This is a genomic window from Gordonia sp. DT218 (assembly GCF_049847105.1).
Lineage (GTDB): Bacteria > Actinomycetota > Actinomycetes > Mycobacteriales > Mycobacteriaceae > Gordonia.
In genome coordinates this window covers 201,939-258,954 of record NZ_JBNCNS010000001.1, presented here as the reverse complement: position 1 = coordinate 258,954, position 57,016 = coordinate 201,939, and the positions used below count along the sequence as shown (strand labels likewise).

The following is a 57,016-nucleotide window of genomic DNA, read 5'->3' as shown; positions in this document are numbered from 1 at the left end:
GGCCCACTTCGCGGGACTGGTCGCGGCGGGCCTGCACCCGTCGCCGGTTCCGCACTCCGACGTCGTGTCGTCGACCATCCACAAGACCCTCGGCGGTCCGCGGTCGGGGTTGATCCTGGCGAAGCAGGACTGGGCGAAGAAGCTCAACTCGGCGGTGTTCCCCGGACAGCAGGGCGGACCGCTGATGCACGCGATCGCGGGCAAGGCCGTCGCTCTGAAGATCGCCGGGACCGAGGAGTTCGCCGAGCGTCAGCGCCGCACGCTCTCGGGTGCGAAGCTGCTGGCCGAACGTCTCACCGGCTCCGATGTCGAGAAGGCGGGCGTGTCCGTCCTGACCGGTGGCACCGACGTCCATCTCGTCCTGGTGGACCTGCGCAACAGTCAACTCGACGGTCAGCAGGCCGAGGATCTGCTGCATCGGATCGGAATCACGGTGAACCGCAACGCGGTGCCGTTCGATCCGCGTCCGCCGATGGTCACCTCGGGCCTGCGCATCGGTACGCCCGCGCTCGCGACCCGAGGCTTCGGTGACGAACAGTTCACCGAGGTCGCGGACATCATCGGCACTGCGCTCGCGGCCGGCCAGGACGCTGACGTGTCGTCGCTGCGTGGCCGCGTCTCACATCTCGCACTCGACTTCCCGCTCTACGACGGGCTCGAAGAGTGGGGTCTGATGAGCCGGGTCTGACCCCGGAGCGCAGGACGGGATTGGCCTACCGCACCGGGTGTGCCTATCCTGTCTGACGATGAACGCATTGACCGAGGACGAGCTGATCATCGCGCTGGAGAAGGCGCTTCCCGAGATCGCCGAGGACCACCAGGCGGCGGCCAACCCGTGGAACCCGCATGACTGGGTGCCGTGGGAGTCGGGCCGCAACTTCGCCTTTCTCGGCGGCGACGACTGGGATCCGTCGCAGGCATCCCTGTCCGACGAGGCGCGGGCCGCTGTGCTGGCACTGCTCCTCACCAAGGACAACCTGCCGTCGTACCATCGCGTTCTCGCGATCCACTTCCCGGCGTTCTCCGACTGGCGTCAGCTGGTCGGCGTGTGGACCGCCGAGGACAACCGGCATGCCATCGTGCTGCGTGACTATCTGGTGGTCACCCGTGCGATCGATCCGGTGGACGCCGAGGAACGGCGTCGCATCCATGTGACCGCCGGCTATCGGCAGCACACCGAGGATGTCACCAGCATCGGCCCGCTGGACGTGCTCGCGCTGATGGCGGTCCACGAGAACCAGTGTGTCGCGTTCGTCGAAAAGCTTTCCGTCGCGACGACCGACGACTCCTTCAAACAGATCCTCGCAAAGATCGCCGGAGACGACGCCCTGCAGGCCAAGACGTTCGCGGCATTCCTGAACGCCGGGCTCGTTGCGGATCAGGAAGCCACCGTCCGAGCACTGGATCGCGCACTGACCGACATCGAGCCACTCGGCTCCGACGTCGTCGACTTCGATGACGAGCGTGCCCTGATCGCCGGTTACGAGGACGACACCACACGCGCCGCGATCGCCGCGACTCTGGTCGACCAGCTCAAGCTGGACAACCTCCACGAGCTCACCGACGATGCCGAGGCCGCACGTCAGCGCATTCTGGCGATGGCCGGCGCCGCGGGCTGAACGGTCCCGCGCCGCTCTGTCCGGTTGCCTGCAGGTGCATCACCGGGCAATTCCCGTTAACGCATAATTCACGCCGACACACCCCTTTCGGACGCGCCGAGAGGGGTGTGTCGGCGTACGTTGACCAGTGACGGGCCGCGGGGAAGCGGTTCGTCCGGGAGGTTCGATTCGTGGTGTGTACCAGCAACGCGAGGGGGCCGGCCCCGGTCCTCGTCCACCTCGGCTGACCAGCCGAGACGGGCAAGAACCAGCCGGTCGTCGCAACCGGTTTGTGCGGGCGCCGCACAAACGTAGGAGCCCTACGTGACCACTCGGACCTACGTCCTCGACACCTCCGTGCTGCTGTCCGATCCCTGGGCGGTCTTGCGCTTCGCCGAACACCACGTGGTCCTGCCGCTGGTGGTCATCGGTGAGCTCGAGGGCAAACGCCACCATCACGAACTCGGTTGGTTCGCGCGGGAATCGTTGCGGATGCTCGACGACCTCCGTCTCGAGCACGGCCGTCTCGACCTTCCGCTACCCATCGGAGACGAGGGCGGCACGCTTCAGGTGGAGCTCAACCACACCGACCCTGCGGTGTTGCCCGCCGGCTTCCGTACCGAGACCAACGATTCCCGAATCCTCGCCTGCGCGCTGAATCTGCGGGCGGAAGGCAAGGACGTGACCCTGGTGTCCAAGGACACCCCGCTGCGGGTCAAGGCGGGTGCCGTGGGCCTCGCGGCCGACGAATATCACGCCCAGGACGTCGTGGTCTCCGGCTGGTCGGGGATGACGGAACTCGACGTGGACACCACCGTCGTCGACACCCTGTACTCGGAGGGTGTGGTGGATATCGACGAGGCGCGAGAACTGCCGTGCCACACCGGTATTCGTATCCTCGGCAACGGGTCGAGCGCGCTCGGCCGGGTGAACGCGGACAAACGGGTGCAGCTGGTGCGCGGCGATCGGGAGGCCTTCGGTCTGCACGGTCGGTCCGCAGAACAGCGCGTCGCGCTCGATCTCCTGCTCGACGACAGTGTCGGCATCATCTCATTGGGCGGCAAGGCGGGCACCGGTAAGTCGGCGCTGGCATTGTGCGCAGGTCTCGAAGCGGTGCTGGAGCGCCGCACGCAGCGCAAGGTCGTCGTGTTCCGGCCGCTGTATGCGGTTGGCGGACAACAGCTCGGCTATCTTCCGGGCAGTGAGTCGGAGAAGATGGGCCCCTGGGCGCAGGCAGTCTTCGACACGTTGGAGGGTCTCGCGTCGCCCGAGGTGATCGAGGAGGTGCTCAGTCGGGGCATGCTCGAGGTCCTGCCTCTCACGCACATTCGTGGGCGGTCGTTGCACGATTCGTTCGTGATCGTCGACGAGGCGCAGTCACTCGAGCGCAACGTACTGCTGACCGTGCTGTCCCGGCTGGGCGCAGGCTCGCGCGTGGTGCTCACGCACGACGTCGCGCAGCGCGACAACCTGCGAGTCGGCCGCCATGACGGTGTCGCGGCGGTCATCGAGAAGTTGAAGGGCCATCCACTGTTCGCACACGTGACGCTGACCCGTAGCGAGCGTTCGCCGATAGCGGCGCTGGTGACCGAGATGTTGGAGGAGTTCGCGCCCGGGGCCGACTGACCCCCCGGCAGGCCATCGATCGCAACATCCACCCCATCTGGGCTGATCATCTCCGCTTCGGCGGAGGTGTCGCGCAGGTGGGGTGGATCGTTGTGAGCTCGGCGATCGGTCTCTGCGGTGTCCGATGCGACGGCGACGGTGACCATCGCCCCGGCGCTGCCGCACCGGTCACCTACCGGTGCGGCAGCGATGCTCAGGATGATCCGAGCGGGATGCCTGCGGCGATCAGTTCCGCGAGCGTCGCCCACAGGGCGGTGATGGTGTCGAATGAGCCCATGGTGCATTCCCCTTTCGTGGCAAGGTCGGGGGCATACGTCCCCGACCTGCGTCGAACCTACCTGTCGGCACCGTGATCTGCTGAGTGGGTGGCCGGCGCCGTCGTCCCCGGGGGCCTTGTCGTGGTGATTCGATCTATATTGCACCGTGATCATCACGTGACTCATGCGCACTTGCGCACTGGCACACTGATGTGGTGCTGAAGTTACTGATGAGGCGAATGAGGTTATTGGGACTACTGGCGATTGCGGTGCTCGCCGCCGTCGCCGGAGGTGCGGGCCCAGCCCTGGCCGCTCCGGGCACAACGACCCCGTCGACTCAGATGACCCCGACGTCGCCGTCGACGCCACCGAAGTCGTCCGCACCGGCCTCGCCGGTGATCCCGGAGACGGGCATCCCGTTGCTCGACACCCTGCTGAACAGTCTTGCCGGAAATCTCGGCGGTAGCAGTTCAGAGGCCGACACGCGTCAGATGATCGTCGTGACTGCTCCCAAGGCCAACGACGCCAGCGCCACACTGACGGGTTTCGAGCGGGGTACCGACGGGTCCTGGAAACCCGTCATCGGTCCGACGAAGGCATTTCTCGGCTCACTCGGTATGGGGGAGCCCAAGGACAACGTCCCTCGCACCCCGGAGGGCACCTTCGGTCTCGATCAGGCCTTCGGACGTCTGGCGAACCCCGGCACCAAGATGCCGTACAAGAAGGTCGACCGCCAGGACTGGTGGGACTCGAACATGAAGTCGCCCACGTACAACACGATGGTCCGGCAGGCGAAGAGCCCCGGTGGGGACAGCGAGAATCTCTACGATTCCGGGCCGGTCTACGACTACGCGGTCAACATCGCGCACAATCCGCAGCGCACACCCGGTAAGGCATCGGCGATGTTCCTGCACGTCACCAACAATCAGCCGACACAGGGATGCGTGGCGATCGACAAGGAGCTCATGCGCAAGGTCTTGGTGTGGCTCGACCCGGCGAAGCATCCCAAGATCTCCATCGGCGTCAATCAGAGTGGGCCCCCGTCGAGTTCGACCGCACCGCAATCGAGCGCACCCAACTCGACCACACCCAATTCGACGAGACCCAATTCGACGAGACCCAACTCGACCACACCGAACGCCGATTCGCCGGCGATGCCCGGTGCCGATGAGCTGACCCAGCTGCTCGGTCAGTTGACCAGCCTGGTGCCGTCCCTGTTCGGGACAACCTCCGGTAGTTAGTTCTTCACTCCTGAGGTCGGGGACCGGTGGTGATTCATCACTCCGGTCCCCGCTTCAGTTCGAAACAGGCGGCGCGCAGATTGTCGAAGTCGTCGCGCGGTGCGGTCACCATGTCGATCTGGCGGCGGGCCTGCACGACGACCGGCGTCGGCGGGTCCAGCACCGACAGGTACTTCGCGTGGGCGGCAAGGGAGTTCACCGCCACTTCGATCTGATCGGTGACGTCGACGGCATGGGTCGCGCTCGGGCCGTTCTCGAAGAGCCGCCGGGGACGGGTGATCGGGTCGAGGGCATCGTAGGCCTGGATGACGGCGGCGGCGAACTCCATGTGATCAGACTGATTGGGTTGTCCCGGAGCCCATTCCGGGCCGCCGTAGAGGGAGAGGATCAGGTCGGGCGTCACCCGCGTGATCGTCTTCTGGATCTGGGTACGCAGTTCCGGGGTGTTGCGGATCGCACTGTCGGGAAATCCCCAGAACTCCACCTCGTCGACACCCACGACCGCTGCGGACGCCCGCTGCTCGGCCTCCCGGGCCGGGCCTGCCTCGGCTGGATCCATCCCCTCGATGCCCGCCTCCCCGCTGGACGCGAGCGCGTAGACGATGTGCCGGCCCTCTGCGGTCCAACGCGCGACCGCGGGCGCCATCCCGTACTCCGGGTCGTCGGGGTGTGCGACAAGGACGAGCGCGGTCTGCCAGTCGACCGGGAACGGGCGCAGCTGAGTCGTCATGTTGACGAAGCTACGCGCGGATACGACGTGTTGGTGGCGTGTCGGGGTATGTGACTGTTCCGCCGAGCGGGTACAGAATTCCGTCGAGCGTGCACACCGATCCGTCGAGCGTGCGCGGCCGACCAAGTACGCGCACGGTCGGCGAAGATCTGTGCACGATCGACGGATTTCTGTACCCGCTCGGCGCTTGGGAGGTGTGCCGGATCGGGGGGGGGGGGGGGCTCAGCGCTCGCGGTCGAGGTTCGCCATCTTGAGCACGTCGAGGCGCTTGTCGAGTTCGGCCTCGGACAGCTTTTCACCGATGAGCCCTCGATCGATCACCGTCTGGCGAATCGTCTTGCCCTCCTTGAGCGCCTGCTTGGCAACCGCGGCGGCCTCCTCGTAGCCGATCGCACTGTTCAGCGGGGTCACGATGGACGGCGAACTCTCGGCGAGGGTGCGCAGCCGCTCCTCGTCGGCGTCCAGGCCGACGATGCAGCGGTCCGCGAACAGGCGGGACACGTTGGCCAGCAGCTTCAGCGACTCGAGCACGTTGCGCGCCATCATCGGGATGTAGACGTTCAGCTCGAACGCGCCGTTGCCGCCCCCCCAGGTGACCGCGGCGTCGTTGCCGATGACCTGCGCCGCGACCTGCGTGACGGCCTCCGGCAGAACCGGATTGACCTTGCCCGGCATGATCGATGATCCGGGCTGCAGGTCGGGCAGGTGGATCTCGCCGAGGCCGGTCAGCGGTCCCGATCCCATCCAGCGGATGTCGTTGGCGATCTTGGTGAGTGAGACCGCGATGGTCTTCAGCTGACCGGACAGTTCGACGAGTCCGTCCCGTGCGGCCTGCGCCTCGAAGTTGTCCTTCGCCAGTGAGAGCGCCTCGACATCGGTCAGCGAACGGAGCTCCGCGACGACCTTGGTGCCGAAACCGTCGGGAGCGTTCAGGCCGGTGCCGACCGCGGTCCCGCCGATGGGCAGTTCGCCGACGCGGGGGAGCGTGGCGGTGACGCGCTCGATGCCGGCCTCGATCTGGCGTGCGTAGCCGTTGAACTCCTGGCCCAGGGTCACCGGGACGGCGTCCATCAGGTGGGTGCGGCCGCTCTTCACCACGTCGCGCCACTGGGTCGCCTTGTCCAACAGGGCGAGTCGCAGGTGGTCGAGCGCAGGGACGAGATCGGTGACCGCGGCCTCGGTGGCGGCCACGTGAGTCGCGGTGGGGAAGGTGTCATTCGACGACTGCGACATGTTGACGTGGTCGTTGGGGTGGATCTCGACGCCGTTGGCCTTGGCGATGGAGGCGATGACCTCATTGGCGTTCATGTTGGAGCTGGTACCCGAGCCGGTCTGGAAGACGTCGATCGGGAACTGATCGTCGTGCTGTCCGTCGGCGATCTCCTTGGCCGCGGCGACGATCGCGTCGGCCTTCTCGGCGTCGAGCAGGCCGAGGTCCTTGTTGACCTGCGCGCAGGCCGCCTTGAGCAGACCCATCGCCCGGATCTGGGTCCGTTCGAGCGGGCGGTGACTGATCGGGAAGTTCTCCACGGCCCGCTGCGTCTGGGCGCGCCAGAGTGCGTCGATGGGGACCTGGACCTCGCCCATGGTGTCGTGCTCGATGCGGTACTGCTGTTCGGTCATGTGAAGACAACCATCCTCGTGTGCTCTCGGGAAAGGGTGGGCTGCAGAGACTTTCGCAAGTCCTACGCGTAGATCTCGGTCAGAGATCGAGGCGGGCGTACTCGCGCAACTTGGACGGCTGGTGGACCGACTCGATACGGCGGATGGTGCCCGACTTGGAGCGCATCACCAGCGAGCGCGTGGTGGCGCCGTTGGGGCGGTAGGTGACGCCGCGGAGCATGTCCCCGTTGGTCACCCCCGTCGCGCAGAAGAAGGAGTTCTCGCCACGGACCAGGATGTCGTTGGTCAGGACGCGGTCCAGGTCGTGGCCCGCGTCGATCGCCTTCTGACGTTCCTCGTCGTTGCGCGGCCAGAGTTTGCCCTGGATCTCGCCGCCCATGCATTTCATCGCGACGGCGGTGATGATGCCCTCGGGGGTACCGCCGACGCCCATCAGCATGTCCACGGTGGAGTAGTCGTCGGCCGCGGCCACCGCACCGGCGACGTCGCCGTCGGAGATGAGACGGATCTTGGCGCCTGCCTGGCGGATCTCACCGATCAGGTCGGCATGACGCGGACGGTCGAGGACGATGACGGTGAGGTCCGCGACATCGATGCCCTTGGCCTTGGCGACCGAGTTGATGTTCCAGCTGACGGACTCATTGATGTTGATGGCGCCCTTGGCCTCCGGGCCGACGGCGATCTTGTCCATGTAGAAGACCGCGGACGGGTCGTACATGGTGCCGCGCTCACTGACCGCGATGACCGCGATGGAGTTCGGGCGGCCCTCGGCCATCAACGTGGTCCCGTCGATGGGATCGACTGCCACGTCGCAGTCCGGGCCGTCGCCGTCACCGACCTCTTCGCCGTTGTAGAGCATCGGCGCCTCGTCCTTCTCGCCCTCGCCGATCACCACGACGCCACGCATCGACACGGTCGACAGGAGTTCGCGCATCGCGTCGACCGCAGCTCCGTCGCCACTGTTCTTGTCACCACGACCGACCCATCGGCCGGCCGCGAGGGCCGCCGCCTCGGTGACTCGGACCAACTCCATGGCCAGGTTGCGATCGGGGGCCTGTGGGGACGGGGACATGTCGGACTCCTCGGCGTGGCAGCGATGACAATGCGGCAGGTGGCTCTCATCCTTGCATGTCACACCGAGCGTTTGGTCAGCCGGGTCAGAGCGGATCGAGCAGTCGGCGCAGAAATTGCCGCGTCCGGTCCTGAGCCGGCTCATCGATGACCTGCTCGGCGGTTCCGCGCTCGCGCACCACGCCGTCGTCGACGAAGATGACCTGATCGGCGACCTGCCGGGCGAACCGGATCTCGTGGGTGACCACCACCATCGTCCACCCCCGCGCCGCGAGATCCTTGAGGACCGTCAGCACATCACCGACGAGTTCGGGATCGAGCGCAGACGTCGGTTCGTCGAAGAGCATGACCTTGGGTTGCAGTGCGAGCGCCCTGACGATGCCGACGCGCTGTTGCTGGCCTCCCGACAGTTGGTCGGGGTGATCATCTCGTTTGTCGGTCAGGCCGACGTCGGCGAGGAGCCGTTCCGCATCGGCCACCGCATCGGCGCGCGGACGCTTCTGAACGATGACCGGACCCTCGATGACGTTCTCCAGCACCGTCTTGTGCGGGAAGAGATTGTGGTTCTGGAAGACCATCGCGCTCTGCCGGCGATATCGGGCGATGTCGGCCTTGCCGTACGTGCCGCCGAAGTCGATGGTGACGTCCGCAACGCGGATGATCCCGGAATCGGGCCGGTCGAGCGCGTTGAGGGACCGCAGGATGGTGGTCTTGCCGGAGCCGGACGGGCCCAGGATCACGGTCACACTCCCGGCCGGGACCGAGAAGTCGACATCCTTGAGTACCTCGTTGTCGCCGAAGGATTTCCGGAGGCCGTCGACGTCGATCAGGGTGCCGTCGCCGGTTGTCGGGGACGGGACGATGGGGTTGTCGGTCATGTCGTCACGAACCTTCCCAGATGATTCTCGAGCCGGCCCTGGAGACCGGACAACACGACGCAGACGATCCAGTAGTAGACCGCCGCCGTGGTGTAGAGGGCGAAGAACTCGAAGGTGGGCGCGGCCGCGATCTGGGCGACCCGGAGCAGTTCGGTCACCAGGATGGTCGAGGCCAGCGAGGTGTCCTTCACGAGCGAGATCAACGTGTTCGACAGACCCGGCACGGCGTTGCGGGCGGCCTGGGGCAACACAATGCGGCGCAGCGTGGTCGCGTAGTCCATACCGATGGTCTGGGCCGCCTCGGTCTGTCCCTTCGGCACGGACAGGATCGCGCTGCGGATGATCTCGGCGGCATAGCCGCCGACGTTCAGCGAGAACGCGACCACCGCGGCCGGGAAGGGTGGCACGCTCACCCCGAGTTCCGGCAGGGCATAGAAGATGATGAACAACTGGACGAGCAGTGGCGTTCCGCGGATCACGGAGATGTACGCGCGCGCGATCCACGAGACCGCGTTCTTCGTGGAGAGCCTGGCCAGCGCCACCGCCAGCGCGATGACCAGGCCGATCACGAAGCTGATCGCGGCCAGCGGGATGGTCATGGTGATGGTGGCCCGAGCCATCGGCCACAAATTGTCGGTGATCAGCTGCCAGGTGCTGCGGGACGCGGCCTCCTTGCCCGCGGATGCGGCCGCCGGGGCGCCACTCGCGTCGGCCTTCAGATACTTCTGCGAGATCCGGCTGAGGGTTCCATCGGCTTTGAGTTCGTCCAGAGCCTTGTTGATGTCGCCGACGATCCGGCTGTCCTTGCGTGCGGCGAAAGCCTGCTCGCTGGTGTCGCCGGTCTTCGCGGAGATCTTGACGCTGGTGTCGCCGGTCTCGGCCAGATACGCGTAAACCGCGATGCTGTCGTTCACCGTGGCCTGCACGCGGCCCTGGTTCAGCAGCTTGATCGCCTGCGTGAATCCCTCGACGGACTCGACCCGGGCCCCCGCGTCCCGGGCGACCTGGGCCCAGTTGCTGGTGGAGGACTGGGCGGTGACCTTGCCGCTCAGGTCGGCGAGCGACCGGATGGAGGAGTCGTCGGCGCGGGTGACGATCACCCCTTCGCCGACCGAATAGGGTTCGGACAGATCGTATTTCGCCTGGCGCTCCGGTGTGATCGTCACCTGGTTGGCGACCACGTCGAATCGGTCGGCGCCCAACGCCGCGAAGATCGAGTCCCAAGGTGTCTCGACGAACTCTGCGCGTACGCCGAGTTTCTCGGCGACTGCGTTCGCGACGTCGACGTCGTAACCGGAGAGCCGGCCGGTCGTCGGATCGTGGTAGCTGAACGGCGAGTATGTGCCCTCGGTGCCCACTCGCAGGACTCCGGAGTCGCGGATGCCCTCGATGCCCGTCGACGAATTGCCCCCACAGCCGGATACCGCGACGACGAGCAGCATCACGAGGCACAGGGCGGGTACCGAGCGTCTGAGGCGTCCCATGGGACCACTCAACAGGCTCGCGCGCCCGTTGAACAGGGTCTGCGCCCCTCCCGGTGGGATGGGCGCCGTCGGGTCACGCGATGGACCTTGGGATACTCGTTCCATGGCCGCCAAACCCCGCATCCTGCACAGCAGCAAGGACATGATCTGGTCGTTGATCCCGCTGCTGATCATCTGCGCGATCGTCGCGATTGCGTCGGGCAATTGCTCGGTCGGGCTCTCGGGTCAGGCGTCCGACGACAAGACGCCCGCTTTCGACATGTCGGCCGCCCTGCAGGCAGATGCCCGCGATCTCCCCTTCCCGATCCGTGAGCCGGCCACGCCGGACGGCTGGAAGCCGAACTCTGGATCGACCCAGGCGGTGGGCGGAACCCGGGTGAGCAACGTCGGATGGATCTCCGACGTGGGGGCGTACGTGCAGCTCAGCCAGACCGACGCCACAGAGGAGGACCTGGTCGTCCACCTCGGTGGCGGGGAAGCGCTGGGGACAGGTACCCGGCAGGTCGGCGGCCGAGAATGGGTCACGTACTCGACATCGGACGAGAAGAAGTTCTGGATCACCGATCTCGGGGACGTCCGGATCGCTGTCCTGTCCCGGGGCCCCGAGGACGACATGGCCGAGATCGCCACCGCCGTGCTCGCACAGCAACCACTACCGAGCGGGGCCTGACCTCGACGTCGTACCCGGTCGGCCGCAGCCGGTCGGTAGGTCAGTCGTCGTCGTCATCGCCCTCGGCCAGGGCGGACTCGATCCGGTCCCGGGCGCCGGCCAGGTGTTCCTCGCAACGTGCGGCCAGTGCCTCCCCGCGCTCCCAGAGCGCGAGTGAGGCGTCGAGATCCAGGCCCCCGTGTTCGAGGGTGGCCACCACATCGACGAGTTCGTCGCGAGCCTCTTCGTAACCGAGTTCCTCGACCGGGGTCCAGTCCTCTTCCTCGAGTTCCGGATTCTCTTGGTCCGCATCCCCGTTCACGCTTTGTCTCCTTCGGTCACGCTTGCCGTTGCGGCACCGTCGGCCACCCGAATGCGCAGCCGGGCACCACTGGGCAGGTCGGCGACGGCGCTCACCACATGGGCCGGATCGACGTCGGTACGTTGCACCACGGCATATCCGCGGGCGAGCGTCTGTGCGGGGCCCAGTGTGCCCAACCGGGCCGACAGATGTTCGCGGCGACGGTCCTCGGCATCGACGTGCCGCCGGACATCGCGGCGGATGTCGCGCCGCATCCGGTCGATCTGCTCGGCGTGGGCGTCGATCATGGTGAAAGGCCGGGCCAGCACCGGTCGGGCACGGAGCCCGTCGACGACATGCGCCTCCCGCCGCACCCAATTGCGCAGGGCATGTGCGCTGCGCCGCCGCATCTCCGCGACACCGGCCAGCTCCGCCGCGACATCCGGTACGACGCGCTTGGCGGCATCTGTCGGGGTCGCTGCGCGCAAGTCGGCGACCAGGTCCAGCAACGGGGCGTCGGGTTCGTGCCCGATCGCGCTGATCACCGGGGTGCGGCAGGCGGACACCGCTCGCAGCAGGGCCTCATCGGAGAAGGGGAGGAGGTCTTCGACGCTTCCACCCCCTCGGGCGATGATGATGACCTCGACGTCGGGATCGGCGTCGAGATCGGCGAGATGGCCGAGGATCCGCGGCACCGCGGTTGGCCCCTGGACCGGCGCATCGCGCACCTCGAAACGCACCGCGGGCCAGCGATTGCCCGCCACCGCCACGACGTCCCGCTGGGCGGCGCTGGACCGGCCGCTGATCAGGCCGACCGCCCTGGGCAAGAATGGGAGGGGCCGCTTGAGGCGACTGTCGAACAGGCCCTCCGCGGCCAGCAGCTGTCGCAGGCGTTCGATCCTGAGCAGGAGTTCGCCCACGCCGACCGGCCGGATGTCGGTGACCCGGAGCGACACGGTGCCGCGACCGGTGAAGTACGTCGGCCGACCGAGTACCACCACGTGACTTCCCTCGGTGAGCGGAACCTCGGTCCGCATGAGCAGATCCGGGCTGCAGGTCACCGAGATCGAGATGTCGGCGGCCGGGTCGCGCAGGGTGAGAAAGGCGACCCGGGTGCCGGGCCGGCGGTTGATCTGCGTCACCTGACCCTCGACCCAGATCTGCCCCAGCCGGTGAATCCAGTCGGCGATCTTGGTGTTGACGGTCCGTACCGGCCATGGGTGTTCGGCGGAGTTCGACGACTGCGCACCCGATGTCGCCTGGTCTGAGGTCACGTGGTCTGTTGCCGCTTGCTGTTCTGCGAGGCGATGCGATTGTCGATCATGGTGACGAACGGTGCGCGCGCCCTGGTCGCCTTCTCGTATGCCGCGAGCTGCTCGAGTTCGTCGATCCCGACGGTGCGCAGTTTGGCGCGCAGCTGGGCGAGGGTCAGGTTGTCGTATTCGATGTACTCGACGATCTCGGGGACCGGGCCGTCGAGCGTCGGTGCGGTCTTGGTCGCGTTGTTCTTGTCACCGTCCGCGTTCACAACTCCCTCGGGGGGAGCGCTGTAGAGAGCGAATCGACCGGCCGCGGGGTCGGCGCCGGGCGCGTCATCGGAGGCCGTGCGTCGGTCAGGGGTCGAGCCCTGCTCGGTGCCCGCCGACTTCGACGCGGAGTTCGTGGCCGCAGACGTCTTCGCCGCGGCCTTCTTCGCCGCAGGCCTCTTGGCCGGCGACTTCTTCGCGGGCGACTTCTCGGCCGATGCCGGGTGGGCGGGTGGGTCCGCGGCGTCGGACGCCCCGAGGCCGGTTGATGTGTTTTCGGACACAGGAGTGACCGGGGCGCCGTCGATGTCCCGGCTCTCGATGGGGGTTCGGGCGGCCTCGGCGTCGATGGCGTCGTCATCGTCGTCGAACCGCGCCCACTCGGGCTGGTCGGAGGGCTTCTCGAACAGCGTCTCGAGCGCGAGGTCGCCCTTGATGGCGAGCTCGGCGATGTTCTGCTGTACCCGCATTCCTGCCTGCAACGTCTGGCTGACCGCTGTCATCGGCAGGGTGATCACGAGAGCGGGCAGCTTTCGGGTCTCCTCGATCGCGGTGACGACGAGACCGGCGGCGATGCGGGCCGGATACGGTGCGCGAACCATGACCACACTCTGCCATCCGACGGGGTACTGATCCACCCCAGGACATGCCGGGCCGATCCTGCGCCGGGCGCAGACGGGCGGCGACAGCCCGTAGGCTGGACGGCATGGTTGATCGCAAGCGTGTCCTGTTGGCCGAACCACGCGGCTACTGCGCCGGGGTGGATCGTGCCGTCGAGACCGTGGAGCGCGCTCTCGACAAGCACGGTGCCCCCGTGTTCGTCCGCAAGGAGATCGTGCACAACCGCCATGTCGTCGAGACATTGACCGACCGCGGGGCAGTGTTCGTCGGCGAGACCGATGAGGTGCCCGAAGGTGCGATCGTCGTGTTCTCGGCGCATGGCGTGTCGCCGGAGGTTCATCGGACCGCAGCCGAGCGCAGCCTGAAGACGATCGATGCCACCTGCCCCCTGGTCACCAAGGTGCACCAGGAGGCCAAACGGTTCGCCCGCGACGACTACGACATCCTCCTCATCGGCCACGAGGGTCACGAAGAGGTAGAGGGCACCGCGGGCGAGGCCCCCGAGCACATCCAGCTCGTGGACGGTCCGGATCACGTCGACGACGTCGAGGTGCGCGACGAATCGAAGGTCATCTGGTTGTCGCAGACGACGCTCTCGGTGGACGAGACGATGGAGACCGTCAAACGGCTGCGCGAGAAGTTCCCGCTGCTCGAGGACCCGCCGAGCGACGACATCTGTTACGCCACGCAGAATCGACAGGTCGCGGTGAAGGCGATGGCGCCGAAATGCGATCTCGTGATCGTGGTCGGTTCGCAGAACTCGTCGAACTCCCAGCGCCTGGTGGAGGTGGCTCTGCAGAACGGGGCGGCCGCGTCGTACCTCGTCGACTATGCGCGCGACATCGACGTCTCCTGGTTGGCGGGCGTGACGACGGTCGGTGTCACCTCTGGTGCGTCCGTGCCCGAGGTCCTCGTACGCGGCGTCCTCGATCTCCTCGCCGAGCACGGATACGACTCGGTGGACACCGTCAACACCGCGAACGAGACGCTGACCTTCGCGTTGCCGCGCGAACTGCGACCCGCGCGCACGGCGAAGTGAGCCGAACGCGGACGTGATCGTCCAGTACTCGCCTAGTACTCGTCTGGGTCGAGGCGCCGCACCCGCCGATGCGGCAGCGCCACCGCCAGCACCACCGCGATCACCGCAGCACAGAGCCCGGCACCGATGAGCGCGACGTCGCGGGCGGTGTGATCGACGGGAGTCTGCGGGCTCGGCACGGCAATCGCCCTCGCTTCGGTCGGATTCGGCAGGCCGTCCGGGATCTCGCTGGTCAGGGCCGCCACCGGATCGATGACCCCATATCCGATCTCGGTGTCGCGCCCAGTGCCGGGGGCGTGGGCGGTCCGCGTGATGCGCGCCATGACCTCGGCCGGACGAAGTCGGGGGAACCGGGCCCGCACCAGCGCGACCGCACCCGCCACGTACGGGGTCGCGAAACTCGTGCCCGCGATCGGGATCGGCCCGTCCTGTCCCTGCTGCGCATCGACGAGTCTCGACGATCCGCGGGTGCTGTCGAGACTGACGATGTCGGTGCCCGGTGCCGCCACGCTCACCCAGGGACCGTGCAGGCTGAATCCGCTCGGCGCGCCGGTACCGGCATCGACCGAGCCGACGGCCAGCACATACGGCGAGAACCAGGCGGGACTGGCGATGGTGGACACCGATCCCCAGCCGTCGGTGTCGCCGCCTGCCGGTGCCGGGTTCTGGTGCTGACATCCGGAGTTCTGCGACAAGTTGCCGGCCGCGACGACCACGACGACGTTGCGGTCATATGCGTACTTGACCGCGGCGCCGAGTGACCTGTCGTTGAGCCGGGATCCGGCGGAAGCACACGCGACCTCGGAGATGTTGATGACGGTGGCGCCGAGGTCGACGGCCCGCACCACCGCGTTGGCAAGCGTGCGGACGGACCCGTACCCGGAACCGACGGTGGGGTCCGAGTCGTCGGACCTGCGGTCCTTTGCGGAGTACGCACCGCTCGACTGCCGGATCGAGATCAGTGAGGCGTCGGGCGCGACGCCGGCGAACGCATCAGTGCGGCTCGGCGCGGCGGCGATGATGCCCGCGACCAGCGTGCCGTGCGCGTCGCAGTCGACCAGCCCGTTGCCCGACGACACGTAGTCGCCGCCCGCCTGCACGTGACCCAGACGCGGGTGCGGGGTGATCCCGGTGTCGATGACGGCGACCTTCTGCCCGCGGCCCCGGCTGAACCGCCACGCCTCTGGGAGATTCATCATCGATTGCGCGGCAGTGGGTTTGGAATTGTCGTGACGGCCAGTCGCCAACGGTCTCGCGCAGAGAGTGCGTTGTTCGGTCGCCTCGGGCGGCGCCGTCGGCGCGGAACGCACCAGGGCTCCGGGATCGATCTTCGGGGGAGTAATCGCAGCGGCAGGGCCGCCCCCGAACACGGCGATCACCGTGAGAGTCGCGATCAGCGCCGCACCTGCGTGGAGTCGGCGGGCCGGATGGTGCCGGCGCCGGGATCGGGCCGAACGACCCAGCCGACGCACGTCAGATCTCCCGGACGATCCGGTACAGGTCGAGAATCCACAGCAGGAGAGGCACGATGACCGCGACGAGCAGGTACTCGATGATCTCGGCGGTGCGCCGCATGACCGGTGAGAACTCCTGGTTCGGCGCGACCACGCCCAGGACGAAAGCGGCGACCACCATCAGCAATGCCACCGCGAACGCGATGATCGGCCAATTGCCCGCCCCGAATGCGAGGCCTGTGACCAGGGCGATCAGGGCGAGCGACCCGCACGCGATCAGGAAAGCGGCCTGCGCCAGATCGCTGTGCGACCTGCCGCGCAGGCACAGCACCAGCGCGATGATCGCGGCGTAGGCCGCCGACTTGGGCTCGAACCCCGAGAGCGGTGCCGCCGCGAGGACTGCCGACACGCCGGTGACGAGCGCGGTCCCGGCGACGATGCCGGTCAGATACGCGTTGGCCACAAAGGACCGGCGCTCGAGGGCGTCCGCTTTCGGCAATGCCATTGCTCCGATCGCACCGATCCCGTCGATCGCAGGCTTCGGCTCGATGTCCTCGGCGTCTATCGCCGCTCCCGCGGTGGGGACCGGGGGGAGCGGCAGTTTCGCCAGCATGATGGTGGCGCGCGGTGCCAGAGCGATCACGAGGAGGCCGACGGCGGCCAGTACCGCCGCAGTGTCCGGCACCGTCGTGTCAATCAAGACTTCTGCGCCACAACCGAATCCGACGAGGAGGGCAGCGGTGGTGATCGCGCTGTGCACGGCCGGCCCGACCGCGGTGAGCCGGTAGGAGAGAACGGCGGCGACGAGGGTAACCGCGCAGCCCAGTGTCAGGTGCGCGGACCCGAACCGTCCCGGGGTGAGGAGCATGCCGGTGACGAAGACGAGCGGCATGGCCGATGAGACGAGGACGGCGGAGCTCGCCTCGTCGCGGTAATGACGCGCGACGATCGTGCCCGCGGTCAGCAGTCCGACGGCGGCGAGGCCGCTCAGCCCGGCGATCCACAGGGCGCCGCTGGTCCAGCGGTGGGCGCCCAGCGCGACGGCCGCGGCGATGGCGGCCGCGACGGCGACGACGTAACCGACGTATCGGGCGGACCGCGGCGACCAACTCGCGAAGTGAGATTCATTCAAACGAGCGACGGCGTCGACGACATCGTCGAACAACGCCGGCGAGTCGCCCGTGCGGGTGGAGCGGAGAACCAGCAGGTCGCCGTCGCGTATCCCGGACTCCGACAGCGACCGGTTCGGGGCGATCTGTTCCTGGCCGACCAGGCCCAGAGTCCAGCGGTTCTGACGGTCATACGGCCGCTCGTCCGCACTGTCCGGATCGTCGGTGTCGCGGCGCGTCGGGTTGCGCGAGTCGACCTGGGCCACCAGGTCGGGAATCAGCGCAGCAATGGGCAACGCTGCAGGTAGAGCCACGTCCAACTGCGTGTTCCCGCCCAGCACCGACACCCTGACCAATTCGGGCTCGATACCTGCGCCGGTGTGCGCACCACCTCGTGCGCTGCCGGCCGGCCCCATCGCCGGCGAGGGTGTCGTCATCCCTCGCGAATCCAGAGTCGACATCTGGTGGATCCTCCCCGCCCTGTTCGCGGTTAACATAGCGAACTGCGTCAATTGTGTAGCAGCGCGGCCCCCGCGGACGAACTCGGGGTCGCGGAGTCGGTCGGGGGGAGATCGAGTGGTGGCAACAACGGAGGGGTTCGTCCGGCGTCCCCGGATCACGCCTCCCCGTACACCGGGTGGGGAACTGAACATCGCGCCGCCGCCCGACGTGCCGCGGGTGGTCCCGGGCAACATGCTCACCAAGATGCTTCCCGTGGTCATGGTGGTCGCGGTCGTCGGCATGGTCGCGATGATGTTCGCGACCGGTGGCCGCAACATCCTGTCCAACCCGCTGTTCATGATGTTCCCGTTGATGATGCTGATGTCGATGTTCGGCATGTTCGCCGCGGGCGGGCGGGGCGGCGGCAAACGTGCCGCCGAACTGAACGAGGAACGCAAGGACTACTTCCGTTACCTCGGTCAGACACGCGGCCAGGTCCTCGAGACCGTGGAAGCTCAGCGCGCGGCACTCACCTGGAGTCATCCCGACCCGGTCGCCCTGCTCGACATCGTGGGCGGCCGCCGGATGTGGGAGCGGCGACCGACCGACAGCGATTTCGCCCATGTCCGGGTGGGGGTGGGCTCACAGCGGCTCGCCACGCGCCTGATGCCCCCGGAGACCGGGCCGCTCGAGGACATCGAGCCCGTGTCGATGGTCGCCCTGCGTCGTTTCGTCCGGACCCACTCCGTGGTGCACCGGCTCCCGACGGCGATCTCACTGCGCGGTTTTCCGGCGGTGAACATCGAAGGTGCCCGACAGGAGACCCGAGATCTCGTGCGCGCCATGGTGGTCGAACTGTGTGCGTTCCACGGCCCCGACCATCTGCAGGTCGCGGTCATCACCGGAGACCCCGCGGGCGAGGCCTGGGATTGGGCGAAATGGCTTCCGCACGTCGGTCACCCGACGCTGCGTGACGGTATCGGTGCCATGCGGATGATCTACCCGACTCTGGCCGACTTCGAGAACTCGATGGCGGCCGATCTGCTCGAACGGGGTCGCTTCAGTCGTTCGGCCCCGCCGACGCCCGGGCGGACGCATCTCGTCGTGGTGCTCGACGACGGCCATGTCGCGGGCGACGAACGGCTGATCAACGACGCCGGCATGGAGGGCGTGACGGTCCTCGACCTGACGGCCCCGCCGGACGGGCTCGCCGCCCGTCGCGGCCTGCAGTTGGTGGTCCGCAACCGCAAGGTCGCTGCTCGCAGCGCCTTCGGTGTCGAGGAGTTCGCCGACATGGACTCGCTCACGATCCCCGAGGCCGAGACGCTGGCGCGGCGGATGGCGCGGTACCGCCTGGCCACAGCCGCGGCGCTGGCGAACCTGGAGTCCGAGGCGACCTCGAGCGATCCAGGTCTGCCCGCTCTGCTCGGCATCACCGATGCGGCCCGGTTCGACCCGGCGGTGTACTGGCGCGGACGTACCGGACGGGATCGCCTCCGAGTGCCGATCGGTTACACCCCGAGCGGCACCCCCGTCGACCTCGACATCAAGGAGAGTGCGCACGGCGGGATGGGTCCGCACGGGCTGTGTATCGGCGCCACCGGATCGGGCAAGTCCGAGTTCCTGCGCACCCTCGTGCTGGCCATGCTCGCCACTCATTCGCCGACCGAGCTCAATCTCGTGCTGGTGGACTTCAAGGGTGGTGCGACCTTCCTGGGGCTGGAGTCGGCACCCCACGTCGCGGCGATCATCACGAACCTCGAGCAGGAACTCTCGATGGTCGACCGGATGAAGGATGCGCTGTCCGGCGAGATGAATCGCCGGCAGGAACTGTTGCGGGCGGCGGGCAACTTCGCCAACGTCAGTGACTACGAGCGGGCCCGCGCATCGGGCGTTCGGCTCGAGCCATTGCCCGCCTTGTTCATCGTCGTGGACGAATTCTCCGAATTGCTTGCGCAGAAGCCGGATTTCGCCGAACTGTTCGTCGCCATCGGACGGCTCGGGCGATCGTTGCAGATCCATCTGCTCCTGGCGTCGCAGCGGCTCGAAGAGGGCAAGCTTCGCGGCCTCGACAGTCATCTGTCCTACCGGATCGGGCTGAAGACCTTCTCCGCCAACGAATCCCGCTCGGTTCTCGGCGTCCCTGACGCCTACCACCTGCCCAGCGTCCCGGGCTCGGCCTACCTGAAATGCGATTCGGCCGAGCCGGTTCGCTTCAATACGTCGTATGTGTCCGGTCCCTATTTCTCGCCGATGGCGCCTGACGGTGTGATCGACGAAGGTCCGGCGTACACCGGACCGCGCGGCCGGATGAAGGTCTTCACCGCCTTGCCGGTGCCGCTGGACACGGGCGCGGCGAGTTCTTCGGTGCTGGACCAGGCGCAGGCGCTCCTGGACGAAGAACCGCCACCGGACACCGACATCCCGGTCTACGACGATCCGGCCGCGGCGTCGGTGCCCACCCTGCTGGACACCCTCGTGACGCGGATGGCCGGGCACGGGCCTGCCGCACACGAGGTCTGGCTGCCGCCGCTCGATCAGTCGCCGACCGTCGACGGGCTGGTCGGGCGTCGGGACTGGTCGATACCCGCAGATGTCGGCGATCTGCGCATCGCGGTCGGGGAGGTCGATCGACCCTACGATCAGCGACGCGACGTCCACATCCTCGATCTGTCCGGTGCGGCAGGCAATGTCGCGGTCGTCGGTGGCCCGCAATCCGGTAAGTCGACCGCCCTGCGCACCATGATCATGTCGGCCGCGGCCACCCACACCCCCGAACAGGTGCAGTTCTACTGCCTGGACTTCGGGGGCGGCAGTCTCGCGAGCATCGTCGGCCTCCCGCACGTCGGTTCGGTCGCCTCGCGGGGTGACATGGACGCGGTGCGACGCACAGTTGCCGAGGTGAGTGCGATCGTGCGCAGCCGCGAACTGCTGTTCGCCCGGCTCGGGATCGAATCCATGCGCGACTACCGCGCGCGGCGTCGGGAGTGGTTCGCCGGCGGCGGAATAGATCCCGCCGATCCGCTGGCTTCGGACCGGCACGGCGACGTCTTCCTGGTGCTCGACGGCGTCGGTGTGCTCCGCAACGAACTCGACTTCCTCGAGGAGCCGATCAACGCGATCGTCGCGCAGGGTCTCTCATACGGCGTGCATGTCATCGTGACTGCCTCGCGATGGGCCGAGGTGCGGCCCGCGGTCAAGGACCTGATGGGCAGTCGGATCGAGTTGAAGCTCGGCGATGCGATGGATTCGGAGATGGGGCGCCGCGCTGCCGCGCTGGTCCCGCACGGCCGGCCCGGTCGGGGCCTGACCCCCGAAGAGCTGCACATGCTCATCGCGCTACCACGCCTGGACGGTGTCAGCGCGGCCGAATCCCTCCCGGCCGGGGTGCAGTTCGCGATCGACCGGCTTGCCGGCGGTTACGGCGGCCGGGCGGCGATGGCCGTCCGCAAGCTCGGCGTGGAGATCGCTCAGCGCGAGGTCGACGACCTGGTGGTGGCGAAGGGTATTGCGTTGGGCGCCAACCAGGTCGCGGTCGGTGTCGGCGAACTCGAACTCGCGCCGGTGGTTCTCGATTTCGGCACACAGCCCCATTTCATGGTGTTCGCGGATGTGGAGCACGGCAAGACCACGTTGTTGCGCAACATCGTGCACGGCCTGGTGCGCGACTCGACTCCCGACCAGGTCAAGGTCGTGTTCATCGACTACCGGCGCACGATGCTCGGCATCATCGACGGTGATCACCTGGGCGGCTACGCCAGTTCGGCGAACAAGGCGATCCCGATGATGCAGCAGTTGGCGCAGATCCTCACCGACCGGCTGCCGCCCGAAGACGTGACCCCGCAGCAGCTGCGCGACCGTTCCTACTACACCGGCCCGGACGTCTACCTGGTCATCGACGACTACGACCTGGTCGCGACGGCTTCGGGTAACCCGCTGTTGCCGCTGGTCGACCTCGCGGCCCAGGCCCGCGACATCGGCTTCCACATCGTCCTGGCCCGGCGCTCGGGCGGCCTCGGGCGGGCGATGTTCGACCCGTTGATCGGACGACTCAAGGACCTCTCCTGCGACATGCTCCTGATGAGCGGCGACCGCGACGAGGGGTACATCACCGGTCGCGTTCGCATGCAGCAACTGATCCCGGGGCGCGGTGAGTTGGTGTCGCGGACGCGGCCGCAGGAGATGATCCAGGTCGGCTACGTCGAGCCCGAGGCCTGATCGGGTGCCACACACCGCGCTGCGACCGACAGTGGTCGACCTCGCGTTCGGTCAGGTGTCGGTCTCGGCTGGGCGATCGGCGGACGTGACCGGTTTGCTGGAGGCGGTCGACGCGCCGACGGTGATGGTCGCGGGTACCCGCCGATACGGTCACCAGGCGTGGCAGGCCGTATTGCGAGATCTGCACCTGCCCGAGGCCGGCCCCGACGGTCCGCTGCCGATGGTGGTCGGGTATCCCAGCACCTGGGGACGTGTGCGTTCGTCGGTGCTCGACCGCGCGACCGAGGACATCGGCGCAGCGGTCACCCTCGTTCCTCGGGCGGTGCTCATCGCGCGGAGCCACTCCGACGGGGCGATGCAACGGTGCGCAGTCGTCGAGACGACCCATTTTCCCGGCGTGCCGGTGGATCCGGCCCGGCCGAGGAGTGCGCGCTGGGATGTCGCCCGGCTGCGCCGCACATCGGCCGGATGGGAGATCGAGGCCGCGGACGTCCTCGAACCGGAGTCCGACGATATGGCCGCCCGCACGGAGGCCATCGTCGACGACTCGGTCGAGGCGGTCTTCGTCGACGGGGCTGACCCCGCGGAGGTGGCCCGGGCCATCGACGTCGTCGCCACGCACGCGCTGGCCGGGCGGGTGGTGGCGGTCGATCGGCAACTGATCCGACGCTACGGATGGCGAACCGGCCGGCCCGAGGGCACCGATCGCCTGATCGGTGCGGTCGAACGGCCCGCGCAGGATGCACCGGGGCCGACGCGCAGCCGTACCGGGCGGTGGATCGTCGCCGCGGGGGTGACCGCGGTGGCGGTGGCGTTGGTGGCCGGTGTGGTCGGCTTTCTCCAACGCGGCCCCGAGGGGCCGCCCGTCGAGCAGACGGTGGCACTCGGACGTACCACCATCGACGTCCCCGCCGACTGGCGGCGCAGCGAGCTGGGACGACGACCCGACGATGGGGGAACGGACGAGCCCTCGCGCTCGGTGTTCGCCGATCGTGCCGACGGTCGCCGGATTCTGGTGGTCCAGAGCGACGTGCGGACCGACTCGACCCTGGCATCGGTGGCGACCAGTCTCGGCAACCGGATCCGCCAGCGTGGCGACGATGTGGTGACCGAGTTCTCGGCCATCACCCGTTTCATGGGCCGCGACGTGATCAGCTACCGCGAGGCGCCCGCGTCGGGCAGCGCGATCCGCTGGTACGTGCTCGTCGAGCACGGACTGCAGGTGTCGGTCGGATGCCAGGCGGGTACGGCCGGGGAGTCGGTCGACGCCGAATGCGCTCATGCGGTGTCGTCGGTGCGGATCGCGCCGCAGTGATCGCGACGCGTTTTGACCCTGATCAGGGGCTTCGCGTAGTCTGGATCGCTGGTGCGTGGCATCTCCTCGCCGGGGAACCGGAGGAGATAGTCGAGGCCCGGGTCCCCACTGGTCGCCGGGAGCAAACTCTGCCATTCGCCTGACCAGCACCCAACGACAAAGAGTCGAGGACAACTGTGCCCACCTACACCCCGAAGGCCGGTGACATCACGCACGCGTGGCATGTCATCGATGCCACCGACGTGGTGCTCGGCCGTCTCGCCGTGCAGAGCGCGAACCTGCTCCGCGGCAAGCACAAGCCGACCTATGCGCCCCACGCCGATGGCGGCGACTTCGTCATCATCATCAACGCCGAAAAGGTCGCGATGACCAGCAACAAAGCCGAGCGCAAGCTGAACTACCGCCACTCCGGACATCCGGGTGGGCTCACGGTCCAGACCACTGCCGAACTGCTCGAGAGCCACCCCGAGCGCGTGGTCGAGAAGGCCATCAAGGGCATGCTGCCGCACACCAAGCTCGGTAACGCCATGGCGTCCAAGCTGAAGGTCTATGCCGGCCCGAACCATCCCCACGCGGCTCAGCGGCCCGTGCCCTTCGAGATCAAGCAGGTGGCCCAGTGACGAACGAGAACATCAACGACCCGGCCGTCGAAGCTGCCGTGGAGAACGCCGAAGAGGTCCAGGCTGCCGCCGGTGACGACACCGCTGCCGCGGAGACCGCTGTCGAGCAGGCCGTCGAGTCGGTCGAAACCGCGTCCGACGACTACGACACCGACGTCGAGGCCGCACCGGCCGACTCGCGTGAGCCGGTCGTCATCGACCGTCCGATCCAGACCGTCGGCCGCCGCAAGGAAGCCATCGTGCGCGTGCGTCTCGTCCCGGGGTCGGGTCAGTTCCAGCTCAACGGCCGCACCCTGGAGGAGTACTTCCCCAACAAGGTGCACCAGCAGCTGATCAAGGCCCCGCTGGTCACCGTCGAGCGCACCGAGTCGTTCGACATCTTCGCCAAGCTCGTCGGCGGCGGTCCCTCGGGCCAGGCCGGCGCGCTGCGTCTGGGTATTGCCCGCGCGCTGATCGAGGTCACCCCGGATGATCGTCCCGCCCTCAAGAAGGCCGGCTTCCTCACCCGTGACCCGCGTGCGGTGGAGCGCAAGAAGTACGGCCTGAAGAAGGCCCGTAAGGCGTCGCAGTACTCCAAGCGCTGATCTTGGCACGCCTTTTCGGAACCGACGGCGTCCGGGGCCTGGCCAACGACGAGCTCACTCCCGAGCTCGCGTTGCGCCTGGCCTCGGCCGCCGCGGTCGTTTTCGAGGCCGGCTCCGCGAGCGAAGCGAGCGGACGTCCGCGCGCAGTGGTCGGCCGTGATCCCCGCGCCTCCGGCGAGATGCTCGAGGCCGCGGTGTGTGCGGGGCTGGCGGCCACCGGTGTCGACGCGATCCGCGTCGGCGTGGTGCCGACTCCCGCTGTCGCATTCCTGACGGCCGATTACCGCGCCGATTTCGGCGTGATGATCTCGGCGTCGCACAATCCCATGCCCGACAACGGGATCAAGTTCTTCTCGGACGGCGGCCACAAACTCGACGATGCGGTCGAGGACCGGATCGAGGCCGCGATGGCCGACGACGACTTCGCCCGTCCGATCGGCGCAGCCGTGGGTCGTGTGGTGGACGCGTCCGATGCGGGCGACCGTTATCGCGCGCACCTCGCCGCCGCGATCGGACATCGCCTCGACGGCCTCACCGTGGTCGTGGACTGCGCCCATGGCGCCGCTTTCGAGCTGGCGCCACAGGCCTACGCGGACGCGGGCGCCGACGTCATCGCGATCCACGCGGAGCCCGACGGCCTCAACATCAACGAGGACTGCGGATCCACCCACATGGACAAGCTCCGTGCGGCGGTGCTCGAGCACGGAGCCGATCTGGGATTGGCCCATGACGGTGACGCCGATCGTTGCCTCGCGGTCGACTCGACCGGGCAGGTCGTCGACGGGGACGCCATCATGGCGATCCTCGCGACCGCGTTGCGGTCCCGGGATCGCCTGCGCGACAACGTCCTCGTCGCCACCGTGATGAGCAACCTCGGCCTGCACATCGCCATGCGCGAGGCGGGGATCACGCTGCGGACGACAGCCGTCGGCGACCGGTACGTCCTCGAGGAGTTGCGTCGTGGCAACTATTCGCTCGGTGGGGAACAGTCCGGGCACATCGTGGTTCCCGGCTCCGGGACCACCGGTGACGGCATCCTGACCGGCCTGCTCCTGATGGAGCAGATGGCTGCGACAGGCGACCGCATCGCCGACCTCGCGGGCATCATGACGGTTCTCCCGCAGGAACTCATCAACGTCCGGGTCGCGGACAAACACGCGGTTGCCCAATCACAGACAGTCAAGCAGGCGGTGACCGACGCGGAGGCCGAACTCGGCGACCACGGCCGGGTGCTGTTGCGTCCGTCGGGAACCGAGCAACTCGTACGCGTGATGGTCGAGGCCGGCTCTGCCGACACCGCGCGGGTGGTGGCACGTCGGATCGTCGACGTGGTCGAGGCTGCGGGCTCGTGAGCACTCCCAAGGCGGTCCTGTTCGACTTCTCGGGCACTCTCTTCCGGTTCGAGGCGCGCGACGACTGGTTCGACGGTCTGCACGACGAGGACGGCAACGCGCTGCATCTGGACGCGCAGGCGGTCCTGATCCGGCGGATGACCCAACCCGTCGGTCTGCCGACGGTCATCGAGGACGACGACCGGATTGCCTGGGAGCAAAGGGATCTCGACCCAAAGCAGCACCGGCGCGCATATCTGGCGATGCTGCGCGCGTCGGGGCTGACCGCGCCAGGCCACGCCGAGCAGCTCTACGCCAGGGTTCTCGATCCGCATTCGTGGCAGATCTTCCCGGACACCGAGGCGGTGCTGCGCGGTCTGCGCGCCGCCGCCATCCCCGTCGGTGTCGTCAGCAACATCGCCTTCGATCTGCGCGCGGTGCTCGCGCTGCACGGTGTCGACGACCTCGTCGACGAGTACGCCCTGTCCTATGAGGTCGGTGCGATCAAACCCAACCCGCGAATCTTCCACGCGGCACTCGACCCGCTCGGCGTCGCGCCGTACGACGCGCTGATGGTGGGTGACAGCGCGGAGGCCGACGGCGGTTCTCGCCATCTCGGCTGTGCGTTCGAGCTGGTCCAGGACGCGCCGGTATCGGAACGACCGTCGGCGCTCGTCGACGCCGTCATGCGCCACGGCGTGGTCCTGCCGAACTGACTTTCTCGGCCGGGAACCAGCCCTTGCCGTCGCGCGTCTAAACTTCGACGCCACACCCGTGTTCATGTGCTCGAATTCACTCGACCCGTGTCGCGCAGCGGGAGAAGGGGGACCGATGGCCGATTCGCAGATGTCCGTCGACGTCGACGAGGTCTCGAAGGTGGTGGCGTTCTATCGCCGCGCCGCCGATGTCGTCGGCTCGGCCGCCGAGGACATCCGGGCTCATGAACTCGGTCGTTGGGCGATCGGCGAGGAGTACCGGGAGATGGGCGAACGGTACCGGGAGATGGGCCGCGTCATCACGGGGCGACTCGCGGACCAGGCGCAGGCCGCCGACCGACTGGCCGATGCCCTGGGACGGGGCATCGCGATCATCGAGGCCGCCGATGCCGACAACGCGACCGGCGTGACCCGCAGTGTGGGCAGGCATCGCGCCGACGGTTCCGGTGCCGTGTGACAGGGGATTCGCTTTCGGCGCTGCGCGACCAGGCCGTCTCCGGGATCGAGGATCTGGTCGAGGTGCTGGCGCTTGGCGCGGCGCTGGGAGCGCAAACGGCAGGCGAGGAGGACGTGCACCGGCCGTTCCGGAGGGTCGGTTCGTTCGACGTCGCGGGCCTCGCCGCCGACAGCCGCCGCCTCGACGCGGCGCACCGTGCCGTCGCCGACCAGCTGCACCGGCTACCCGAACAGCAGGTCCGGCTCGGTCGCGGCTGGGTGAGCAAGTCGGGCGCGCGGGCGGTGGCCGCGGTCGTCGATCACCAGTGGCGCGCCGGAGCGGACCTGCATGTGTTGCGGACCCTGGCCGAGGCCACCGGGTCCGCGGCGTCGGGGATCGATCAGCTGTTGCGGACGTGGTATCTCACGGTCGCCCAACTGGCGTCCCCGCTGGTGGCCGGCGTCCCGGTGGCCGCGGTCCCAGGGGCGATCGTGGCGGGAGAACTCCCAGCCGTAATCGTGATCGACGACATCGCGTCGAGGGCCGGCCTGTATTTCACCACGGCTCATGCCACTGTCTCCGGGATCGACGAGATCCTGCGGCATCTCGATCGCGTCACCGAGGCGATGGATGTCGAACCGTACCCCCAGGCCGGCAACCCTCCGACCGAGACGGAGGGACGGGCACCGGACACTGTGGTCACGCCACCGGAGGCAGCGACGGCGCCGGCCGGCCGGTCGGCCGGGGGTGGCGAGGCGCCCGGCGACGACGATGTGCCGGCACCGTCCCGCAATCGCCCCGACGTCCCGTTGCAACTGACACCGGACGCCGGTGCCGACCCACCGGAACCGCAGGCGCCGGTATCCGCGAATCCACCCGCCGAGGACACCGCGCTCGCCGCGCCGGCTCGTGCTCCCGAGCCGGGCGCCGTAGCCCCGGTCCGCCCGGACGCGCATGAGTCCACGCCACCGTCGGCAGGCGACCTGGCACTGGCCGGCGACGAATGAGAGCGGGTCGATCGTGAATCTCGCAGACCAGATCGAGGCCGTCGCACGGCGAGCGACCGCAGAGGTCGTCGCGGCATCCCACGCGTACGCGGCGACCCAGCGGCGTCTCGCCTCGGACCTCGCCGACTTCCGTTCCGCGAGCGCCGCCCCGGACCAGCGACTGCGGGAGAAGCTGCAGACCGACGCGGACATTGCCGATACCGCCACGCCGCGAATTCTCTTACCCGCCGACGTGGCCGAGGCCAGTCCACATCGATCGGCCCCGGACGAATAGGCTGTCGGTGTGCCGGCAGCGAAACCAGGGCAGACGAGATCTGAGCGGACGACACGGGGCGCGAAGCCGTCCCGATCGGCCGACAAGCTGATGGCGCCGTTGTCGCGCCGCGGGCCTCACCGCGTCCTGTGTGGCGACCTCGGGATCGTCGGCATGCGCGGGCAGGTGTTCGCGCCGGAATCGGGGCGGAGACTCCCCGCCATCGCCCTCGGACACACGTGGATGGCCGACAGTCGCAGGTACCGGGATCTCCTCTACCACTTCGCGTCCTGGGGTTTCGTGACCGTCGCGCCGGACGAGAACACCGGCTTCTTCGCCTCCGATGTCGGCTTGGCGGCCGACCTGCGGGCTGCCCTCGGAGTCGTCGCGCGGGTCCCCCTCGGGTCCGGAGCGGTGACCGTCGATCCGGATCGGATCGGACTCGTCGGCCACGGTTTCGGCGCGGCGGCCGCCGTGATGGCGGCTGCGGATCAACCGATCCTGGGGCAACCGGCACCTGCGGTGGCGGGCGTGGTCGCAGTGTTCCCGGCACCGACGACGTCGATGCTGTTGCCGGCCGCCGGCCTGGTCACCGCGCCCGGACTGATTGTGGCGGGCGCTGGTGAACTCAACACCGCGGAGGCCAACGCCCTGCCCCTGGCACAGGCCTATGCCGGCGATGTGGCGTTGCGCACTGTTCCCAAGGGGAACGCACGGGATCTGCTGGAACGTCGGACGGTCAAGTCCCTGGTCGGGATGAACGGGTCGGACCGTGCCGTCCACGGCCTCGTCCGCGCAGCCTGCACCGGATTTCTGCTGCACACCGTGGCCGGCGACACCGAGTACCAAGGGTTCTCCGACGCGGATTCCAGCCTGGGCAAACTGGGCGTGATCGATCTGGCCGACCCGCCCGTGCAGCCGGTGGATCCGGTGTCACACCTGCTGGGGGTCAAACCAAGCAAGCGGCGCACCCGAAAGAGCTGACTTCACAGGTACGCTGACTGTCTATGTGTGGAATCGTCGGATACGTCGGGCGGCGCGATGCGCTGGACATCGTGGTCGAGGCACTTCGGCGGATGGAATACCGCGGATATGACTCGGCCGGGGTGGCCATTCTCGACGGGCACGGCAACACCGTGGTCGAGAAGAAGGCCGGTCGGCTCGAGAACCTCGACAAGCAGATCGCCACGGTCGGACCGGACAACCTGGTGGGCAGCACCGGGATGGGGCACACCCGCTGGGCCACGCACGGCCAGCCCACCGATCGCAACGCGCATCCACACCTGAGCACCGACGGCAGGATCGCCGTGGTCCACAACGGCATCATCGAGAACTACGCCGTACTGCGCACCGAACTCGAGGATGCCGGTATCGAGTTCCTCTCCGACACCGACACCGAGACCGCGGTGCACCTGCTCGAGAGCTACTACGCGAACGGGCCCACCGCCGGTGATTTCGTCTCCAGTGCCTACGCCGCGCTGCGTCGCCTCGAAGGTGCCTTCACTCTCGTCTTCACCCACTCCGATCACCCGGACACCATCGTCGCCGCACGTCGATCCACCCCGCTGGTTGTGGGTGTCGGTGACGGCGAGATGTTCGTGAGCTCGGATGTGACGGCGTTCATCGAGCACACCCGAAATGCGGTCGAGCTCGGGCAGGACGAGGTCGTGGTGATCACCGCCGACTACTACCGGATCTCCGATTTCGACGGAGACCCGCGCGCGGGCAAGCCCTTTCACATCGACTGGGACCTCGCCGCGGCCGAGAAGGGCGGCTACGACTTCTTCATGCTGAAGGAGATCGCCGAGCAGCCCGCCGCGCTCGCCGACACCCTCCTCGGCCACCTCGAGGGCGGACGCATCGTTCTCGACGAACAGCGACTCACCGACGACGACCTCCGCGACGTCGACAAGGTCTTCGTCGTCGCCTGTGGCACCGCCTATCACGCGGGGCTGCTGGCCAAGTACGCCATCGAGCACTGGACGCGGCTCCCGGTGGAGGTCGAGCTCGCGAGCGAGTTCCGCTACCGCGACCCGGTGCTGGACCGTTCGACGCTGGTTGTCGCGATCTCACAATCCGGGGAGACCGCCGACACGCTGGAGGCGGTCCGCCACGCCAAGGACCAAAAAGCCCGGGTGCTGGCCATCTGCAACACCAACGGCGCACAGATCCCGCGCGAGTCCGACGCCGTGCTCTACACCCATGCGGGTCCGGAGATCGGCGTCGCGTCGACGAAGTGTTTCCTCGCGCAGATCGTCGCGGCCTACCTGGTCGGTCTCGCCCTCGCCCAGGCCCGCGGCACCAAGTACGCCGACGAGGTCGCGCGCGAGTTCGCGGCGCTGGAGCTGATGTCGAAGGCCGTCGAGGAAGTCCTCACGACCATGGAGCCGGTCCAGGAGCTGGCACGGTCGCTCGCGCACCACAACACGGTGCTCTTCATCGGCAGGCACGTCGGCTATCCGGTGGCGCTCGAGGGAGCCCTCAAACTGAAGGAACTCGCGTACATGCACGCGGAGGGATTCGCGGCGGGCGAACTGAAGCATGGTCCGATCGCCCTGATCGAAGACGGTCTGCCGGTGATCATCGTGATGCCATCTGCGGACGGCCGGGCTTTGCTGCATTCCAAGATGGTGAGCAACATCCGGGAGATCCAGGCACGTGGGGCGCGCACGATCGTGATCGCCGAGGAGGACGACCTCTCGGCGGCGAGCGTTGCCGACCACCTGATCCCCATCCCGAAGACACCGACCCTTCTGCAACCGCTGGTGTCGACCGTCCCGCTGCAGGTGTTCGCGGCCACCGTCGCGCAGACGCGTGGTTACGACGTGGACAAGCCGCGGAACCTGGCCAAGTCGGTCACCGTCGAGTAGTTCCCGGCCCATGTCGATCCGTTACCTCACCGCCGACGCCGTCCGGCAGGCGGAACAGGCGACCGGCGATCTGCTGACGGGTGGCACCCTCATGCGGCGCGCCGCCGCCGGCGTGGCGCAGGTGGTGATCCGCGAGCTCGGCGCGACGGGCGGCTGTTACGGACGCCGCGTCGGTGGGGTCGTCGGCGCCGGTGACAACGGCGGCGACGCACTCTATGCGCTGGCAGTTCTCGCGCGCCGCGGAGTGGCATGCAGTGCGGTGCTGCTGAACCCGGACAAGGCTCACCCTGGCGGTCTCGCGGCGTTCTGTCGCGCCGGCGGTCGTATCGCCGAGACCCTCCCGGGAGGACTCGATCTGGTGATCGACGGGGTTGTCGGGATCGGAGGACGTGGACCGTTGCGATCGGCGGCCGCCGAGCAGTTCGCCCGTCTGGAACCCGCCGACGCCGGGGGGCCGGCGATCGTGGCCGTCGACCTCCCGTCCGGAGTCGACGCCGACACCGGTGAGGTCCATGACCCGGCCGTGCATGCCACCATCACCGTCACGTTCGGCGTGCCCCGAAACGCCCACCTGTTGGCTGCGCCGCAATGCGGCCGAGTCGAGGTGATCGACATCGGCATCGACCGGTCCGGGCCCGCCGATGGTCCCGCGCCCCGGCTCTCGGCACTCACCGACGACGACGTCGCGCGGCTGTGGCCGGTCCCCGGACTTCATGACGACAAGTACAGCCAGGGCGTGATCGGGGTGATCGCCGGGTCGGCGCGGTACCCGGGAGCGGCGATCCTGGCGACGGGTGCGGCGGTGAGTGCGACGTCGGGCATGACCCGTTATGTCGGGACGGCCGCCGACGAGGTGGTCTCGCATTTCCCGGAGGTGGTCGCGGCCAGGTCGCTCGACGATGCGGGACGTGTGCAGGCGTGGGTGGTGGGACCCGGCATGGGCACCGACGACGACGCGCTGGACGTGCTGCGTACGGTGCTCGCGACCGATCTACCGGTGCTCGTCGACGCCGACGGCCTCACACTGGTCGCTGCTCATCCCGAACTCGTGTCGGAGCGACCGGCCCCGACGCTGCTGACCCCGCACGCGGGCGAGTACGCACGACTGGCGGGCAAAGACGTCGGCGCCGACCGATTGCAGGCAGTCGCCGACCTGGCGGCGAAGTGGCAGGCGACGGTGCTTCTCAAGGGCAGGATCACGCTCGTCGCCGACCCTTCGGGTGATGTCCTCGGCAACGACGCCGGCTCGTCGTGGGCGGCCACGGCCGGGGCCGGTGACGTGCTCTCGGGAGTCGCCGGTGCCCTGATGGCATCGGGACTCGCCCCGTCCCTGGCCGGAGCCGCCGCGGCACGGATACACGGGCACGCGGCCGACCTGGCCGCCCGGGGCGCGCCGATCGGGGCGTCCGCCCTGCTGGGCGCGGTTCGATCGGCGGTGCGGGCGGTACGCGAGGCCTCTGCGACCGGATGAGGGTGGTCCTCCCGCGGCACCGCATCGACGGTGATCCCGGACACATCGGCGGCCGCGCGCACGTGCAATGCACTCGCCCGCATCTGGGATGATGGACGCGATGACCTCACCTGCCCTGGCCGCGACCATCGATCTCGACGCGATCGCCCACAACGTCGGCGTGGTGCGCACCGCCGCACGCGCCGATGTCCTGGCGGTGGTGAAGGCCGATGCCTATGGGCACGGTGTCCTACCCGTCGCGCGAACCGCGCTGGCAGCCGGTGCCGCCGAACTGGGTGTGGCGCATGTCGGCGAGGCGGTCGCATTGCGGGCCGACGGGATCACCGCGCATATCACCGCGTGGCTACACACTCCCGCTACCGATTTCGGCGCGGCGATCGCGCACGACATCGACATCGCCGTGTCATCGTCGCGTCAGCTGGCCGCGGTCGTCGCCGCGGCGGAGGCCCGCTCCACCACGGCCACGGTGACGGTCAAGGTGGACACCGGACTCAATCGCAGCGGTGTCGCCGTCGACGAGTGGGCCGACTTCGCCGAATCCCTGGCCAAGGCCAAGGCCGACGGTGCGGTGTCGGTCCGGGCGATCATGTGTCACCTCGCGCGTGGCGATGAGCCCGACCATCCGTTGAATTCCGAACAGGCGCAACGTCTCGACCTCGCCGCCGACGACCTGCGCAGGCTCGATGCCGGACCGGAGGTGATGCACATCGCCAATTCTCCTGCCGCACTGACACGTCCAGACCTCGCGCGCGATCTGGTCCGGCCCGGGATCGCCCTCTACGGCCGGACGCCGGTGCCCGAGCGCGGCGATTTCGGCCTGATTCCCGCGATGACGCTGACCGCCCAGGTCTCGCTGATCAAGAAACTCGCTGCCGGAGAAGGGGTTTCCTACAGCCACACCTGGATCGCGCCGACCGACACAACCATCGCGATCCTGCCTGCCGGCTACGCAGACGGCGTGCCGCGGCTGCTCTCCGGCAAGTTCACGGTCCGGATCAACGGACGATCGTTTCCGGGCGTGGGCCGGATCTGCATGGACCAGATGGTCGTCGACATCGGTCCGGACGGTGGAGGAGTGGCCGAGGGCGACCGGGCAGAGCTGTTCGGTACCGGTCGAGACGGCGGGCCGACCGCCAAGGACTGGGCGGATGCCATCGGCACCATCGACTACGAGATCGTCTCGGGAATCGGTCGCCGGGCAGTGCGCGAATACGTCGGGGGCGTCCGTGGATGACTCGGAGCGCATCGGCTGGATGGCCGGGGTCACCGGTGTCGCCGCGCTCGGGGCCGTCGCTGCCGGCGGGGTCGCCCGCAACGTGGCGCGCCGTCGGACCACAAACCGGGCGGATCCATTTGCGGGCGTGGACTTCACCACGATCTATGACGACACCGCGAGCACCGTCACCACCGACGACGGGATCGATCTGGCGGTCCGCACGGTGGTCACCGGCCCGGCGGGAGCAGAGCCGGACAGGATCGAGCCGGAGCTGACCGTCATCTTCGTCCACGGGTTCAGCCTGCGAATGGCCAGCTGGCATTTCCAGCGTCACGAGTTGGCACAGCGCTGGGCAGACCGATGCATCCGGATGGTGTTCTTCGATCATCGCGGTCACGGGCGGAGCGGTCCGGCGCCGGCCGAGACCTGCACCATCACCCGCCTCGGCGACGACATCGGCGCGGTGATCCGCGCTGCCGCGCCGACCGGACCGCTTGTACTGGTGGGTCATTCGATGGGCGGGATGGCGTTGATGGGGCTGGCGCGCCGCGACCCGGCACTCTTCGCCCCCGACGGCCGGGCCAGTGGCGTCGCCTTGGTGGCGACGGCCTCGCGCGGTCTGACCGAGGCCGGCCTCGGCGAAGGCCTGTCGAATCCGTTGCTCGACGCCTTCCGGCTGTCCGTCCGTCATGTCCCGGCTCTGGTACGGGCCGGTCGCGGCCTCACCCGTCAGGTATTGGAACCCGTACTGGTGGCGGCGAGCTTCGGCCCCGACTTCTACAGCCCGAATGCCGGACGTGCCGTCGAGAAGATGATCCAGAACACGCCGATCGAGACCATCGTGAATTTCTTGCACGCCCTGGAGGATCACGACGAATCCATGGCTCTGCCGGTCCTCGCCCGGGTGCCGTCGGTGGTGGTGTGCGGCAACGCGGATCGGCTGACACCGTTACCGAGGTCGATGCGGATGTACGGGGAACTCAGAGAGGACTCGCGACTCGTCGTGGTCGAGGGGGCGGGTCACATGGTGCAGATGGAGAGGCCGGACGTGGTGACCGATGCGATCGTCGATCTGGTGGACCGCGCGCGGACGGCGACGCCGCAGCCCCGCCGTCGCCGGTGGTGGCGAAGGCGGGTGCCAGGATGAGCGGACCCGTGGAGGCAGGTGCGGCAGGTGCGCGAACGCTGGCGGAGGTCGCCGACACCGAGGATCTGGGGAGGGAACTGGCGGCCACTCTGGGCGCCGGCGACCTGGTGATCCTCGACGGCCCGTTGGGCGCAGGCAAGACGGCGATGGCCCGGGGCATCGGGGCCGGACTGCAGGTTCTCGGCCGGGTGTCGTCGCCGACGTTCATCATCGCGCGTGAGCATCGGCCGTCGCGGCCGGGACTCCCCGGCATGATTCACGTCGATGCCTATCGGCTCGGCGGTCTCGACGAACTCGATGCGCTGGACCTCGATTCCGACCTGACGGGTGCGGTGATCGTGGTGGAGTGGGGTGACGGAGTCGCCGAACGTCTCGCCGATCGGCATCTGCGGGTACGACTGCGACGGGAGCCCGAATCGGAAGTCCGTCGCGCCGAGTGGGAATGGGTGGAGCACTGATGTGGGTATTGACCATCGACACGGCGACCGACTCGGTGGTGACCGGCGTCGCGCGGCTGCGCCCCGACGACAGCTGCGCGCCGGAGGTGTCGGCCGAGCGTGTCGTGTCGGACGGGCGCCGACATGCCGAGGTGCTCACCACGCTCATCGGTGAGGTCCTGAGCGATTCGGGCGTCGCGCGCACCGATCTCGCCGCGGTGGTCGTCGGGTGTGGACCGGGACCTTTCACCGGGTTGCGCGTGGGGATGGCGACCGGGGCGGCCTTCGCGGACGCGCTGGGGCTGCCCGTGTACGGCGTGTGTTCGCTGGACGCGGTCGCGGAGCAGGAGTTCATGGACGGGGCAGATGGCAGCTCGATGCTGGTGGTGACCGATGCCCGACGCCGTGAGGTCTATTGGGCCCGGTACGTGGACGGGCGGCGGGTGAGTGGCCCGGAGGTCGTCGCGCCGGCCCGGCTCGTCGACGACCTCGCCTCGACACCCATCGATCTCGTGGTCGGATCACCGGCGCACGCCGAGCTCTTCGGCCGCCGTGTCGGGACCGCGACGGTACCGTCGGTGGCCGGTCTGTTGGCAGCCGCGTCCGACGATCTGCGTACCGGCGCGCGGCCGGAACCACTGGTCCCGCTGTATCTTCGGCGCCCGGACGCCGTGGAGTCCAAGGACCGTCGGGCACCGGCCGGACAGAAGCGAGAGGTGACACGATGACGACGTCTGAGCTGCTGATCGACGACCTCGACTACACCGACATCCCCCGCTGCGCCGCGTTGGAGAGGGAGATGTTCGCCGACGATTCGCCTTGGCCCGCCACGGCTTTCCGCGCAGAGCTCAACGCTCCCTACAACCGGTACTTCGCGGCCCGCGAACGGCCCGGCGGAGAAGTCGTGGGCTACGCGGGCGTATCGACCCTGGGGTCGGCGGGTTCGTTCGAGTGTGAGATCCACACGATCGCCGTCGCGCCGTCGCATCGTGGCCGGGGTTACGGACGCGCTTTGCTGATGGCGCTGCTCGACGTCGCCGACGATTGTGGCGCACCGGTTTTCCTCGAGGTGCGCACCGACAACGACACCGCCATCGATCTGTACGCGAGACAGGGGTTCGTCCGGTCGGGCATCCGCCGCAACTACTATCAACCGTCGGGTGCCGACGCCTACACGATGATCCGACCGGTCACGCCGGAATCCGCCGTACCGGAGTCAGCCGCACGGGAGTCAGCCGCACCGGAGTCAGGGAGTACCCCATGATCGTGATGGGAATCGAGAGTTCGTGTGACGAGACCGGAGTCGGCATCGTCCGGTGGGACCCGGACGGCATCGGCGACGGCGGGAAGGGGACTGCGGCACTGCTCGCCGACGAGGTCGCGTCCAGTGTCGAGGAGCATGCGCGGTTCGGCGGTGTGGTCCCCGAGATCGCGTCACGAGCGCACCTCGAGGCGATCGTGCCGACCATGCAGCGTGCCCGAGAAGTCGCCGGAATCGACCGCCCCGATGCGATCGCGGTGACGATCGGCCCGGGTCTGGCCGGCGCCCTGCTGGTCGGTGTCGCGGCCGCGAAGGCTTATGCGTTGGCCTGGGATGTCCCGCTCTTCGCCATGAATCACCTCGGCGGTCACGTCGCGGTCGACACACTGGAGCACGGGCCGATGCCGGAGTGCGTCGCCCTCCTGGTCTCCGGTGGCCACACCCACCTGCTGCACGTGACCGACCTGGCGTCGCCGATCACCGAACTCGGCACCACGGTCGACGATGCGGCGGGGGAGGCCTTCGACAAGGTGGCCCGCCTTCTCGATCTCGGATTTCCGGGTGGTCCGGCGCTGGATCGTGTTGCAGCCGGCGGCGATCCGAGTGCGATCCCGTTCCCACGCGGGATGACCGGACCCCGTGACGCACGCTACGACTTCTCTTTCAGTGGTCTCAAGACGTCGGTCGCACGCCATGTCGAGAAATGCGAGCGCGACGGTGTCGAGGTGCCGGTCGCCGACGTGGCGGCGTCTTTTCAGGAGGCGGTTGCCGACGTCCTGACGATGAAGGCGCTCCGTGCCTGCTCGGACCTCGGGGTCGACACTCTGGTACTCGGCGGTGGTGCCACCGCCAATTCGCGCATCCGATCGCTGGCACAGGAAAGGTGCGCGGCGGCGGGCATCACTCTGCGGGTGCCCCGGCCTCGCCTCTGCACCGACAACGGCGTGATGATCGCGACGTTGGGTGCGCATGTCATCGCCGGAGGAGCCGAGCCGTCCCCACTGACGGTAGCCACCGATCCGGGGATGTCGGTGCAGGTCAGTCAGCTCTGACGCTGCAACAGCTCGCGGCAGCCGAGTGAATGGTCGGCCAGTACCGCGCGCTGGGTCGGGCGCGCACGCCGGTACCGGTCCTCGCCGTTCTCGGTGAGCTGGGCGAACACCGACCGCCGATCCGACTCGCACATCGTCCTGCTCGCGAGGCCGTCCTTCTCCAGGCGCGCGACCACACGCGACAGAGCGCTCTGACTGAGATGGACGTGCTCGGCGAGCTCACTCATCCGCAGACTGTGTTCATCTGCTGCCCAGAGCAATTCGAGTACCTCGAACTCGCTGGCGGAGATCTTGTGATTGGCCTGCAGTTCGCGGTCGAGGGCGCAGGAGACCCGGTGGTATCGAACCGACAGGTCATGCCAGGCCGCGGCAAGCGCATCCTGATCGGTTCCCTCGGTCATGCCCGACACCCTACAACATGCAAATGCATTTAATGCAAAGTCATTAAATGCGCAAGAAATAGGTGTAGACGCATTACATGCGCACGCATATTACCGGCAGGTCGGCTGGGCTGCCTGCCGGTCTGATCGTCGCCGCCGGCGCGATCCGAATGGACCGCGTCCTGCACCGGGTGCCGACGCCCTGGTTGCTCGTCGGCGGATTCGCGGTCACCTTCCCGTCGGTCCCGTCCCAGGGCACCGCGGGTGTCGACGATACGGAGCAGGGCCTGGCCTCAGGGCTGGTCAGCACCAGCGTCCAGGTGGGCGGGCGGTGGTGATGGCGGTGGTCACCGCGATCCTCGCGAGCACCGACGAACCGTCCGGTCCCGGCGAGCTCCTCGGCGGAATGTCGACGGTGATCTGAGTGGTCGCCGGCCTGTCGATCATCGGACTCGTCGGTGCGATCGCGATGGCGACTTGGTCGCGAAAGAGCCGTACGCAGGTGCTACGGACCCGGTTCCGGCGCTCGTGACCTCACTCGCAGGCGAGGCCGACTGATTTCGCAGCCTCCACCCTTGAGTGCTGGCACTCTCGTGTATAGAGTGCTAGTCGGCACTGCGTGAAGCCTCGGCACCCGCGACGACGGGGCTTTGTCCAGCGCCATGAACATCCGAACCACCGTTCGAACTCACTCAGTACGAAAGTTGAGGACTCACATCGTGGCGAGCGTGAACATCAAGCCGCTTGAGGACAAGATCCTGGTGCAGGCCGTGGAGGCAGAGACGACCACCGCGTCCGGTCTGGTCATCCCGGACACCGCCAAGGAGAAGCCGCAGGAAGGCACCGTCATCGCCGTCGGCGAGGGCCGGGTTACCGAGCAGGGCAACCGCGTCCCGGTCGACGTCAAGGAAGGTGACACCGTCATCTACAGCAAGTACGGAGGCACCGAGATCAAGTACGCCGGCGAGGAGTACCTGATCCTCTCGGCGCGCGACGTGCTGGCCGTCATCGGCAAGTAAGACCCGCGAATCACTTCGCGTGTCCACCGCCCCGGAGCCCTCGTCGGGCGCCGGGGCGGTGCTGATTCTCCAAGCTGTTCCGCACTCTGAAAGAGACCCATGTCCAAACAGATCGAATTCGATGATGTAGCGCGCCGCGCACTCGAGCGCGGCATCAATCAACTGGCCGACACGGTGAAGGTCACCCTCGGCCCCCGCGGCCGGCATGTGGTGCTGGCCAAGGCGTTCGGCGGACCGAGCGTCACCAACGACGGCGTCACCATCGCCCGCGACATCGACCTCGAGGATGCCTTCGAGAACCTCGGTGCCCAGCTCGTGAAGTCGGTGGCCACCAAGACCAACGACGTCGCGGGAGACGGCACCACGACGGCGACCGTGCTCGCGCAGGCGATGGTCTCGGCCGGTCTGCGCAACGTCACGGCGGGCGCCAACCCGATCGCGCTCGGTGTCGGAATCGGCAAGGCCGCGGACGCGATCAGCGCCGAACTGCTTCGGGTGGCGACCCCGGTCGACGGTGAGAAGGCGATCGGCCAGGTCGCGACCGTCTCGTCACGTGACGAGGAGGTCGGCGTGATGGTCGGCAAGGCGATGACCCGGGTGGGTGGCGACGGCGTCGTCACCGTCGAGGAGGGCTCCGGTCTGGAGACCGACCTCGAGATCACCGAGGGCGTCCAGTTCGACAAGGGCTTCCTGTCGCCGTATTTCGTCACGGATGCCGACAGCCAGGAGGCCGTGCTGGAGGACGCATTGGTTCTCCTCTACCGCGACAAGATCAGCTCGCTGCCGGACTTCCTGCCGCTACTGGAGAAGATCGCCTCCGAGGGCAAGTCGGTGCTGATCATCGCCGAGGACGTGGAGGGCGAGCCGCTCTCGACTCTCGTCGTGAACTCCATCCGCAAGACCATCAAGGCCGTGGCGGTCAAGGCGCCGTTCTTCGGGGACCGCCGGAAGGCGTTCCTGGAGGACTTGGCGGTCGTCACCGGCGCGACGGTGATCTCCTCCGACATCGGCATGTCCCTCGCCGAGACCGGACTCGACGCGCTCGGTTCGGTCCGCCGCGTGGTCGTGAGCAAGGACACGACCACTCTGGTCGAGGGTGCCGGCACCAAGGACGACATCGCGAACCGTGCCGAGCAACTGCGTCGTGAGATCGAGCAGAGCGATTCCGACTGGGACCGCGAGAAGCTGGCCGAGCGCTTGGCCAAGCTCGCCGGTGGCGTTGCCGTGATCCGCGTGGGTGCTGCCACCGAGACCGCACTCAAGGAGCGCAAGCACCGCGTCGAGGATGCGGTGGCGGCGGCCAAGGCCGCGGTCGAGGAGGGCATCGTCATCGGCGGTGGCTCCGCGATCGTGCAAGCGGCTTCGGTGCTGGATGCGCTGGCGGCGGACCTACCCGACGACGAGGCGCTCGGCGTGCGCGTCGTTCGTGACGCGGCCCGCGCCCCGCTCTATTGGATTGCCGGCAACGCGGGCGTCGACGGCGCCGTTGTGGTCGCGAAGGTCACCGAGTCCGATCAGGGACTGGGCTTCAACGCGGCCACGCTCACCTACGGTGATCTGCTCGCCGACGGGATCATCGATCCCGTGAAGGTGACACGGTCGGCCGTGGTGAATGCGGCATCCGTCGCGCGGATGGTGTTGACCACCGAGACCGCCATCACCGACCGGCCGGAAGCGGCCGCGGCCGGCGGGCACGGTCACGCCCACTGACGTCGGCGACACCCGCACAACCCCTCGGGGGCATCGATCCAGCAGGATCGATGCCCCCGAGGGCGTTGGGAAGGGGTCCGCGTGCCGGCTAGCCGGCCATCCGGCGTCCGACGCCGCGCTTCATCAACATGCTGCGTTCGGACTCGGAGAGCCCGCCCCAGATGCCGTAGGGCTCGGCGACCGCGAGTGCATGTTCACGGCATTGGGCGATCACCGGGCACTGGTGGCACATTTCCTTGGCACGGCGCTCCCGCTGGGCGCGCGCACGGCCGCGCTCACCGTCGGGATGGAAGAACATCGACGATTCCACTCCGCGACAGAGACCCTTCATCTGCCAGTCCCAGATGTCGGCGTTCGGGCCGGGAAGAAGATTTGGCTGAGGCATGACAGCGACTCCTTGTCTGCGAGTGGCACTCGTATTCATCAGTGCAACCACACAGTAGGCAAGCAAAAGAAATGGAGTCAATCCCGCCAAATGCATGCTCAATGATGGTGAAACTTCGAGAAATGTTAACTCTGTGTTGTGGAAACGGACCGGTCTAGCATATAGCCCACACTGGGTGGGTCAGGCCCCTGGTGCGGGTCGGATTACCCTATCTGAACTGCGACTTCCCTTGCCCGGAGGAGTGTTTCGGCAACCATGGAAGCTCGTCTCCGGCAGGATCCGTGACGGGCTCGGCGTAACACGGGAGAAATGTGCAGAATATTCGTGCGTGATCTGGGGGTGGAATTAATGTTTGTGACGGCAGGTTAATTTTATGCAAACTGGAACCGGTTACATTCCATTTGGCGTTGGCGTGAGCGCAAGAAAATAGGGTCTGATATGGGCAAACGTACGGACGGGTATGCGTTGTGGGACCGAGCCGTGCATCGGGGAGGTATAGGTCACACCGCAGCCGCGTTCGCGTTGCTCGACGGTGCGGACCGGCTGGGGCGGGTGCACGGTGATGATGTGCTCTCGTCGCTGGCCTTCTCGACCCGGGCTTCCCTGCTGCGGCAGGCGGGCCGTCACCGGCACGCGTCGACGTTCGACGGACGCGCCCTGCTGTTGGTGGGCGTCGCGCACCCGGACGGTAGCGAGTGGCGGGCAGGCGCCCCGGTCGAGTGGCGGCGAGCCGCCCTGTTGGACGCATTGGTCGGGCTCGCCGCCGATCATCTCGGCCGACTCCGTCTGCCGGCCACCGCACGACTGCTGGACCGTGCCCGCGACCATGCCGACCCCGATGACGGCGGGTGGCTCGCCGGTCGCCGTCCCCGGCTCCGCATCGAATGGGTCTCTGCCGAGCTGGCCATGTACGGCGGCGACGTGGCGAAAGCGCTCGGACACGCCGAGGCCGGTTGTCGATTGGCAGAGTTCGGCGACACCCCGGAGCGACATCGGGTGAAGACGACCCTCATCGCGGCCGCGGCGGCGGCGACCGCGGGTGACGTGCATCACGCCGCAGAGCTCGCGTGCGAGGTGACCAGGCGCGCGGCCGATGCCGACCTGACGCCGTTGCGGTGGGCCTCGCTGGCATTGCGGAACGGCCTCGACCCGGCAGATGAGGAGGTCAGGAAGGAACTGGCATGGACGCGATCCGAACTCATCTCTCGAGGCGTGCCATTCGACAACGCGTGACGGCGGTGGGTGCGTCGAGCGTCGGGTTCGATCGCTAAGGTGACGTGGGGGAAGCGGCACACCGGCAACACCACGACCACATGTAACACGGGGATCTCGACTGACGATGAAACTGACGGGTGTTGAGCTCGACGAGGCTGTCCGTGCCGCGGGGCACGGCGATCGCGCGGCGCTCACGTCAGTTCTCGAAAGTGTGCAGGATCCGATCCTGCGTTACTGCCGAGGGCGAATTGGAGTCGGAGAACGCCATCTGTTCTCCGCCGACGATATCGCGCAGGAGGCGTTGATGGCGGTGATGACAGCGCTGCCCCGGTATCAGGACCAGGGCAGGCCGTTCATGGCATTCGTCTACGGGATCGCTGCACACAAGGTGGCCGATGCCATGCGCGTGGCAGGCCGGGTCAAGGCCGATCCGGTGGAGACCCTTCCCGAGGCGATGTCGTTCACGGGCGGACCCGAACAGTCGGCGCTCGACGCCGATGCCAGTCGCCGGATGCGTGCGCTGTTGACGATCCTCCCGGAGAAGCAGCGTGAGGTGCTGGTCCTCCGACTCGTGGTCGGACTGTCGGCCGAGGAGACCGCCGATGCCATCGGCAGCACCGCAGGCGCGGTGCGAGTGGCGCAGCACCGCGCGTTGGCGAAGTTGAAAGACCAATTGAGGAAGGCGGGTGAGGTCGATGAACGACAAACATGATCCTGCCGAGCCCGGTTGGGACGTGACTGAGCCCATCGACATGACGTCGGTGCATGTCGACGACGAGTTCCTCGACTCGCTGTCGCAGGACCTTCCTGTCCCCACCCACGACGACACCGAGTACCAACTCGCCGAACTGCTGTCGGGTTGGCGCCACGAGGCGCTCACCGCGCCGCTGCCGGAGCTGCCGACCGTCGATGAGGTCGAGTCGGCGATCGCCGCCACCGAGCGTGCGCGTCGCGGCCGGGGCGTCATCCGTCACCTCCGCGTCGCATCCGGTGCCGCGGCGATCGTCGTGATCGCCGGTGCGGGCCTGACCGTGCTCGCCGAGGGATCCTCGCCCGGCGATCCGCTGTGGGGTGTCAAGCGGGTCGTGTTCTCCGAGGCTGCGTCCCAGACACAGGCATCGATGGATGTGCAGTCGAATCTGGAAAAGGCCGAGGCCGCCATGGCCTCCGGCGATCCAGAGCAGGCGGCCGAGCTGATCGCCAAAGCGCAGAAGGACCTCGGGCCAATGCGTGACTCCGAGACGCTCAATCGCATGAAGGAGTGGATCGAACGGCTCCGCGCGCAGACCGCGACGTCGGGAGCATCGTCCACCTCGGGGTCGATATCGGTCTCGCCGAGTCAGCGACCGAGCGAGGGGGCCAAGGGGCCGACTGCGCCGCCCCGTGACCTCCGCCGTTCGCGCGGCGACGACGGCTCGTCATCCGTCACCGTCACGAAGCCTGCACCACCGCCGCCCGCGACCTCCGATGTCCCGACCAGCGATGGCGGTCACCAAGGTCCGGGCAACACGGGGAGCCCGGAACCATCGACGCCCCCGGATATCCGGACCACCACCCCGACGACCACCGCCACGTCGTCACCGGTCGAACGGAATGACGGGGCAGGCGGGCAGGAGTCGGACTTCCCGACCACGATCTCGCCGTCGTCGTGAGACCGGCTCAGCGTTCGTCATCGACGTGACTGTGCGCATCCGCATAGCCACGGCAGTAATCCCAGGTCACATAGGCGTCAGGTCGCGGGTCCACCGCCGGCTCATGCGGCCGGACGGTTCCGTCTATCAGTAGCTGCAGCAGGTTGGCGCGCAGCATGTCCCAGTCGTGGTAATGGTCCTCGTGGCAGTCGTCGCACACCACGACGAGTCCGCGGATCCCCCGGTGGGCGAGCAGCGCTTCGTAGACCGCAAGGTCGGCCAGATCCTCCTCGACCGCCATCCGCTCGTTCTCGTCGAGCGGGATGCCGGGTTCCACCGAGTCGAGCGCCGACGCCGGATCGCTGGGGTCATCCGCGAACGGGTCTGGCGGGAGGCCGGGTGGTAGGTGGTCACGCACACAACCACGGTAACCGATGAAACGGTCAGGGTGGGGTGAGGACTCCACAGTCTCCCGGCGTGTGGAACGAACCCCGCGGGGTGACCCTCACCACTGCGGTGCTGCCGATACGATGGACAGATGACGCACGTTCGCACCGGGGGAGACGACCCCGGCAAGGTCGCGATGCTCGGCCTCACCTTCGACGACGTCCTGTTGCTTCCCGCGGCCTCCGACGTCATCCCCAGTGACGCGGACACGTCGTCGCGGGTCACCAAGAACATCACCCTCAAGGTGCCTCTGGTGAGTTCGGCGATGGACACCGTCACCGAGGCGAGAATGGCCATCGCGATGGCCCGCGCCGGTGGCATGGGGGTGCTGCACCGCAACCTGTCGATCGAGGACCAGGCCGGTCAGGTCGAGACGGTCAAACGGTCCGAGGCCGGCATGGTCACCGACCCGGTCACCTGTTCGCCGGCCGACACGCTGGCCGAGGTCGACGCCATGTGTGCGCGGTACCGGATCTCCGGTCTTCCCGTGGTGGACGACGCGGGCGAGCTCATCGGCATCATCACCAACCGTGACATGCGGTTCGAGGTGGACCTGTCGCGTCCGGTCTCCGAGGTCATGACGAAGGCCCCGCTGATCACCGCACAAGAGGGGGTGTCCGCCGAAGCCGCCCTCGGCCTGCTGCGCCGGAACAAGATCGAGAAGCTGCCGATCGTCGACGGCAACGGCAAACTCACCGGTCTGATCACCGTCAAGGACTTCGTCAAGACCGAGCAGCATCCGCTGGCGACCAAGGACGCCGACGGCCGACTGCTGGTCGGAGCTGCGGTTGGCACCGGAGACCCGCAGTGGGATCGTGCGATGGCGCTGGCCGATGCCGGCGCCGACGTGATCATCGTGGACACCGCGCACGCCCACAATCGCCTGGTGCTCGACATGGTCTCGAAGCTCAAGGCCGAAGTTGGCGAGCGGGTACAGATCGTCGGCGGTAACGTCGCCACCCGCGAGGCCGCCCTCGCGCTCGTCGAGGCCGGTGCCGACGCGGTGAAGGTCGGTGTCGGGCCCGGTTCCATCTGCACCACCCGAGTGGTCGCCGGCGTCGGCGCACCACAGATCACCGCGATCCTCGAGGCCGTGGCCGTGTGCAAGGAGCACGACGTGCCGGTCATGGCGGACGGCGGGCTGCAGTACTCCGGCGACATCGCCAAGGCGCTCGCGGCCGGCGCGTCGACCGCAATGCTGGGTTCGTTGCTGGCCGGGACGGCCGAGGCGCCCGGTGAGCTGATCCTCGTGAACGGCAAGCAGTTCAAGAGTTATCGCGGCATGGGCTCGCTCGGTGCGATGCAGGGACGCGGACAGGCCAAGTCGTTCTCCAAGGATCGCTACTTCCAGGATGACGTCCTCAACGAGGAGAAACTCGTCCCGGAGGGCATCGAGGGGCGGGTGCCGTTCCGTGGACCGCTCACCCAGGTGATCCATCAGCTCGTCGGCGGTCTTCGTGCTGCGATGGGCTACACCGGGGCGTCGACGATCGCCGACCTCCAGCATGCCCAGTTCGTGCAGATCACCTCGGCAGGCCTCAAGGAGTCGCATCCACACGACATCACCCTCACCACCGAGGCGCCGAACTACTATTCTCGCTGAAGCTCGTAAGATTCGGCGGATCGGTCCGGTCGGATCGACCGGCGACCGGTTCGCGTAGCAGAAAGGCGCAACGGTGCGTGATCTCGTGGACATCGGTATGGGCCGAACGGCCCGCCGCACGTTCGAACTCGATGACATCAGTATCGTCCCGTCCCGTCGGACCAGGTCGTCCAAGGATGTCTCCACCGCGTGGCAGATCGATGCGTACCGTTTCGAGTCCCCGATCCTCAGTCACCCCACCGATGCTCTGGTGTCGCCGGCGGTGGCGGTCGAACTCGGCAAACTCGGTGCGCTCGGTGTGATCAACGGCGAGGGCCTGTGGGCCCGGCATCGCGACGTCGACGCGAAGATCGCCGAGCTCATCGCCGTGGCAACCGAGAATCCCGATCCGATGGCAGCGATTCGTCATCTGCAGCAACTGCATTCGGCACCGTTGGACACCGGGCTGCTGCGTGAGGCGGTGTCCACCGTGCGCGACGCCGGCGTGACCACCGCGGTCCGGGTGAGTCCGCAGCACGCGCCGGAGCTGACGCCCGCGCTGTTGGAGGCCGGGGTGGAGATCTTGGTGGTGCACGGCACGATCATCTCGGCCGAGCATGTCGCGCAGGTGGATTCCGACGGTACGGCCCGAGAACCGTTGAACCTCAAGACATTCATCGCCGAACTCGACATCCCGGTGATCGCCGGCGGTGTGCACGACCACCGTACGGCTCTGCACCTGATGCGGACCGGCGCGGCCGGCGTGATCGTCGGGTACGGCTCCGCGGCCGGCGCGACCACCACCGGTGAGGTCCTGGGCATCGGTGTCCCGATGGCCACGGCGATCGCCGACGCGGCCGCCGCGCGACGTGAATATCTCGACGAGACCGGCGGGCGGTACGTGCACGTCATCGCCGACGGCGACATCCACGGTTCCGGGGATCTCGCCAAGGCGATCGCCTGCGGCGCCGACGCGGCGGTCCTCGGCACCCCGCTCGCGGCTGCGGCCGAATCGCCCGGCCTGGGCTGGTATTGGCCGTCGGCGGCGGCGCACCCGGACACGCCGCGTGGCGCCCTGCTGCAGGTCGCGACCGACGACGATCGGCCCAGCCTGGAGTGTGTGCTCACCGGGCCGTCCCAGGATCCGTTCGGCGAGCTGAACCTCGTCGGAGCGCTGCGTCGGTCGATGGCGAAGGCCGGCTACAGCGACCTGAAGGAATTCCAGAAGGTCGGGCTCTCGCTGCATTCCTGATCCCTCGGGACCGACGGGCCGGAATCAGTCCAGCCCGCGAGCGATGAGGGTGTCGGCGAACCCGTCGGCCGTCCGCAATGCCGCGATGACCACCGGTGCGACCAGAATTCTTGCGCCCGGACGTAATCCGCGGGCCTGCCGGGCCTCGTCGACCTGGCCGACGACGTCCACCATCAGCGGGATCGACCGGATCGCGAGCGCCAGCGCGAGAGCGATGTGATCGGTGCGTACGCCGAAGCGACGCAACGGACTCAGCCCGGCGACGATGGCGTCGAGGATGGCCGATGTGCGGGTGGTGAGCGAGACGGCCGCGGCCAACGCGACCGAGGCGGCGAGTACCGCGCAGACCAGCAGGGCACGCTGCCAATCGGTGAACACCACCTGGAACACGAACACGAAGGCCAGCACCCAGGTCACCGGCCGCATCTGGCGCCAGGCCTCCCGCGGGCCGATCCCGCCCATCGCGAAGACCACGACGACACCGACCGCGAGGATCCCGACCGCCGGCAGGCTGCGGACGGTGAGGCTGATGGCGAGGATGCCCGCCGCCAGCCCGAGCAGCTTCGGGCCGGTCGGGAGGCGGTGCAACAGTGATCTCCCCGGGCGGTAGACGCCGAGCGCGCTCATGACATCAACGCCCGGTACGCGGCGACCGCGGCCGTCGGCTCGTCGTCGGCGACGACCCGCCCCTCGTCGAGCACGATGACGCGGTCGTAATCGGTCAGCAGATCGAGGTCGTGGGTGAGCACGATCAGTTGCTCGTCGAGGGTCGCGAAGACGTCGCGCAACATCGAGCTGTTGCGAAGGTCGAGAAGGGTGGTCGGCTCGTCGGCCACCAGCACGGCGGGACCGGTCACCAGGACCGACGCGAGCGCGAGGAGTTGTTTCTGTCCGCCGGACAGCAGGTGCGCCGGGTGATCGGCATGGTCGGCCAGCCCGAACTGTGCCAGCACCGCGGCGGCCCTTGCCGATCGTCGTGCTTTGTCCCGCTCGATCCGGGTCAGGGACAGTTCGATGTCCTCCGAGACGGTCGGCATGATGATCTGGCGGTCCGGATCGCTGAAGATGAAACCGACCTCGCGCCGCACCTGACGCTTGTGGCGTGCGGCGTGGATTCCGTTGACGTGCACCGAGCCGCGGTCGGGAACGACGAGCGCATTGATCATCCGCGCCAGGGTGGACTTGCCGCTGCCGTTGGCGCCGATGATGCCGATCCGTCGTTCGGACAGTGCGAGATCGATGTCGGCCAGCACGACGCGATCACCGAAGGAGTGGCCGACGGCCCGGAACTCGATCATCGGCAGGGCCCGATCACCGGGTGAACTCGACCATCATCGGGACCCGGTCACCGTGCGCGACGCAGCCGCAGCGGCGTGATCAACCCCGGGTAGGCGCGGTGGACCTGTGCCGCCACCAGGGCCGTGATGACCGACTTCGCGATGTCGCCGGGGATGTAGGTGCCGTTGGTGGAGATCGCGGCCCACAACGAGAGGTCGGTGCGCAGCAGGAGGCCGATGATGCCGCAGGCATAGATCACGACCATCCCGCCGACGATGTTGATCAGGATGCCCCAGACGACCCGGTACCGAGGCATCATCATCGCCGTCGCCACGCCGATGGCGATCACGCCCGGGAGGAATCCGACGAAGAAGCCGGCAGTGGGGGAGGCCAGCGCCACGAGCCCGCTGCGTCCGCCCGCCAGGATCGGCAGGCCGGCGATGGCGAGCACGTCGAAGATGATCACCGCCAACGTCCCCTTGCGCGGGCCGATGATCGCGCCGGCGAGCATCACGCCCAGCGACTGCAGGGTGATCGGCACCCCGGCGGAGCCGATGGTGATGGTGCCGGGGAGACCCAGTGCCGCGATCAGTGCCGCGAAGACGGCGGCCTGCGTCAGGTCGGTCACCGACAGCGAGAACCGCCGCGACGACGAGGTCGTGTCGGTGGTCTGGGACATTCCGACATTATGGCGGGTGGGGGTGTGCGCACGGCTGCCGGGTGCGGTGGTGGGTGCCATTAGACTCGACGGGGTGACAGACACCTCTGCAGACTCATTCTTCGACGGTCCTCGGCCGGTGCTCGTGCTCGACTTCGGCGCGCAGTATGCGCAGCTGATCGCCCGGCGGGTCCGTGAGGCGCGGATCTACTCCGAGGTGATCGCCCACGATGCGCCGCTGGAGGAGATGAAAGCGCGCAATCCCGTCGCGCTCATATTCTCGGGCGGCCCGGCCTCGGTCTACGCCGACGACGCGCCTGCACTCGATCCGGGGGTGTTCGATCTCGGGGTTCCGGTGTTCGGCATCTGCTATGGGTTCCAGGCGATGGCGAGGGAGCTCGGCGGCGAGGTGGCCAACACCGGGGGTCGTGAGTTCGGCCGGACGACGTTGTCGATCACCGGGGAAGGGATCCTGCATCAGGGCCTGACCGAGACCCAGCCCGTGTGGATGAGTCACAACGACGCCGTGCAGGCCGCGCCGGACGGATTCATTGTCACCGGTTCCACGCCCGGTGCGCCGGTCGCCGCGTTCGAATGTGTGGATCGTCGGATGGCGGGGGTGCAATATCACCCGGAGGTGCTGCACACGCCGCACGGCCAGCAGATCCTGACCCGGTTCCTCTACGAGATCGCCGGACTCGAGGCGACCTGGACGGCCGCCAACATCGCCGACCAGCTCATCGACCAGGTCGCCGATCAGATCGGTGACGGCCTCGCGATCTGCGGGCTGTCGGGCGGTGTCGACTCCGCCGTCGCCGCCGCACTCGTGCAGCGGGCCATCGGGGACCGGTTGACCTGCGTGTTCGTCGATCACGGACTTCTGCGGGCCGGCGAGCGTGAGCAGGTGCAGCACGATTTCGTCGGTGCCACCGGCGCGAGACTGGTGACCGTGGACGCTGCCGACACCTTCCTTGGCGAACTCTCCGGAGTCAGCGACCCGGAGGAGAAACGCAAGATCATCGGCCGTGAGTTCATCCGGTCGTTCGAGGGCGCGGTCACCGATGTCCTCGGTGATCGGGCGTCCGACGGCGACAAGGTCGAGTACCTGGTCCAGGGCACCCTGTACCCCGATGTCGTCGAGTCCGGCGGCGGCAGTGGTACGGCCAACATCAAGAGCCATCACAACGTGGGAGGACTACCGGACGATCTCGAGTTCTCCCTGGTGGAGCCGCTGCGGCTGCTCTTCAAGGACGAGGTCCGTGCGGTGGGCCGCGAACTCGGCCTGCCTGAGGAGATCGTCGGCCGTCAGCCGTTCCCCGGCCCGGGTCTGGCCATCCGGATCGTCGGCGAGGTGACGGCCGACCGTCTCGCGATGCTGCGCAAGGCGGACCTGATCGCCCGCGAGGAGCTGACCGCGGCCGGCCTCGACGGCCAGATCTGGCAGTGCCCGGTGGTGCTGCTCGCCGATGTGCGCAGCGTCGGGGTGCAGGGCGACGGCCGCACCTACGGGCATCCGATCGTGCTGCGCCCGGTCTCGAGTGAGGACGCGATGACCGCCGACTGGACGCGCGTGCCCTACGAGGTCCTCGAGGTGATCTCGACGCGGATCACCAACGAGGTTCCCGACGTGAACCGCGTGGTGCTCGACGTCACGAGCAAGCCGCCGGGCACCATCGAGTGGGAGTAGCGGCCGAGCGGGAGTGGTCGCCTGGCGCCGACGGTGATCTGCCGTCACCGTCGTGAGGATCGTGCCCCGGTCAGGATGAGGATCAACCCGATGACCAGGCCCAGCCCGACCGCGAGCCATCCGAGGTCCGCGGCCGACGGCAGGTCCGGTCCGCCGGCGAGGCCCCAGCCCGCCACGAGGAGGGCAGCGATTCCGAGGATCGCGAGTCCCGGTGCGCGATGTCTGGTGTCGCGGCTGGTCGTCTCCGAAGTCATCGAGCCACCTCCACATGTCCGACGTTGGTTCGTGCGTTGAGATTCAGGACGGGGCCGTCGGTGCCGTCGTCGCCACCGGAGAGTCCGTCGGGGCAGGTGAAGTCGCCGACACCGGAGTCACACGTGGCTCGGACGTTCATGTTCTTCGGCACCTGGACCTCGATCTCCCCGACACCGTTGCGCAGGGCGATGGTGCGGTCGGCGGTGAGATCGACGTCCCGCAGATCGAGCACCATGCGTCCCATGGTGAGCGAATACTCGCCCTTGATGTCGTTCTCGGTGACCGGTGTGTAGATCCGTTCACCCACACCGCCGGACGGAAAGCCGTCGAGATGTCCGACCATCGAGGTCGCCACCACCGCGACGCCGAGGGCGAGCGCGATCGGAACGAGCCCCGAACTGTGTCGACCGGTTGTCCGGCGCCGAAAGCCTGCGCAGATCAGGCCGGCGCCGACCACTGCCAGCGACAGCGACAGGATGCGCGCCGGGGTGAACCAGTCGACGCCGACCTGATGCAGTGCGGCTCCGGTGGCCGCCGTGATGACCGCGAGGCCGATGACGATGAGGGTCAACGGCGATCGCCGATCGGCCGGTTCGGTCAGGGCGCGGTCGGGTGTGGGATCGGGGAGGTCCCAGGCGAATTGCGCGGTACCCAGCGGATCCCAGGCCGGTGGGGTGCGCTGCATGAACTCGGTCGGTGTGGCCTCGGTGGTCCCGGACCCGGGAGACCGGCCGGGGGAGGCGGTGGTGCCCACCGACATCGCCTGTGCGGTAGGCACATCGGGATACGGGCCGCCCAGATGGCCGGCTGTCGGGTTCGCCGTCAGAGCCCGGGGAATCCACGGCTGCAACCGATCCGTCGACGCGCCGGCCGCGACGACCTGCTCGGGTTGCAGAGTGTCGACGCTGGTACCGGCCGGTGGTTCGGGAGTCCGCTGATAGAGCAGCCACCATCCGAGGAGCATCAGGGCCGCCCCGAGGAGGCCGCCCGAGCTCCAGGACCGACTGGGACCGAATGAGGTCACCACGATGATCGCGAGGACGATGAGCAGGATGAACTGCGGATTGCGGTGCCGCAGATGCCGCGGCCGACGGCCGGCCGCCGAAGCGGCGTGCCGGATCGATCCGAGCTCGTCGCGTGAGCGACTCTCGGCCGGCAGGGCGACCCACGCTGCGATGTACAGGACGAGCCCGCTGCCGCCGAACAGCGTCGCCACCACGAACGCGATCTTCACCAGCGTCGGATCGACCCGATAGCGCGCCCCGATACCCGCACACACGCCCGCCACCGTGCGATTGTGGTTCGGCCGGATGGGCCTCGTCGCCCACATCCCTTCGAACTGCTTCGTGTCCATGAAATCCATCTTGGCGGCGAGTTCGGCCAGGCACATCGGGGGAAGACCCTGAGAACGTCCCTGATGTGCGCGATGACCTCGACGTGCCAGTATCGAGAGGTGAGTAGTGGTGTGCCCGTGCCAGCGTCACCGCCCGCGGCACCCCCGACGCCGCGGCTGGTGCGACGCGACGGCGGCCGGGTCATCGCGGGTGTCGCGGGCGGCATCGCCGACCACCTCGGCATCGATGCGTTCCGCGTGCGTGTGGTCTTCCTGGTGCTCTCCGCGCTCGCGGGAGCAGGAGTGCTCGCCTACGGACTGCTCTGGTTCTTCTGCCCGCCGGGTCAGGACACCGCTCCGCCCGCTCCCGGCGAGCGCCGGCAGGCCTACGGGCTCGCGCTGGTCGGCCTGGTCGCGATGTCGGTGGTGGGCTTCGCCGCGTCCGGCACCCCGGCCGCATATCTGGTGCCTTTCGTCTTCGTCGTGGTCGGTGCCGGCCTGGTCTGGCGCGAGTTCGACACGTCGCGCGCCTCGCCCAGGACCCCGCTGCTCACCTGGACCCGCCTGATCGGTGGCGCGCTACTGGTGATCGGCGGGCTGGTCGTGATCGTGCTCGCCGGGAACCAGAACTTCGGCGGTCTCTCGACGACCCTGCTCGCCGTCGTCGCGACGCTGATCGGTGTCCTGCTGCTCACGGTGCCGCTCTGGATGCGGATGTGGCGGGCACTCAACGAAGAACGCGCTGCGCGGATCCGCAACGCCGAACGCGAGGAGATCGCCTCGCACCTGCACGACTCGGTGTTGCAGACGCTCGCGTTGATCCAGAAGCAGGCGGGCAAGCCGGACGAGGTGGCGCGACTGGCCCGCAGCCAGGAGCGCGAACTGCGCGGCTGGCTGTTCGGTGATCCCGCGCAACGAGCGGGATCGCTGTCGGCGAGCCTGCAGGGAGTCGGCGCCGAGGTGGAGGACGACTACGGCATCGAGGTCGAGGTGATCACCGTCGGCGATCTCCGTCCAGATGACGAGCCGGCCGCCGAGCGTCGTCGATGGTCGGCATTGGTGGCCGCCACCCGGGAGGCCCTGATCAACGCGGCGAAACACTCCGGCGAACGCAAGGTCGATGTCTATGGTGAGGTGACCGACGAGCAGGTCGAGGTGTTCGTCCGTGATCGTGGGGTGGGCTTCGAGCCCGAACATGTCGACGACGACCGCCAGGGCATCGCCCGGTCCATCCGGGCACGTATGGAGCGCGCAGGTGGTGACGTGGCGATCGACTCGGTACCGGAACGCGGCACGAATGTCCGACTGACCATGCCACGGGGGGCGACCGGTGGTGCGGACCGGACAGACAAGACGGACAAGGGAGATGTGGGCGTGGAAACCGTTGTGACGGTGGAACCTTCACGTGAACAGGAAGGGCTTCGATGACCGGCACGGGGGTCTGCCGGATCTTTCTCGTCGACGACCACGCGGTGTTCCGGTCGGGTGTGCGTGCCGAACTGGCATCGGAGCCAGGACTGCTGGTGGCCGGCGAGGCCGGCACTGTGGCCGAGGCGGTCGAGGGCATCGTGCGGATACGTCCGGACGTCGTCCTGCTCGACGTCCACATGCCGGCCGGTGGTGGCGTCGCCGTGTTGCGCGGTGTCACCGATGCGATGCCCGCGGACGGCGCGCCGGTCTTCTTGGCGCTCAGTGTGTCCGACGCGGCCGAGGACGTCATCGCGACGATCCGTGCCGGCGCACGGGGCTACGTCACCAAGACGATCGGCGGGAAGGAACTCGCCGACGCCGTGCGGCGCGTCGCCGACGGCGACGCGGTCTTCAGCCCGCGTCTCGCCGGTTTCGTCCTGGACTCGTTCACCGGTCGGTCCACCGCCCCGGAACCACCGCTCGACCCCGAGCTCGACTCGCTCACCAGACGGGAACTCGAGGTGCTCCGTCTGCTCGCCCGCGGGTACACCTATCGGGAGATCGCCGAAGAGCTGTTCATCTCCATCAAGACGGTCGAGACGCATGCCTCGAATGTGCTGCGAAAGACGCAGCAGTCGAACCGGAATGCGCTGACCCGGTGGGCGGCAACCCGGCACATCGGCTGACCCGCGACCGCGTCGATCGTGCGCAGTTCCGTGTCGATCGTGCGCAGATCCGCGTCGACCGTGCGCAGTTTCGCGTCGATCGTGCGCGGTCGTCAGCCGGCGAGCGCGATCAGCAAGATCACCACGATCGCGAGGATCACGAAGAACGCAAGGATCGAGATCGCCAGTGCCGTGGTCGATGTCGAGGCCTTTCCGGCCGGGCCCGGCCGGGTCTCGTCCGGCATCGGCCGGTACCGGCTCTCGGGCCCGAAAGTGGTGTCTGGCAGCTCGGTCGACAGGGTCGGTGCGGGCCCGTGGAGCGTCGACCCGGGTCTCCCGCCGGTCGACGACCCGCTGACCGGCAGGTGTGTACCGGTCGGGTGGGTCCGTGGTGGCCGGGGTGCTCGTTGCGCCCACACCGGGATGCCGCCGTCGGGCTTGGTGAGCGGGCTGGTCAGCGCCTGATGCACCGACCCACGCGGACCGGCGGCCACCTGCGCGAGCAGATCGCGGGACTCGCTCATGGTCGGTCGCTTCGCCGGATTGGGTTCGAGCATGCGCAACAGCACCGGCCGCAGCTCACCCGCCTTTGTCATCGGGTTGATCTGTGCGCGAGCGACCTTGTGCAGCAACACCAGTGAGTTGTCGTCGACCCCGAACGGCGGCTGTCCCTCGACGACGGTGTACACCGTCGCTCCCAGGGAGTAGACGTCAGATGCTTCTCCGGGCTCGGCACCGCGGGCGACCTCGGGCGCGAAATATGCGGGGGTACCGGTGATCACACCCGTCTGGGTGAGGCTGACATCGTCCTTGACGCGGGAGATGCCGAAGTCGGTGATCTTCACGAGGCCTGCGTTGCGCCCGGTCGTCGTGATCAGGATGTTGCCCGGTTTGATGTCGCGGTGGATGATGCCTGCGACATGGGCCTCGGTCATCGCATCGGCCACCTGGGCGCCGATCTGGGCGGCCTGTCGGGGCCCCAGAGTTCTTGTGGTGTGCAGGATCTGGGCGACACTGCGAGAGGGGATGTATTCCATCACGAGCCATGGTTCACCACTGTCGAGGGCGACGTCGTGCATGGCGACCGCATTTCGATGGGAGAGCCTTGCCGCGATCCGGCCCTCCCGCATCGCGCGTTTGCGGACATTTTCGGCTGTCTCGTCACTGAGGCCTTCGGTGGAGACCACCTGCTTCACCGCGACGTCACGGGCCAGCAGTTGATCGCGGGCCAACCACACCGTGCCCATGCCGCCGCCGCCGATACGCGACTGCAGACGGTAGCGCCCGGCCACCAGGTACTGCGGCCCTGGCGTGCGGTGGCCCTCGTGGGTGGTGGACATAGGCTGCATGATAGTCGTGCCGGTCGGGGGTTGGTGCGCCCGCGCTTGACAGGGTGATCGCACATATGTTCGACTCTGGGTATGCGGTGGTCCGACCAGGGGGTCGAGGTCGACGACGGCGCGCTGCCCGGTCTGGGCAAGGCGGGTCTCGTGCGTTCGGTGCAGACCCCCGAATTCGAAGGCGTCACCTTCCACGAGGTGTTGGCCAAGAGTGCCCTCAATCAGGTTCCGGATGCCGCGAACCTGCCGTTTCGGTTCACGGTCAACACCTTTCGAGGCTGCACCCATGCGTGTCGATACTGTTTCGCGCGGCCGACGCACGAGTATCTGGATCTGGATGCCGGTCAGGACTTCGATAGTCAGGTCGTGGTCAAGCTCAACGTGGCGGCGGTGCTCCGCAAGGAACTGCGGCGCCGGTCATGGAATCGGGAGACGGTGGCGTTGGGGACCAACACCGACCCCTATCAGCGGGCCGAGGGGCGTTATCGGTTGATGCCGGGGGTGATCTCGGCGCTCGCGGAGTCGGCGACCCCGTTCTCGATCCTGACGAAGGGGACATTGCTGCGCCGGGACCTGCCCTTGTTGCGGCAGGCGGCGCGCAAGGTCCCGGTGAGCATTGCGATCTCACTGGCGATGCACGATGCCGAGCTGCAGAAGTCGCTGGAGCCGGGCACCCCGTCGCCGAAGGCGAGGCTGGATCTGATCCGCGCGGTCGCCGATGCGGGCTTCGCCCCGCACGTGATGGTGGCGCCGGTGATCCCGTATCTGAGTGATTCCACCTCGCACCTGGACGACCTGTTGTCGGCGCTCGCCGAAGCAGGTGCGGCCGGGGTGACCGCGTTCCCCATGCATCTGCGTGGCTCCACCAAGCCGTGGTTCATGGAGTGGCTGGCCGAGCATCACCCGGCCCTGGTGCGCCGGTACCGCGGTCTGTACGGGCGGGGTGCCTACGTGACGCCGGAATACTCGGCATGGTTGCGGGACCGGATGCGGCCGCTGGTGCAGCAGTACGGTCTGGCGGGCGCCCAGGGCCTGCGCGGCTCGGCGGCGCCTACAGAGCCGGTCGCGAGGCCCGAGTTGCAGCAGACGCTCACCCTCTTCTGACCCCACCCCGCTGACCCCGCCCCGCAGCCGCGACGGTTCCCGTCATCCGCGCCCCCTTTTTCCCGTCGCGGATGACGGAAACC

Annotated in this window: 54 protein-coding genes and 1 pseudogene (1 of these 55 running past the window's edge); 36 read left to right on the top strand and 19 right to left on the bottom strand. The window is 68.0% G+C overall.

Annotation, left to right across the window (positions count from 1 at the left end; genetic code table 11):
• The 4 genes from glyA to ACPXCG_RS01175 all read left to right on the top strand — a co-directional run.
• On the top strand, nt 1-688 hold the 3' portion of the coding sequence (glyA, locus tag ACPXCG_RS01190) for a serine hydroxymethyltransferase (protein WP_425790417.1). 590 nt of this gene lie to the left of the window's left edge; the window shows 688 of its 1,278 coding nt (coding positions 591-1,278); the start codon falls outside the window, past its left edge; it ends in the stop codon at nt 686-688.
• Nucleotides 689-746: 58 nt separating this feature from the next.
• Nucleotides 747-1,619 (top strand): acyl-ACP desaturase, encoded by an 873-nt coding sequence (locus ACPXCG_RS01185; RefSeq protein ID WP_425788313.1) that lies wholly within the window; start codon nt 747-749, stop codon nt 1,617-1,619.
• A gap of 303 nt (nt 1,620-1,922) precedes the next feature.
• Complete coding sequence (locus tag ACPXCG_RS01180; protein WP_425788311.1) at nt 1,923-3,224, top strand: PhoH family protein; 1,302 nt, start codon at nt 1,923-1,925, stop codon at nt 3,222-3,224.
• Nucleotides 3,225-3,720: 496 nt separating this feature from the next.
• The gene (locus ACPXCG_RS01175; RefSeq protein ID WP_425788309.1) at nt 3,721-4,722 is read left to right on the top strand and encodes a L,D-transpeptidase family protein; all 1,002 of its coding nucleotides are present in this window, start codon (nt 3,721-3,723) and stop codon (nt 4,720-4,722) included.
• A 37-nt stretch (nt 4,723-4,759) separates the two neighbouring features.
• Here ACPXCG_RS01175 and ACPXCG_RS01170 read toward each other — a convergent pair whose 3' ends face one another.
• From ACPXCG_RS01170 to ACPXCG_RS01150, 5 genes are all read right to left on the bottom strand, one after another.
• Complete coding sequence (locus ACPXCG_RS01170; protein ID WP_425788307.1) at nt 4,760-5,452, bottom strand: PIG-L deacetylase family protein; 693 nt, start codon at nt 5,450-5,452, stop codon at nt 4,760-4,762.
• A 222-nt stretch (nt 5,453-5,674) separates the two neighbouring features.
• Nucleotides 5,675-7,075: a class II fumarate hydratase gene (locus tag ACPXCG_RS01165; protein ID WP_425788305.1), complete on the bottom strand. Its 1,401-nt coding sequence runs from the start codon at nt 7,073-7,075 to the stop codon at nt 5,675-5,677.
• Between the two features lie 79 nt (nt 7,076-7,154).
• Nucleotides 7,155-8,147, bottom strand: coding sequence for a class II fructose-bisphosphatase (glpX, locus tag ACPXCG_RS01160; RefSeq protein ID WP_164307001.1), 993 nt, complete (start codon nt 8,145-8,147; stop codon nt 7,155-7,157).
• An 85-nt stretch (nt 8,148-8,232) separates the two neighbouring features.
• The gene (locus ACPXCG_RS01155; RefSeq protein WP_425788303.1) at nt 8,233-9,024 is read right to left on the bottom strand and encodes an amino acid ABC transporter ATP-binding protein; all 792 of its coding nucleotides are present in this window, start codon (nt 9,022-9,024) and stop codon (nt 8,233-8,235) included.
• Nucleotides 9,021-10,508 (bottom strand): ABC transporter permease subunit, encoded by a 1,488-nt coding sequence (locus ACPXCG_RS01150; protein WP_425788301.1) that lies wholly within the window; start codon nt 10,506-10,508, stop codon nt 9,021-9,023. The genes ACPXCG_RS01155 and ACPXCG_RS01150 overlap by 4 nt, the downstream gene beginning before the upstream one ends.
• A gap of 103 nt (nt 10,509-10,611) precedes the next feature.
• On the opposite strand from ACPXCG_RS01150, the gene ACPXCG_RS01145 reads away from it, so the two are divergent.
• Complete coding sequence (locus ACPXCG_RS01145; RefSeq protein WP_425788299.1) at nt 10,612-11,178, top strand: DUF4245 domain-containing protein; 567 nt, start codon at nt 10,612-10,614, stop codon at nt 11,176-11,178.
• 40 nt (nt 11,179-11,218) lie between these two features.
• Here the strand turns inward: ACPXCG_RS01145 and ACPXCG_RS01140 are convergent, their stop codons facing one another.
• Genes ACPXCG_RS01140 through ACPXCG_RS01130 form a run of 3 tightly spaced genes read right to left on the bottom strand, consistent with a single transcriptional unit; the run spans nt 11,219 to nt 13,586 of the window.
• Nucleotides 11,219-11,479: an exodeoxyribonuclease VII small subunit gene (locus ACPXCG_RS01140; protein ID WP_425788297.1), complete on the bottom strand. Its 261-nt coding sequence runs from the start codon at nt 11,477-11,479 to the stop codon at nt 11,219-11,221.
• Entirely contained in the window at nt 11,476-12,732 is a 1,257-nt protein-coding gene (gene xseA, locus ACPXCG_RS01135) for an exodeoxyribonuclease VII large subunit (RefSeq protein ID WP_425788296.1), read from the bottom strand. The genes ACPXCG_RS01140 and xseA overlap by 4 nt, the downstream gene beginning before the upstream one ends.
• Complete coding sequence (locus tag ACPXCG_RS01130) at nt 12,729-13,586, bottom strand: lipid droplet-associated protein (protein WP_425788294.1); 858 nt, start codon at nt 13,584-13,586, stop codon at nt 12,729-12,731. The genes xseA and ACPXCG_RS01130 overlap by 4 nt, the downstream gene beginning before the upstream one ends.
• Before the next feature lie 104 nt (nt 13,587-13,690).
• On the opposite strand from ACPXCG_RS01130, the gene ACPXCG_RS01125 reads away from it, so the two are divergent.
• Nucleotides 13,691-14,644 carry a 4-hydroxy-3-methylbut-2-enyl diphosphate reductase gene (locus tag ACPXCG_RS01125; RefSeq protein ID WP_425788292.1) on the top strand — a complete coding sequence of 318 codons (954 nt, stop codon included), beginning with the start codon at nt 13,691-13,693 and terminating at the stop codon, nt 14,642-14,644.
• 32 nt (nt 14,645-14,676) lie between these two features.
• Here ACPXCG_RS01125 and mycP read toward each other — a convergent pair whose 3' ends face one another.
• Entirely contained in the window at nt 14,677-16,107 is a 1,431-nt protein-coding gene (gene mycP, locus ACPXCG_RS01120) for a type VII secretion-associated serine protease mycosin (protein ID WP_425790415.1), read from the bottom strand.
• 10 nt (nt 16,108-16,117) lie between these two features.
• Nucleotides 16,118-17,668, bottom strand: a complete 1,551-nt coding sequence (gene eccD, locus ACPXCG_RS01115; RefSeq protein WP_425788290.1) for a type VII secretion integral membrane protein EccD — start codon at nt 17,666-17,668, stop codon at nt 16,118-16,120.
• A 115-nt stretch (nt 17,669-17,783) separates the two neighbouring features.
• Here eccD and eccCa point away from each other — a divergent pair, with 115 nt between their 5' ends.
• The 18 genes from eccCa (at nt 17,784) to tsaD (ending at nt 37,582) form a co-directional block, all read left to right on the top strand.
• Nucleotides 17,784-21,866: a type VII secretion protein EccCa gene (eccCa, locus tag ACPXCG_RS01110; RefSeq protein WP_425788288.1), complete on the top strand. Its 4,083-nt coding sequence runs from the start codon at nt 17,784-17,786 to the stop codon at nt 21,864-21,866.
• A gap of 4 nt (nt 21,867-21,870) precedes the next feature.
• A complete protein-coding gene (locus ACPXCG_RS01105) occupies nt 21,871-23,181 on the top strand; it encodes a type VII secretion-associated protein (RefSeq protein WP_425788286.1) in 1,311 nt (436 codons plus the stop codon).
• Nucleotides 23,182-23,357: 176 nt separating this feature from the next.
• Nucleotides 23,358-23,801 (top strand): 50S ribosomal protein L13, encoded by a 444-nt coding sequence (gene rplM / locus ACPXCG_RS01100; protein WP_425788284.1) that lies wholly within the window; start codon nt 23,358-23,360, stop codon nt 23,799-23,801.
• Nucleotides 23,798-24,385 carry a 30S ribosomal protein S9 gene (gene rpsI, locus ACPXCG_RS01095; protein ID WP_425788282.1) on the top strand — a complete coding sequence of 196 codons (588 nt, stop codon included), beginning with the start codon at nt 23,798-23,800 and terminating at the stop codon, nt 24,383-24,385. Before rplM ends, rpsI begins: the two co-directional genes overlap by 4 nt.
• Before the next feature lie 2 nt (nt 24,386-24,387).
• Complete coding sequence (gene glmM, locus ACPXCG_RS01090) at nt 24,388-25,737, top strand: phosphoglucosamine mutase (RefSeq protein ID WP_425788280.1); 1,350 nt, start codon at nt 24,388-24,390, stop codon at nt 25,735-25,737.
• Entirely contained in the window at nt 25,734-26,432 is a 699-nt protein-coding gene (locus ACPXCG_RS01085) for an HAD family hydrolase (RefSeq protein WP_425788278.1), read from the top strand. Before glmM ends, ACPXCG_RS01085 begins: the two co-directional genes overlap by 4 nt.
• Nucleotides 26,433-26,547: 115 nt before the next feature.
• The gene (locus tag ACPXCG_RS01080) at nt 26,548-26,889 is read left to right on the top strand and encodes a hypothetical protein (protein WP_425788276.1); all 342 of its coding nucleotides are present in this window, start codon (nt 26,548-26,550) and stop codon (nt 26,887-26,889) included.
• Nucleotides 26,886-27,875: a hypothetical protein gene (locus ACPXCG_RS01075; RefSeq protein WP_425788274.1), complete on the top strand. Its 990-nt coding sequence runs from the start codon at nt 26,886-26,888 to the stop codon at nt 27,873-27,875. The genes ACPXCG_RS01080 and ACPXCG_RS01075 overlap by 4 nt, the downstream gene beginning before the upstream one ends.
• Nucleotides 27,876-27,888: 13 nt before the next feature.
• Entirely contained in the window at nt 27,889-28,149 is a 261-nt protein-coding gene (locus tag ACPXCG_RS01070) for a hypothetical protein (RefSeq protein WP_425788272.1), read from the top strand.
• A gap of 90 nt (nt 28,150-28,239) precedes the next feature.
• The gene (locus ACPXCG_RS01065) at nt 28,240-29,112 is read left to right on the top strand and encodes a dienelactone hydrolase family protein (protein ID WP_425790413.1); all 873 of its coding nucleotides are present in this window, start codon (nt 28,240-28,242) and stop codon (nt 29,110-29,112) included.
• Nucleotides 29,113-29,135: 23 nt separating this feature from the next.
• Nucleotides 29,136-30,998 (top strand): glutamine--fructose-6-phosphate transaminase (isomerizing), encoded by a 1,863-nt coding sequence (glmS, locus tag ACPXCG_RS01060; RefSeq protein WP_425788270.1) that lies wholly within the window; start codon nt 29,136-29,138, stop codon nt 30,996-30,998.
• Nucleotides 30,999-31,008: 10 nt separating this feature from the next.
• On the top strand, nt 31,009-32,469 hold the full coding sequence (locus ACPXCG_RS01055) for an NAD(P)H-hydrate dehydratase (protein ID WP_425788268.1): 1,461 nt from the start codon (nt 31,009-31,011) through the stop codon (nt 32,467-32,469).
• A gap of 100 nt (nt 32,470-32,569) precedes the next feature.
• Entirely contained in the window at nt 32,570-33,703 is a 1,134-nt protein-coding gene (gene alr / locus ACPXCG_RS01050; protein WP_425788266.1) for an alanine racemase, read from the top strand.
• A gap of 19 nt (nt 33,704-33,722) precedes the next feature.
• Entirely contained in the window at nt 33,723-34,832 is a 1,110-nt protein-coding gene (locus ACPXCG_RS01045) for an alpha/beta fold hydrolase (protein ID WP_425790411.1), read from the top strand.
• Nucleotides 34,829-35,290: a tRNA (adenosine(37)-N6)-threonylcarbamoyltransferase complex ATPase subunit type 1 TsaE gene (gene tsaE / locus ACPXCG_RS01040; protein WP_425788264.1), complete on the top strand. Its 462-nt coding sequence runs from the start codon at nt 34,829-34,831 to the stop codon at nt 35,288-35,290. Before ACPXCG_RS01045 ends, tsaE begins: the two co-directional genes overlap by 4 nt.
• Nucleotides 35,290-35,997, top strand: coding sequence for a tRNA (adenosine(37)-N6)-threonylcarbamoyltransferase complex dimerization subunit type 1 TsaB (tsaB, locus tag ACPXCG_RS01035; protein WP_425788262.1), 708 nt, complete (start codon nt 35,290-35,292; stop codon nt 35,995-35,997). The genes tsaE and tsaB overlap by 1 nt, the downstream gene beginning before the upstream one ends.
• Nucleotides 35,994-36,533, top strand: a complete 540-nt coding sequence (gene rimI, locus ACPXCG_RS01030) for a ribosomal protein S18-alanine N-acetyltransferase (protein ID WP_425788260.1) — start codon at nt 35,994-35,996, stop codon at nt 36,531-36,533. Before tsaB ends, rimI begins: the two co-directional genes overlap by 4 nt.
• Nucleotides 36,530-37,582, top strand: coding sequence for a tRNA (adenosine(37)-N6)-threonylcarbamoyltransferase complex transferase subunit TsaD (tsaD, locus tag ACPXCG_RS01025; RefSeq protein WP_425788258.1), 1,053 nt, complete (start codon nt 36,530-36,532; stop codon nt 37,580-37,582). The genes rimI and tsaD overlap by 4 nt, the downstream gene beginning before the upstream one ends.
• Here tsaD and ACPXCG_RS01020 read toward each other — a convergent pair.
• Complete coding sequence (locus ACPXCG_RS01020; protein WP_425788256.1) at nt 37,573-37,983, bottom strand: MarR family winged helix-turn-helix transcriptional regulator; 411 nt, start codon at nt 37,981-37,983, stop codon at nt 37,573-37,575. The two genes, tsaD and ACPXCG_RS01020, sit on opposite strands and share 10 nt — an antisense overlap.
• 110 nt (nt 37,984-38,093) lie before the next feature.
• On the opposite strand from ACPXCG_RS01020, the pseudogene ACPXCG_RS01015 reads away from it, so the two are divergent.
• The 3 genes and pseudogenes from ACPXCG_RS01015 to groL form a co-directional block, all read left to right on the top strand.
• Nucleotides 38,094-38,494, top strand: a pseudogene (locus tag ACPXCG_RS01015) (MFS transporter); the annotation flags it as partial.
• Nucleotides 38,495-38,681: 187 nt separating this feature from the next.
• Nucleotides 38,682-38,981 carry a co-chaperone GroES gene (gene groES, locus ACPXCG_RS01010; protein WP_006334733.1) on the top strand — a complete coding sequence of 100 codons (300 nt, stop codon included), beginning with the start codon at nt 38,682-38,684 and terminating at the stop codon, nt 38,979-38,981.
• Nucleotides 38,982-39,080: 99 nt separating this feature from the next.
• Nucleotides 39,081-40,691, top strand: a complete 1,611-nt coding sequence (gene groL, locus ACPXCG_RS01005) for a chaperonin GroEL (protein ID WP_425788254.1) — start codon at nt 39,081-39,083, stop codon at nt 40,689-40,691.
• Between the two features lie 88 nt (nt 40,692-40,779).
• Here the strand turns inward: groL and ACPXCG_RS01000 are convergent, their stop codons facing one another.
• On the bottom strand, nt 40,780-41,076 hold the full coding sequence (locus ACPXCG_RS01000) for a WhiB family transcriptional regulator (protein WP_164307028.1): 297 nt from the start codon (nt 41,074-41,076) through the stop codon (nt 40,780-40,782).
• A 438-nt stretch (nt 41,077-41,514) separates the two neighbouring features.
• Here ACPXCG_RS01000 and ACPXCG_RS00995 point away from each other — a divergent pair, with 438 nt between their 5' ends.
• From ACPXCG_RS00995 to ACPXCG_RS00985, 3 genes are all read left to right on the top strand, one after another.
• Entirely contained in the window at nt 41,515-42,309 is a 795-nt protein-coding gene (locus ACPXCG_RS00995; RefSeq protein WP_425788251.1) for a hypothetical protein, read from the top strand.
• Nucleotides 42,310-42,415: 106 nt separating this feature from the next.
• Nucleotides 42,416-43,003 (top strand): RNA polymerase sigma factor ShbA, encoded by a 588-nt coding sequence (gene shbA, locus ACPXCG_RS00990; RefSeq protein WP_425788249.1) that lies wholly within the window; start codon nt 42,416-42,418, stop codon nt 43,001-43,003.
• Nucleotides 42,987-43,943, top strand: coding sequence for an anti-sigma-D factor RsdA (locus ACPXCG_RS00985; RefSeq protein WP_425788247.1), 957 nt, complete (start codon nt 42,987-42,989; stop codon nt 43,941-43,943). The genes shbA and ACPXCG_RS00985 overlap by 17 nt, the downstream gene beginning before the upstream one ends.
• Before the next feature lie 7 nt (nt 43,944-43,950).
• On the opposite strand, the gene ACPXCG_RS00980 is transcribed toward ACPXCG_RS00985, so the two are convergent.
• Nucleotides 43,951-44,340, bottom strand: coding sequence for a DUF5319 domain-containing protein (locus ACPXCG_RS00980; RefSeq protein WP_267628165.1), 390 nt, complete (start codon nt 44,338-44,340; stop codon nt 43,951-43,953).
• A gap of 120 nt (nt 44,341-44,460) precedes the next feature.
• On the opposite strand from ACPXCG_RS00980, the gene guaB reads away from it, so the two are divergent.
• Together guaB and ACPXCG_RS00970 are read left to right on the top strand one after the other, a co-directional pair.
• Nucleotides 44,461-45,972, top strand: a complete 1,512-nt coding sequence (gene guaB, locus ACPXCG_RS00975; protein ID WP_425788244.1) for an IMP dehydrogenase — start codon at nt 44,461-44,463, stop codon at nt 45,970-45,972.
• 73 nt (nt 45,973-46,045) lie between these two features.
• Nucleotides 46,046-47,203, top strand: a complete 1,158-nt coding sequence (locus ACPXCG_RS00970; protein ID WP_425788242.1) for a GuaB3 family IMP dehydrogenase-related protein — start codon at nt 46,046-46,048, stop codon at nt 47,201-47,203.
• 24 nt (nt 47,204-47,227) lie between these two features.
• On the opposite strand, the gene ACPXCG_RS00965 is transcribed toward ACPXCG_RS00970, so the two are convergent.
• The 3 genes from ACPXCG_RS00965 to ACPXCG_RS00955 are packed head-to-tail and all read right to left on the bottom strand — an operon-like array spanning nt 47,228 to nt 49,160.
• Nucleotides 47,228-47,830, bottom strand: a complete 603-nt coding sequence (locus ACPXCG_RS00965) for an energy-coupling factor transporter transmembrane component T family protein (RefSeq protein WP_425788240.1) — start codon at nt 47,828-47,830, stop codon at nt 47,228-47,230.
• Nucleotides 47,827-48,501, bottom strand: coding sequence for an energy-coupling factor ABC transporter ATP-binding protein (locus ACPXCG_RS00960; protein WP_425788238.1), 675 nt, complete (start codon nt 48,499-48,501; stop codon nt 47,827-47,829). Before ACPXCG_RS00960 ends, ACPXCG_RS00965 begins: the two co-directional genes overlap by 4 nt.
• 47 nt (nt 48,502-48,548) lie before the next feature.
• On the bottom strand, nt 48,549-49,160 hold the full coding sequence (locus tag ACPXCG_RS00955) for a biotin transporter BioY (protein ID WP_425788236.1): 612 nt from the start codon (nt 49,158-49,160) through the stop codon (nt 48,549-48,551).
• Nucleotides 49,161-49,233: 73 nt separating this feature from the next.
• Here ACPXCG_RS00955 and guaA point away from each other — a divergent pair, with 73 nt between their 5' ends.
• Complete coding sequence (gene guaA / locus ACPXCG_RS00950) at nt 49,234-50,826, top strand: glutamine-hydrolyzing GMP synthase (RefSeq protein ID WP_425788234.1); 1,593 nt, start codon at nt 49,234-49,236, stop codon at nt 50,824-50,826.
• Between the two features lie 44 nt (nt 50,827-50,870).
• Here guaA and ACPXCG_RS00945 read toward each other — a convergent pair whose 3' ends face one another.
• A complete protein-coding gene (locus ACPXCG_RS00945; RefSeq protein WP_425788232.1) occupies nt 50,871-51,080 on the bottom strand; it encodes a hypothetical protein in 210 nt (69 codons plus the stop codon).
• Nucleotides 51,077-52,435, bottom strand: a complete 1,359-nt coding sequence (locus ACPXCG_RS00940) for a PspC domain-containing protein (RefSeq protein ID WP_425788230.1) — start codon at nt 52,433-52,435, stop codon at nt 51,077-51,079. Before ACPXCG_RS00940 ends, ACPXCG_RS00945 begins: the two co-directional genes overlap by 4 nt.
• Before the next feature lie 111 nt (nt 52,436-52,546).
• On the opposite strand from ACPXCG_RS00940, the gene ACPXCG_RS00935 reads away from it, so the two are divergent.
• Nucleotides 52,547-53,842: a PspC domain-containing protein gene (locus ACPXCG_RS00935; protein ID WP_425788229.1), complete on the top strand. Its 1,296-nt coding sequence runs from the start codon at nt 52,547-52,549 to the stop codon at nt 53,840-53,842.
• Nucleotides 53,839-54,510 carry a LuxR C-terminal-related transcriptional regulator gene (locus tag ACPXCG_RS00930; protein WP_425788227.1) on the top strand — a complete coding sequence of 224 codons (672 nt, stop codon included), beginning with the start codon at nt 53,839-53,841 and terminating at the stop codon, nt 54,508-54,510. The genes ACPXCG_RS00935 and ACPXCG_RS00930 overlap by 4 nt, the downstream gene beginning before the upstream one ends.
• Before the next feature lie 92 nt (nt 54,511-54,602).
• Here the strand turns inward: ACPXCG_RS00930 and ACPXCG_RS00925 are convergent, their stop codons facing one another.
• Complete coding sequence (locus ACPXCG_RS00925) at nt 54,603-55,829, bottom strand: protein kinase domain-containing protein (RefSeq protein ID WP_425788226.1); 1,227 nt, start codon at nt 55,827-55,829, stop codon at nt 54,603-54,605.
• Between the two features lie 81 nt (nt 55,830-55,910).
• Between ACPXCG_RS00925 and ACPXCG_RS00920 the strand changes: the two genes are divergently transcribed.
• Complete coding sequence (locus ACPXCG_RS00920) at nt 55,911-56,933, top strand: Rv2578c family radical SAM protein (RefSeq protein WP_425788224.1); 1,023 nt, start codon at nt 55,911-55,913, stop codon at nt 56,931-56,933.
• The last annotated feature ends 83 nt before the right edge of the window (nt 56,934-57,016 follow it).

Excerpts from the sequence above, each read along its gene's own strand:
- ACPXCG_RS00960 (WP_425788238.1), bottom strand. The coding sequence starts at position 48,501 with ATGATCGAGTTCCGGGCCGTCGGCCACTCCTTCGGTGATCGCGTCGTG.
- ACPXCG_RS00940 (WP_425788230.1), bottom strand. The coding sequence starts at position 52,435 with ATGGACACGAAGCAGTTCGAAGGGATGTGGGCGACGAGGCCCATCCGG.
- ACPXCG_RS01055 (WP_425788268.1), top strand. The coding sequence starts at position 31,009 with ATGTCGATCCGTTACCTCACCGCCGACGCCGTCCGGCAGGCGGAACAG.
- groL (WP_425788254.1), top strand. The coding sequence starts at position 39,081 with ATGTCCAAACAGATCGAATTCGATGATGTAGCGCGCCGCGCACTCGAG.
- ACPXCG_RS01145 (WP_425788299.1), top strand. The coding sequence starts at position 10,612 with ATGGCCGCCAAACCCCGCATCCTGCACAGCAGCAAGGACATGATCTGG.
- tsaB (WP_425788262.1), top strand. The coding sequence starts at position 35,290 with ATGTGGGTATTGACCATCGACACGGCGACCGACTCGGTGGTGACCGGC.
- guaB (WP_425788244.1), top strand. The coding sequence starts at position 44,461 with ATGACGCACGTTCGCACCGGGGGAGACGACCCCGGCAAGGTCGCGATG.
- ACPXCG_RS01170 (WP_425788307.1), bottom strand. The coding sequence starts at position 5,452 with ATGACGACTCAGCTGCGCCCGTTCCCGGTCGACTGGCAGACCGCGCTC.
- ACPXCG_RS01000 (WP_164307028.1), bottom strand. The coding sequence starts at position 41,076 with ATGCCTCAGCCAAATCTTCTTCCCGGCCCGAACGCCGACATCTGGGAC.
- ACPXCG_RS01155 (WP_425788303.1), bottom strand. The coding sequence starts at position 9,024 with ATGACCGACAACCCCATCGTCCCGTCCCCGACAACCGGCGACGGCACC.
- ACPXCG_RS00920 (WP_425788224.1), top strand. The coding sequence starts at position 55,911 with ATGCGGTGGTCCGACCAGGGGGTCGAGGTCGACGACGGCGCGCTGCCC.
- tsaE (WP_425788264.1), top strand. The coding sequence starts at position 34,829 with ATGAGCGGACCCGTGGAGGCAGGTGCGGCAGGTGCGCGAACGCTGGCG.
- tsaD (WP_425788258.1), top strand. The coding sequence starts at position 36,530 with ATGATCGTGATGGGAATCGAGAGTTCGTGTGACGAGACCGGAGTCGGC.
- ACPXCG_RS00945 (WP_425788232.1), bottom strand. The coding sequence starts at position 51,080 with ATGACTTCGGAGACGACCAGCCGCGACACCAGACATCGCGCACCGGGA.
- glpX (WP_164307001.1), bottom strand. The coding sequence starts at position 8,147 with ATGTCCCCGTCCCCACAGGCCCCCGATCGCAACCTGGCCATGGAGTTG.
- ACPXCG_RS01065 (WP_425790413.1), top strand. The coding sequence starts at position 28,240 with ATGGCGCCGTTGTCGCGCCGCGGGCCTCACCGCGTCCTGTGTGGCGAC.
- ACPXCG_RS01175 (WP_425788309.1), top strand. The coding sequence starts at position 3,721 with ATGAGGTTATTGGGACTACTGGCGATTGCGGTGCTCGCCGCCGTCGCC.
- ACPXCG_RS00925 (WP_425788226.1), bottom strand. The coding sequence starts at position 55,829 with ATGTCCACCACCCACGAGGGCCACCGCACGCCAGGGCCGCAGTACCTG.
- ACPXCG_RS01165 (WP_425788305.1), bottom strand. The coding sequence starts at position 7,075 with ATGACCGAACAGCAGTACCGCATCGAGCACGACACCATGGGCGAGGTC.
- ACPXCG_RS00955 (WP_425788236.1), bottom strand. The coding sequence starts at position 49,160 with ATGTCCCAGACCACCGACACGACCTCGTCGTCGCGGCGGTTCTCGCTG.
- glmS (WP_425788270.1), top strand. The coding sequence starts at position 29,136 with ATGTGTGGAATCGTCGGATACGTCGGGCGGCGCGATGCGCTGGACATC.
- ACPXCG_RS00995 (WP_425788251.1), top strand. The coding sequence starts at position 41,515 with ATGGGCAAACGTACGGACGGGTATGCGTTGTGGGACCGAGCCGTGCAT.
- ACPXCG_RS00985 (WP_425788247.1), top strand. The coding sequence starts at position 42,987 with ATGAACGACAAACATGATCCTGCCGAGCCCGGTTGGGACGTGACTGAG.
- ACPXCG_RS01130 (WP_425788294.1), bottom strand. The coding sequence starts at position 13,586 with ATGGTTCGCGCACCGTATCCGGCCCGCATCGCCGCCGGTCTCGTCGTC.
- ACPXCG_RS01150 (WP_425788301.1), bottom strand. The coding sequence starts at position 10,508 with ATGGGACGCCTCAGACGCTCGGTACCCGCCCTGTGCCTCGTGATGCTG.
- ACPXCG_RS01020 (WP_425788256.1), bottom strand. The coding sequence starts at position 37,983 with ATGACCGAGGGAACCGATCAGGATGCGCTTGCCGCGGCCTGGCATGAC.
- ACPXCG_RS00965 (WP_425788240.1), bottom strand. The coding sequence starts at position 47,830 with ATGAGCGCGCTCGGCGTCTACCGCCCGGGGAGATCACTGTTGCACCGC.
- rimI (WP_425788260.1), top strand. The coding sequence starts at position 35,994 with ATGACGACGTCTGAGCTGCTGATCGACGACCTCGACTACACCGACATC.
- shbA (WP_425788249.1), top strand. The coding sequence starts at position 42,416 with ATGAAACTGACGGGTGTTGAGCTCGACGAGGCTGTCCGTGCCGCGGGG.
- eccD (WP_425788290.1), bottom strand. The coding sequence starts at position 17,668 with ATGTCGACTCTGGATTCGCGAGGGATGACGACACCCTCGCCGGCGATG.
- ACPXCG_RS01045 (WP_425790411.1), top strand. The coding sequence starts at position 33,723 with ATGGCCGGGGTCACCGGTGTCGCCGCGCTCGGGGCCGTCGCTGCCGGC.
- ACPXCG_RS01080 (WP_425788276.1), top strand. The coding sequence starts at position 26,548 with ATGGCCGATTCGCAGATGTCCGTCGACGTCGACGAGGTCTCGAAGGTG.
- alr (WP_425788266.1), top strand. The coding sequence starts at position 32,570 with ATGACCTCACCTGCCCTGGCCGCGACCATCGATCTCGACGCGATCGCC.
- ACPXCG_RS01125 (WP_425788292.1), top strand. The coding sequence starts at position 13,691 with ATGGTTGATCGCAAGCGTGTCCTGTTGGCCGAACCACGCGGCTACTGC.
- ACPXCG_RS01185 (WP_425788313.1), top strand. The coding sequence starts at position 747 with ATGAACGCATTGACCGAGGACGAGCTGATCATCGCGCTGGAGAAGGCG.
- ACPXCG_RS00930 (WP_425788227.1), top strand. The coding sequence starts at position 53,839 with ATGACCGGCACGGGGGTCTGCCGGATCTTTCTCGTCGACGACCACGCG.